General features: G+C 46.7%; 51 protein-coding genes, 7 tRNA genes and 2 riboswitches (1 of these 60 only partly in view). Of the genes, 6 read left to right on the forward strand and 52 right to left on the reverse strand.

The annotated features are described in order from the left end of the window. From KQI39_RS04580 to argC, 36 genes are all read right to left on the reverse strand, one after another. On the reverse strand, window positions 1–1,523 hold the 5' portion of the coding sequence (locus KQI39_RS04580; RefSeq protein ID WP_216416896.1) for a DUF1002 domain-containing protein. It extends 151 nt beyond the left edge of the window; only the first 1,523 of its 1,674 coding nucleotides appear in the window; it begins with the start codon at window positions 1,521–1,523; the stop codon falls past the left edge of the window. Between the two features lie 111 nt (window positions 1,524–1,634). Further along, the gene (locus tag KQI39_RS04585) at window positions 1,635–2,735 is read right to left on the reverse strand and encodes an ATP-binding cassette domain-containing protein (protein WP_216416898.1); all 1,101 of its coding nucleotides are present in this window, start codon (window positions 2,733–2,735) and stop codon (window positions 1,635–1,637) included. Between the two features lie 3 nt (window positions 2,736–2,738). Next, entirely contained in the window at window positions 2,739–3,758 is a 1,020-nt protein-coding gene (locus KQI39_RS04590) for a FecCD family ABC transporter permease (protein WP_216416900.1), read from the reverse strand. A 55-nt stretch (window positions 3,759–3,813) separates the two neighbouring features. Then, entirely contained in the window at window positions 3,814–4,959 is a 1,146-nt protein-coding gene (locus KQI39_RS04595) for an ABC transporter substrate-binding protein (RefSeq protein ID WP_148448441.1), read from the reverse strand. Beyond that, window positions 4,956–5,957, reverse strand: coding sequence for a hypothetical protein (locus tag KQI39_RS04600; protein WP_216416902.1), 1,002 nt, complete (start codon window positions 5,955–5,957; stop codon window positions 4,956–4,958). The genes KQI39_RS04595 and KQI39_RS04600 overlap by 4 nt, the downstream gene beginning before the upstream one ends. Window positions 5,958–6,078: 121 nt before the next feature. Further along, complete coding sequence (locus KQI39_RS04605; protein ID WP_216416904.1) at window positions 6,079–7,383, reverse strand: sirohydrochlorin cobaltochelatase; 1,305 nt, start codon at window positions 7,381–7,383, stop codon at window positions 6,079–6,081. Window positions 7,384–7,539: 156 nt separating this feature from the next. Then, window positions 7,540–7,714: riboswitch (cobalamin riboswitch) on the reverse strand. 273 nt (window positions 7,715–7,987) lie between these two features. Then, a complete protein-coding gene (locus tag KQI39_RS04610) occupies window positions 7,988–9,367 on the reverse strand; it encodes an NAD(P)/FAD-dependent oxidoreductase (protein ID WP_216416905.1) in 1,380 nt (459 codons plus the stop codon). 122 nt (window positions 9,368–9,489) lie between these two features. Next, on the reverse strand, window positions 9,490–11,766 hold the full coding sequence (locus KQI39_RS04615) for a DNA internalization-related competence protein ComEC/Rec2 (RefSeq protein ID WP_216416907.1): 2,277 nt from the start codon (window positions 11,764–11,766) through the stop codon (window positions 9,490–9,492). A gap of 36 nt (window positions 11,767–11,802) precedes the next feature. Next, a complete protein-coding gene (locus tag KQI39_RS04620) occupies window positions 11,803–12,759 on the reverse strand; it encodes a GerMN domain-containing protein (RefSeq protein WP_216416909.1) in 957 nt (318 codons plus the stop codon). A gap of 10 nt (window positions 12,760–12,769) precedes the next feature. Next, entirely contained in the window at window positions 12,770–14,200 is a 1,431-nt protein-coding gene (locus KQI39_RS04625) for a sensor histidine kinase (protein ID WP_174095996.1), read from the reverse strand. Window positions 14,201–14,203: 3 nt separating this feature from the next. Beyond that, the gene (locus tag KQI39_RS04630) at window positions 14,204–14,893 is read right to left on the reverse strand and encodes a response regulator transcription factor (RefSeq protein ID WP_021977508.1); all 690 of its coding nucleotides are present in this window, start codon (window positions 14,891–14,893) and stop codon (window positions 14,204–14,206) included. A gap of 10 nt (window positions 14,894–14,903) precedes the next feature. Continuing rightward, entirely contained in the window at window positions 14,904–15,680 is a 777-nt protein-coding gene (locus tag KQI39_RS04635; RefSeq protein WP_216416911.1) for a ComEA family DNA-binding protein, read from the reverse strand. 110 nt (window positions 15,681–15,790) lie between these two features. Further along, window positions 15,791–16,222, reverse strand: coding sequence for a DMT family transporter (locus KQI39_RS04640; protein ID WP_021977510.1), 432 nt, complete (start codon window positions 16,220–16,222; stop codon window positions 15,791–15,793). A gap of 91 nt (window positions 16,223–16,313) precedes the next feature. Then, window positions 16,314–17,540, reverse strand: coding sequence for a nitrogenase component 1 (locus KQI39_RS04645; RefSeq protein ID WP_216416913.1), 1,227 nt, complete (start codon window positions 17,538–17,540; stop codon window positions 16,314–16,316). Continuing rightward, window positions 17,537–18,892, reverse strand: a complete 1,356-nt coding sequence (locus KQI39_RS04650; protein ID WP_216416915.1) for a nitrogenase component 1 — start codon at window positions 18,890–18,892, stop codon at window positions 17,537–17,539. The genes KQI39_RS04645 and KQI39_RS04650 overlap by 4 nt, the downstream gene beginning before the upstream one ends. Next, a complete protein-coding gene (locus KQI39_RS04655) occupies window positions 18,886–19,653 on the reverse strand; it encodes a nitrogenase iron protein NifH (protein ID WP_216416917.1) in 768 nt (255 codons plus the stop codon). Before KQI39_RS04655 ends, KQI39_RS04650 begins: the two co-directional genes overlap by 7 nt. Further along, window positions 19,650–19,919: a TM1266 family iron-only hydrogenase system putative regulator gene (locus tag KQI39_RS04660; protein ID WP_174096000.1), complete on the reverse strand. Its 270-nt coding sequence runs from the start codon at window positions 19,917–19,919 to the stop codon at window positions 19,650–19,652. Before KQI39_RS04660 ends, KQI39_RS04655 begins: the two co-directional genes overlap by 4 nt. 37 nt (window positions 19,920–19,956) lie before the next feature. Then, window positions 19,957–20,964 carry a hydrogenase expression/formation protein HypE gene (hypE, locus tag KQI39_RS04665; RefSeq protein WP_173772150.1) on the reverse strand — a complete coding sequence of 336 codons (1,008 nt, stop codon included), beginning with the start codon at window positions 20,962–20,964 and terminating at the stop codon, window positions 19,957–19,959. 46 nt (window positions 20,965–21,010) lie between these two features. Then, window positions 21,011–22,054, reverse strand: a complete 1,044-nt coding sequence (gene hypD / locus KQI39_RS04670; protein ID WP_178004366.1) for a hydrogenase formation protein HypD — start codon at window positions 22,052–22,054, stop codon at window positions 21,011–21,013. Continuing rightward, window positions 22,054–22,263: a HypC/HybG/HupF family hydrogenase formation chaperone gene (locus KQI39_RS04675; RefSeq protein WP_022426401.1), complete on the reverse strand. Its 210-nt coding sequence runs from the start codon at window positions 22,261–22,263 to the stop codon at window positions 22,054–22,056. Before KQI39_RS04675 ends, hypD begins: the two co-directional genes overlap by 1 nt. 3 nt (window positions 22,264–22,266) lie before the next feature. After that, on the reverse strand, window positions 22,267–24,666 hold the full coding sequence (gene hypF / locus KQI39_RS04680; RefSeq protein WP_216416919.1) for a carbamoyltransferase HypF: 2,400 nt from the start codon (window positions 24,664–24,666) through the stop codon (window positions 22,267–22,269). A 5-nt stretch (window positions 24,667–24,671) separates the two neighbouring features. Next, entirely contained in the window at window positions 24,672–25,709 is a 1,038-nt protein-coding gene (locus tag KQI39_RS04685; RefSeq protein ID WP_173772148.1) for a nitrogenase component 1, read from the reverse strand. After that, window positions 25,706–27,019: a nitrogenase component 1 gene (locus KQI39_RS04690; RefSeq protein ID WP_216416921.1), complete on the reverse strand. Its 1,314-nt coding sequence runs from the start codon at window positions 27,017–27,019 to the stop codon at window positions 25,706–25,708. The genes KQI39_RS04685 and KQI39_RS04690 overlap by 4 nt, the downstream gene beginning before the upstream one ends. Continuing rightward, window positions 27,016–27,789 (reverse strand): nucleotide-binding protein, encoded by a 774-nt coding sequence (locus KQI39_RS04695; protein ID WP_021977521.1) that lies wholly within the window; start codon window positions 27,787–27,789, stop codon window positions 27,016–27,018. Before KQI39_RS04695 ends, KQI39_RS04690 begins: the two co-directional genes overlap by 4 nt. Window positions 27,790–28,202: 413 nt before the next feature. Then, complete coding sequence (locus tag KQI39_RS04700) at window positions 28,203–28,559, reverse strand: heavy-metal-associated domain-containing protein (protein WP_174096008.1); 357 nt, start codon at window positions 28,557–28,559, stop codon at window positions 28,203–28,205. A 17-nt stretch (window positions 28,560–28,576) separates the two neighbouring features. Further along, window positions 28,577–28,774, reverse strand: coding sequence for a FeoB-associated Cys-rich membrane protein (locus tag KQI39_RS04705; RefSeq protein ID WP_021977522.1), 198 nt, complete (start codon window positions 28,772–28,774; stop codon window positions 28,577–28,579). Window positions 28,775–28,996: 222 nt separating this feature from the next. Beyond that, window positions 28,997–31,180, reverse strand: coding sequence for a ferrous iron transport protein B (gene feoB / locus KQI39_RS04710; RefSeq protein WP_216416923.1), 2,184 nt, complete (start codon window positions 31,178–31,180; stop codon window positions 28,997–28,999). Between the two features lie 54 nt (window positions 31,181–31,234). Next, the gene (locus KQI39_RS04715) at window positions 31,235–31,459 is read right to left on the reverse strand and encodes a FeoA family protein (protein WP_118062707.1); all 225 of its coding nucleotides are present in this window, start codon (window positions 31,457–31,459) and stop codon (window positions 31,235–31,237) included. Further along, the gene (locus tag KQI39_RS04720) at window positions 31,456–31,596 is read right to left on the reverse strand and encodes a hypothetical protein (RefSeq protein WP_216416925.1); all 141 of its coding nucleotides are present in this window, start codon (window positions 31,594–31,596) and stop codon (window positions 31,456–31,458) included. The genes KQI39_RS04715 and KQI39_RS04720 overlap by 4 nt, the downstream gene beginning before the upstream one ends. 115 nt (window positions 31,597–31,711) lie before the next feature. Next, the gene (locus tag KQI39_RS04725; RefSeq protein ID WP_118169814.1) at window positions 31,712–31,924 is read right to left on the reverse strand and encodes a FeoA family protein; all 213 of its coding nucleotides are present in this window, start codon (window positions 31,922–31,924) and stop codon (window positions 31,712–31,714) included. A gap of 237 nt (window positions 31,925–32,161) precedes the next feature. After that, window positions 32,162–33,166 (reverse strand): cytidylate kinase-like family protein, encoded by a 1,005-nt coding sequence (locus KQI39_RS04730; protein WP_216416927.1) that lies wholly within the window; start codon window positions 33,164–33,166, stop codon window positions 32,162–32,164. A gap of 15 nt (window positions 33,167–33,181) precedes the next feature. After that, a complete protein-coding gene (locus KQI39_RS04735) occupies window positions 33,182–34,621 on the reverse strand; it encodes a sodium:proton antiporter (protein WP_216416928.1) in 1,440 nt (479 codons plus the stop codon). A gap of 382 nt (window positions 34,622–35,003) precedes the next feature. After that, window positions 35,004–36,194, reverse strand: a complete 1,191-nt coding sequence (locus KQI39_RS04740) for an aspartate aminotransferase family protein (RefSeq protein WP_118062711.1) — start codon at window positions 36,192–36,194, stop codon at window positions 35,004–35,006. Beyond that, on the reverse strand, window positions 36,181–37,077 hold the full coding sequence (gene argB / locus KQI39_RS04745) for an acetylglutamate kinase (protein WP_216416930.1): 897 nt from the start codon (window positions 37,075–37,077) through the stop codon (window positions 36,181–36,183). The genes KQI39_RS04740 and argB overlap by 14 nt, the downstream gene beginning before the upstream one ends. A 629-nt stretch (window positions 37,078–37,706) precedes the next feature. Then, on the reverse strand, window positions 37,707–38,930 hold the full coding sequence (gene argJ / locus KQI39_RS04750) for a bifunctional glutamate N-acetyltransferase/amino-acid acetyltransferase ArgJ (RefSeq protein WP_216416932.1): 1,224 nt from the start codon (window positions 38,928–38,930) through the stop codon (window positions 37,707–37,709). 36 nt (window positions 38,931–38,966) lie between these two features. Continuing rightward, the gene (gene argC, locus KQI39_RS04755; RefSeq protein WP_148448657.1) at window positions 38,967–40,007 is read right to left on the reverse strand and encodes an N-acetyl-gamma-glutamyl-phosphate reductase; all 1,041 of its coding nucleotides are present in this window, start codon (window positions 40,005–40,007) and stop codon (window positions 38,967–38,969) included. Between the two features lie 429 nt (window positions 40,008–40,436). On the opposite strand from argC, the gene KQI39_RS04760 reads away from it, so the two are divergent. Together KQI39_RS04760 and KQI39_RS04765 are read left to right on the forward strand one after the other, a co-directional pair. Continuing rightward, a complete protein-coding gene (locus KQI39_RS04760) occupies window positions 40,437–41,669 on the forward strand; it encodes an argininosuccinate synthase (protein ID WP_021976393.1) in 1,233 nt (410 codons plus the stop codon). Window positions 41,670–41,788: 119 nt separating this feature from the next. Beyond that, window positions 41,789–42,718 (forward strand): DMT family transporter, encoded by a 930-nt coding sequence (locus tag KQI39_RS04765; RefSeq protein WP_216416934.1) that lies wholly within the window; start codon window positions 41,789–41,791, stop codon window positions 42,716–42,718. Between the two features lie 111 nt (window positions 42,719–42,829). Here KQI39_RS04765 and KQI39_RS04770 read toward each other — a convergent pair whose 3' ends face one another. Further along, entirely contained in the window at window positions 42,830–43,222 is a 393-nt protein-coding gene (locus tag KQI39_RS04770; protein WP_021976391.1) for a metal-dependent transcriptional regulator, read from the reverse strand. Window positions 43,223–43,489: 267 nt separating this feature from the next. On the opposite strand from KQI39_RS04770, the gene KQI39_RS04775 reads away from it, so the two are divergent. The 3 genes from KQI39_RS04775 to KQI39_RS04785 all read left to right on the forward strand — a co-directional run bounded on the left by KQI39_RS04775 (window position 43,490) and on the right by KQI39_RS04785 (window position 48,429). After that, on the forward strand, window positions 43,490–45,241 hold the full coding sequence (locus KQI39_RS04775; RefSeq protein WP_173762648.1) for an ABC transporter ATP-binding protein: 1,752 nt from the start codon (window positions 43,490–43,492) through the stop codon (window positions 45,239–45,241). Window positions 45,242–45,252: 11 nt separating this feature from the next. Next, complete coding sequence (locus tag KQI39_RS04780; RefSeq protein ID WP_118062745.1) at window positions 45,253–47,139, forward strand: ABC transporter ATP-binding protein; 1,887 nt, start codon at window positions 45,253–45,255, stop codon at window positions 47,137–47,139. A gap of 243 nt (window positions 47,140–47,382) precedes the next feature. Continuing rightward, on the forward strand, window positions 47,383–48,429 hold the full coding sequence (locus KQI39_RS04785) for a transglutaminase domain-containing protein (RefSeq protein ID WP_021976388.1): 1,047 nt from the start codon (window positions 47,383–47,385) through the stop codon (window positions 48,427–48,429). Between the two features lie 136 nt (window positions 48,430–48,565). Here KQI39_RS04785 and KQI39_RS04790 read toward each other — a convergent pair. The 7 genes from KQI39_RS04790 to KQI39_RS04820 all read right to left on the reverse strand — a co-directional run bounded on the left by KQI39_RS04790 (window position 48,566) and on the right by KQI39_RS04820 (window position 49,223). Continuing rightward, a tRNA-Leu gene (locus KQI39_RS04790) sits at window positions 48,566–48,645 on the reverse strand. 68 nt (window positions 48,646–48,713) lie between these two features. Beyond that, window positions 48,714–48,786, reverse strand: a tRNA-Lys gene (locus tag KQI39_RS04795). Between the two features lie 11 nt (window positions 48,787–48,797). Further along, window positions 48,798–48,869 (reverse strand) — tRNA-Gln (locus KQI39_RS04800). Between the two features lie 10 nt (window positions 48,870–48,879). Then, window positions 48,880–48,953 (reverse strand) — tRNA-His (locus tag KQI39_RS04805). A gap of 5 nt (window positions 48,954–48,958) precedes the next feature. Beyond that, window positions 48,959–49,032: transfer RNA gene (locus tag KQI39_RS04810), tRNA-Arg, on the reverse strand. Window positions 49,033–49,050: 18 nt separating this feature from the next. Further along, a tRNA-Gly gene (locus tag KQI39_RS04815) sits at window positions 49,051–49,121 on the reverse strand. Between the two features lie 27 nt (window positions 49,122–49,148). Beyond that, a tRNA-Pro gene (locus tag KQI39_RS04820) sits at window positions 49,149–49,223 on the reverse strand. 251 nt (window positions 49,224–49,474) lie between these two features. Between KQI39_RS04820 and KQI39_RS04825 the strand changes: the two genes are divergently transcribed. Next, window positions 49,475–50,248, forward strand: a complete 774-nt coding sequence (locus tag KQI39_RS04825) for a hypothetical protein (protein WP_216416935.1) — start codon at window positions 49,475–49,477, stop codon at window positions 50,246–50,248. A gap of 111 nt (window positions 50,249–50,359) precedes the next feature. On the opposite strand, the gene KQI39_RS04830 is transcribed toward KQI39_RS04825, so the two are convergent. The 8 genes from KQI39_RS04830 to KQI39_RS04865 form a co-directional block, all read right to left on the reverse strand. Continuing rightward, the gene (locus tag KQI39_RS04830) at window positions 50,360–51,949 is read right to left on the reverse strand and encodes an AAA family ATPase (protein WP_216416938.1); all 1,590 of its coding nucleotides are present in this window, start codon (window positions 51,947–51,949) and stop codon (window positions 50,360–50,362) included. Between the two features lie 439 nt (window positions 51,950–52,388). Further along, complete coding sequence (locus KQI39_RS04835) at window positions 52,389–52,868, reverse strand: metallophosphoesterase family protein (protein WP_021976243.1); 480 nt, start codon at window positions 52,866–52,868, stop codon at window positions 52,389–52,391. Beyond that, window positions 52,865–53,449, reverse strand: a complete 585-nt coding sequence (locus tag KQI39_RS04840; protein ID WP_216416940.1) for an XTP/dITP diphosphatase — start codon at window positions 53,447–53,449, stop codon at window positions 52,865–52,867. The genes KQI39_RS04835 and KQI39_RS04840 overlap by 4 nt, the downstream gene beginning before the upstream one ends. Then, entirely contained in the window at window positions 53,446–54,603 is a 1,158-nt protein-coding gene (locus tag KQI39_RS04845; RefSeq protein WP_021976241.1) for a THUMP domain-containing class I SAM-dependent RNA methyltransferase, read from the reverse strand. Before KQI39_RS04845 ends, KQI39_RS04840 begins: the two co-directional genes overlap by 4 nt. Then, window positions 54,600–55,142: a phosphodiesterase gene (gene yfcE, locus KQI39_RS04850; RefSeq protein WP_021976240.1), complete on the reverse strand. Its 543-nt coding sequence runs from the start codon at window positions 55,140–55,142 to the stop codon at window positions 54,600–54,602. Before yfcE ends, KQI39_RS04845 begins: the two co-directional genes overlap by 4 nt. Before the next feature lie 194 nt (window positions 55,143–55,336). Next, window positions 55,337–55,669, reverse strand: coding sequence for a rhodanese-like domain-containing protein (locus tag KQI39_RS04855; protein WP_148448670.1), 333 nt, complete (start codon window positions 55,667–55,669; stop codon window positions 55,337–55,339). A 136-nt stretch (window positions 55,670–55,805) separates the two neighbouring features. Then, window positions 55,806–56,021, reverse strand: a complete 216-nt coding sequence (locus KQI39_RS04860) for a hypothetical protein (protein WP_216416942.1) — start codon at window positions 56,019–56,021, stop codon at window positions 55,806–55,808. A gap of 309 nt (window positions 56,022–56,330) precedes the next feature. Continuing rightward, window positions 56,331–57,260 carry a cation diffusion facilitator family transporter gene (locus tag KQI39_RS04865; protein WP_021976237.1) on the reverse strand — a complete coding sequence of 310 codons (930 nt, stop codon included), beginning with the start codon at window positions 57,258–57,260 and terminating at the stop codon, window positions 56,331–56,333. Window positions 57,261–57,464: 204 nt separating this feature from the next. Then, a riboswitch (NiCo riboswitch) is annotated at window positions 57,465–57,589 on the reverse strand. Between the last annotated feature and the right edge of the window lie 82 nt (window positions 57,590–57,671).

A 57,671-nucleotide genomic window follows, 5' to 3' on the forward strand; every position in this document is an offset into this window, starting at 1 on the left:
TCCGTAGCATCAATGCCGAACAGTTTTTTCAGCTTCTGATCCATCATATTCAGCTCTGCACTGACATATGTTTCTGTTCCATCTGCCACATAAGATGCCGCACCGTCCTTCAGAACGTCGTAATAATCCTTCTCAACGGTATCTGCAAGACTCTTTCCGGTCTGCTCATCCAGCACAACTGTGGCTGTGAATTCTGTATTCTCAGTTGCCGCAAGAAGAGAGTCTGCATCCCCTTCGTATTCTCCCTTCGCAAAGAGGGCAAATCTGTCATAGTTGTTCTTTGCCTCATCGCCAAGAACCGAAGTGTCAACTTCTGTGCTGTCTGTTTCTGCTGATGTGGTTTCTCCGGCTGCTTCTGTTTCCTCAGAACTGTCTGTATCCCCTGTTGCTTCCGGAATTCCTGTTTCATCCTGGTCAGTTTCTTCTGAAGTGCTTTCATCTGCACTGGACTCATCAGCTGTACTCTCATCCACAGTAACTGTATCATCGGTGCTCTCATCAGTACTGTCTTCACCGACATAAGTTCCATCGTCCGTAGCTTCCGGAATTCCGGTCTCACTGCTGCTGTCTGTGGAATCTCCGGTTTCCTTTTCAAGATCCGGATCTTCTGTAGAACTCTGGATTACATCTCCGCCAAGAGCACTTTCATCTACATTATTCATGATATCGTCATCATCATCTGTCGCTTCATTGGGGTCTACTGTTTCGTCTGTATTCTCGCCGTCCACAGAATCGTCAGTGGTAGTCTTGCCTGTGGTGTTGGCATCTACCTGCTCCAGTGTATCCTTCACATCGTCGTAATCATACCCCTGCTCTGCAATTTTTTCCAGAAGAGATACAATCTTGTCAATCTCCTCCTGGCTTACAGAGACATTGTTCTCCTGTGCCACATTGACAACAATGTTCTGAATTTCCTGTGTATTCTGTACATTGTTCTGGATGACATCAATCTTGGACTGATTTACAACAGTTGTTGCCTCATTTTTTCCGACCTTGTCTGCCAGCTCACCGGTTGTGACAATTTCTTCATTGGCAAGCTTGGTCTTGGTCTCATCTAGCTTCTGTCCGCTGGCTTTTTCATAGGCCATCTGAATACCTGTGAGGGCACCTGTTCCGGATACTTCCATCGGGCATGCCGCTACGACTTCACAGTTCTTTACTCCGGATGTGGAAAGTGAACTGGCAATCATATTTCCGGTTACCCAGTTCAGATTGGCTGTACGAACCTTGATTCCACCGGACTGTGTAGGTTTTACGTAAGCGCAGCTTAAGGTTCTGGAACCGATCTGTGACTGTGGTGCGATATTATCCAGATGATTATGTTCATCCTGATTGGTGATGGTCATAATCTGTACCTGATCCGCACTTACATTAAAATATTTCATCATGGTCTGCTTCTGGGCATCTGTGAGGTCTGCACCCAGTGTTACTACTTTTGATGCATCCGCAAATACAGGGTTTACACTTCCTGCCACAAGGCATGCACTGCAGAGAATTGCTGCAATCAGATTTCTTTTCTTCATGAAATTTCCCTCCATATATAAATTCCGGACTGCCGTTTTTTCTGTTTCATATTATAGCACAGATATATGGGAATTTGTAATTTATGTTCTCTTATTTTCTTACAGATATTTTCACAGTTTCTGTAATTTTCCCATCTGTTCTGCTTTTTTTATTAATTCCCGGTTTTTCTCATTTACAGGGCCAAAGTCCTTCAGAGGGCAGTAAACTTCCCTGCATTTTTCCATAACCTCCAGCGCTTTTCTGTAATTTTCTTCAGAAATACACTGAAACGGATTCTCTGTAATGGTCTCTGCAGCCAGCTCTTTTGCTACCTGATAATCTGCGTCATTGGTATGAAGAATTCCCGTTGCAAAGGGGATTCCCTGGCGCTGTAGTTTCCGGTACACCGGGATTCCGCTTCCGTTTCCGCCAATTACAAACACCTGGGGTTCCCCTGCAGGCGGTTCCATTTCCACACAGCCGAACTCTGCGTTGTAGCTTCCACGGGTAATTCCATAAAGTCTGCGGATATAATCTGAGGTAAAAATCTCTTCCGGCGCTCCGTATTTTTCAATGTGGTCTCCATGCACACAGATCACCTGGTCGGAAATCTTCTGGGCAAGATCCAGCTCATGGAGGGACATGATCACAGTCATCTGTTTTTCCAGTACCATCTTTTTCAGGATAGCAAGAAGTTCCAGTTTGTGGCGGATATCCAGGAATGACGTCGGCTCATCCAGAATGATGATCTCCGGTTCCTGACAGATGGCACGTGCCAGAAGGATACGCTGACGCTGTCCGTCACTGATGGCTGTGAAATCCCGGTCTTTCAGATCCCAGGCATGAACCATCTCCATGGCATTTTTCACTTTTTCCTTATCCTCCGGGGAAAGAATTCCCAGAGTTCCTGTGTACGGATAACGTCCGGTGGATACCACATCCTCACAGGTCATAAGCTCCGGGCGCATGCGCTCGGTAAGCACTACGGCCAGCTTCCTGGAAACTTCTTTGTTTGTCATGCGGCTCATCTGTTCCTGTTCCAGATATACGGTTCCACTGATCAGGGAAAGCTGTCTTGTGATACTCTTCAGGATCGTGGATTTTCCGGCGCCGTTGGGACCGATCAGTGTGAGGATTTCTCCTTTATTCAGCTGAATATTGATCTCTTTGATCAGCGGTTTTCCGTCATACCCTACGGTCAGCTGATCGGTATAAAAAAAATATGATTTCATGGTTTATATCCTCTGCTGTCTGCGAATCATGATATAGATAACTACCGGTGCTCCGAAAACTGCCGTCACAGAACTGATGCTCAGCTCCGTCGGTGCAAATACGGTTCTTGCGATCAGGTCACAGAACAGGCAGAACACCGCACCGCCCAGGAAACAGGCCGGGATCACAAGCAGCGGTTTTGCAGTCTTTAAGAGACTTTTTGCAATGTGAGGTACGGCAATTCCCACGAAGGAAATCGGTCCGGCAAATGCAGTGACACAGGCAGAAAGAATACTGGAAAGCAGGATCAAAAGTATGCGGAATACTTTGATATTGACGCCCATATTCTGTGCGTAAGTCTCACCCAGCTGATAGGCACTGATGGGTTTTGACATAAAAAATACGATCACCATGGTAAGTAATACCACCACAGCCATAGTCCGCACATTCCCCCAGGTCATACCGGAGAAACTTCCCAGTGACCAGTTGTGAAGATTCACAATATTGGAATCATCTGCAAAAGTTACCACAAAGTCTGTGATGGCCGAACAGATATAGCCGATCATAACTCCACTGATGACCAGCATGGACATGTTGTGGACTTTTTTTGCCACAAGAAGCACAAATCCCATGGAGATCATAGAACCTGCAAAAGCAGCCAGGATCATGGCTCCGGAACCGATGGATACCGATCTGCTCAAAAGAAAGATCATCAGAAGAGCCACAATCAGCTTGGCTCCGGAAGAAATTCCCAGCACAAAGGGGCCGGCGATAGGGTTGTTAAAAAAGGTCTGCAGCAGAAATCCAGAAACAGAAAGTGCTCCGCCGAGGATGATAACCGAAAGAATCCTCGGAAGACGGATCTCCCAGACAATATTATAAGAAATTTCATCTCCCTGATGCCGGAATATGATTTTCAGGATCTCCTGCACAGAGAGGTGGATACTTCCGGAATTTACATTCCATATAAATAAAAAGATCAAAAGTACCGCAAGGATCACAAAAGAGATCCCATATCGGACCGCGCGTTTTCTGTCATTCATTTTTTCTGGTACACTCCTCTTCTGTGGTGTAATTCGTGTAAAGCCGTATTTTCGTTTATTTCAGTTTATGCATATAAGTCAGGTTATCCAGGGAATCATCGTCCGTAGTCAGCATGGTATGGATATCCTCAATCATAGTTCCAAGTCCTGTGGTCTCCTGGAAAAGATTTTTGCCTGTGCACCAGACATTTCCGTTCTTCACTGCCTTGAAATCCGCAAGAAGTTCGCTTTTGGAAAGAAGTTCATCGATGGTCTGAAGTTCTCCGTCAATGGTGCTGTTGTAGATGATATAATCCGCATCTTTTGCCTTGGCATAGAATTCTTCCATCTGCATATTCATGGTGGAAAGGGCATTGTCGCTCTCTCCCGTATCCTCCGGAACGTAATTTCCACCTGCAAGGGAGATCATCTCTGAAACATAGTCGCCGCTTTTTCTTACATTTACCGCGCCTACGGAGTTGATATAAAAGAACGCTACGGTCTTATCTGTTTTATCTGCTGTAAGCACGTTATCCAGTTTGTCTGTCTGCTCTTTGAATACTTTTTCTGCCACATCTTCTTTTCCAAGAAGGACTGCGTAAAGTTTCATCCACTCAGTTCTTCCAAGGGGATGGCTTTCATAGCTGGAACGTTCCACCATTACAGGGATCCCGAACTGTTCCAGTTTCTCCTGGACTTCCGGATTGTGATGGATCATGGTGGATTCAATGGCAAGGTCACAGCCTTCGTTCAAAATCAGCTCATAATCCGGGGCACTGTACTTGCCGGCGTAGATCATCTTTTTCTGCTCCATGGCGTCTTTGGCTTCCTGGATATACCATCCGTCTTCCTTGGTTCCGGAAAGTTTGATGCTGTCGATCCCGTCAATGGCCCGGAAAAGATCCATGGCCGAAGTTGCAACCAGATAAATATTGTTTAACGGCTGTTTTAAAACCGCAATATCAGAGTCCAGTCCCTCCGGCGCTTCTTTTCCCTCGGGAACTACAAGAAACTGCCCTTCCTGATCGATGGTAATCAGCGCATAGCCGTCGTTGTAGTAATCCACATTGAATTCCTTGGCATAGGAAAGTTCCATGCTGTGGTCGAAAGTGAGGCCTGGAATATCCGCAGGCTTATGTTCTGTCTCTGCAGCCTGCACGGCAAACGCGCAGCCCAGAACAAGCGTCAGCGTCAGAAATATGTATGAAATTATTTTTTTCATTTTTCTTCCTTTTTCATGCTTGAAGAATCAAAGTTCAAGGTGTAGTCGATCTCGTGAGGAGTACTCATGGCTACGGTATCTGCAGTCACTTCCATCTCTGTGTCAAAAACAGTCACCGGGATCTCAAATGTGGAGTTTCCGTCTTTGTTCACCGGCTCATATTTTTCGCCGTCCACGATCATGTAATCATAATTCGGGCTGCTCCAGATGATGGTTGCTGTAGCTTCTTTGTCCTTGATCTCTACTTTTGCCGGGGATTCTACCGTTGCTCTTCCTGTACCGCCGGTAAGGGTTACATCGAACTCATAGGTTCCGTCTTCCAGTTTCAGATCTTCCAGTTTTTTGCCCTCGGATTTCTTGTCGTCTTTGGAAGCATCTGATTTTTCTGTGGTCTCTTTGTCGGAAGCCTCGTCTTTTTTGTCCGAATCCTCAGCTGCTTCTTCAGCAGTGTCATCAGTTTTTACAGGATCTTTGACACTTACTTTATGGTCGTACCATTTGCCTTTTTCTCCCAGGAGAGCCACATCGAATTCCTCACCAATGGCCGGTACCGGAATATCAAATCCATAAACTTCCTCTGTATAACCATCGCTGTATTTTACTGTATCTGTGGTAGGCTCAATGATCTCGGCGCCGTCCTTCTGTGCATCTTCGGCAGTTCCTGCAAACAGATTTACGATCTTCTTGGAAACCAGGCTTACATGGATGGTCATCTTGCCATCTTTGACCGTAAGCTTGCCTTTTTTGTCATTGGCCTCATTTACATGGAACATACTGCTGTCTGTGTCAAACTCTGCTGTATAAACACCATCTTCCAGGGTATCTGTCTTGGCTGCGTCTGCCTCTTTCTCATTGGAAGCTTCTGCATCCTCTTTGGAATCGTTTTTGGCAGATTCGGTTTTTGCGGAATCTGTTGTAGCCATTGCAGGCACAGAGCCAAGCACCATAGCTGATGCACTTACCATTGCAAGGATTAAGTTTACATAACGTTTTTTCATAATAATCTTCTCCCTTCCATAGATACAGCAATCTGCCCGGAAGACAGTCTTCCTGATCTTTCCGGGCAGTTACATGGATTTCTTATAGGTATCTGAGATCACTCAGATCGTTTCATATTTATTATTCTGCGGAATCCTCAGCGGAATCAGCCTCTGTATCTGCTGCTGCGTCAGAATCTGCGGACTCATCAGCGCTTCCCAGAGAATCAATAGCTGCTTTTGTATGATCTACATAAAGCTGCTCAACAGCCTCGATACGTCCAAGACCTGCGATCTGTGTATCAACATTCTCGAAGTCTCCGGATGCTACAAACTGGCTCTTCCAGGAATCCTCATCATCACCGGCCATATCGTTGTTTGCATGGTCTCCGGCAACAACCATCAGCGGACGAAGAACAACGTTCTTGTATCCTGCTTCTTTTACCTTCTCGATAACCTTGTCGCAGGCTGTATCTTCCGGCTTACCCTCTACAGTACCGATGAATGCGTTCTTGAATCCAAGGTTTTCCATCTGTGTCTGCATCTGATCGTATGTAATGTTAGCTGTATGGGATGTTCCATGTCCCATGAATACGAATGCTGTACCAGCCTCAGCTGCTGCATCCATGCTGTCAAATCCTGCTTCTTTGCAAGCCTCATCTGTGATTGCCTGAGCAACGGCTTTCTTGTCGTCGTTGATCACTGTTGCATCGTCTCCAACCTCACCAAGCATTGGCTCTGCGATAGCTACAGACTCAAATTTATCTTTATACTCGTTGATGGCTTCTGTCATCTCATCGTACTCAGCGCCATGCATCAGATGTGTAGGCTGTACAACCAGGTTCTTAACACCGTTTGCTACTGCACGGTCAAGTGCCTGCTGCATGTTATCGATCACTTCATCATCTCTTGCCTCTACATGGTTGATGATGATCTGTGCTGTAAATGCTCTTCTTACAGACCAGTCCGGATAAGCTTCTGCAAGAGCATCCTCGATTCCTTTGACATCCTCTGCACGGCTGTCATTGAAGGAAGTACCAAAGCTTACAACAAGAAGTTCATTCTCACCGATCTCATCCTGGTTACGCGGATCGTCCTTGGAAGCATCTCCTGTGTCACGTCCGAAATAATCCGGATCTGCATTCTCACCCTCTACCAGTTCTTTCTGAGCGTCTGTCAGAGCATCCCATGCTTCTTTGGCTGCCTTGCAGTCCTCATCTGTTGTGTCGTTTCTTTCCTGTACATAGATCTTGTCGATCAGAGCTGCTACATTGTCAGCTGCTTTCTGGTCTTCATCAGAAGCCTCTGTGGTATCAGCTGCCTCAGTACTCTCATCTGCGCTCTCTTCTGTAGCGGAATCATCTGCTGCCATTGCTGTTGTAGCTGCACCCATAGAGCATGTCATGGAAACTGCGAGCATCAGAGCTAACATTGTTTTTCTTTTCATTTCTTATCGTCCTCTTTTCATGTATTTCCAGAATACTGATATGTACAAAAAAACGGCTGCTTTCTGCGGCCGCCTGCTCACACACGATTCTCTCGCAATACACATAAAAAGAAGTTCTGTATTGTTATTGAGAATACAGATTCGTAGACCGCGAATCCTGGATCTCACAATAAGGCAGTTCTCCTGACTTGGTTCCACGCTGCTTTCCCTTCCCGGTTTCCCAGTGGTTTCGAAAACAGCTCCCCGTTCACAGTGACGGTATCGTTCCGGATTCTCACCGGATTCTCTTTTGCACATCCGACTGGATGTAACCTTATTGCTATAACATTTGTACATATTCGATTTTACCTGGTTATCTATTTTTTACCACAAAATCACAAAATTGTCAAGATTGCTGTCGGACGATACAGGGTTTTCTCCCTGTATCTGTCAGTTATTTTCAGCATACTTATTTTAATATTCATGCATATTTTTCATGATTTTATATGATTTATGTTTTTTATTTATAGCATAATGATTTCCTACAATAGCATAGAGATTTCCTGCTACATAAAAAGCAGCCCTTCTCCGCCATCACTGTGACAGCAGAAAAGGGCCGATCATATTATTTATTGAAGTACTCCTGCTCCAGGTATCTGGCTACATAGATTCCGCTGGCAGATGCATGGGAAAGAGAATGTGTCACACCGCTGCAGTCTCCGATAACAAAGAGTCCTTTGTGGCAGGTTTCCAGATTCTCATCGATCTCAACTTCCATGTTGTAGAATTTAACCTCCACACCATAAAGCAGAGTATCGTCATCTGCTGTTCCCGGTGCGATCTTATCCAGGGCATAGATCATCTCGATGATACCGTCCAGGATACGCTTCGGCATAACAAGGCTTAAGTCTCCCGGTGTTGCGGAAAGAGTCGGTGTTACGAAGCTCTCCTCAATACGTGCTTTTGTGCTTCGTCTTCCGCGGATCAGATCTCCGAAACGCTGTACCATAACACCACCGCCAAGCATATTGGAAAGTCTTGCGATGCTCTCACCGTATCCGTTGCTGTCATGGAACGGCTCTGAGAAATGTTTGGATACCAGAAGGGCGAAGTTTGTATTGTTGGTGTGTTTTGCAGGATCTTCATAGCTGTGGCCGTTTACTGTGATGATTCCGTTGGTGTTCTCATTAACAACAACACCTCTCGGGTTCATACAGAAAGTACGGACCATATCCTCAAACTTCTCGGTTCTGTAAACGATCTTGCTCTCGTAAAGCTCATCTGTCAGACGGCTGAACACCTCTGCCGGAAGCTCCACACGGACACCGATATCCACACGGTTGGAAAGTGTGGGGATCTTAAGATCTGTACATACAGTCTCCATCCATTTACTTCCGCTTCGTCCCGCGGAGATGATGCAGTAAGTTCCCTCGTAACGCTCATCACCTACAACAACTGCATAGCCGTCTTCTGTTTTCTCCACTTTGTCAACGGACGCGTCAAAATAGAAATCTACATGGGCTTTCATCTTTTCATAGAGATTCTGAAGTACTACATAGTTGATATCCGTTCCCAGGTGGCGGACAGATGCATCCAGAAGATGCAGGCCGTTCTGAAGACAGAGCTTACGGATCTCACTGTTTGTGGTGGAATAAAGCTTGGTTCCCTCTCCACCATGCATCAGATTCAGTTTATCTACATATTCCATCAGTTCTGTGGCTGTATCCTTGCCGATATGCTGATACAGAGTTCCGCCAAACTGATTGGTGATATTATATTTTCCATCGGAGAAAGCGCCTGCACCGCCAAATCCTTTCATGATCGCACATGTTTTGCAGTGGATACAGGATTTTACTTTCTTTCCGTCAATGGGACATTTTCTTTTTTCCAGAGGATGGCCAGCTTCAAAAACCGCGATCTTTTTCTCCGGATCATTATTCATCAGCTCATAGGCCGCAAAAATTCCTCCAGGACCTGCTCCTACGATCAGTACGTCATATTTCATAAATAAAAACTCCTTATCTTGTGTTGCCTGTTTTCAATGTTTCGTTTTCGCACAAACCCTGTCTATTCTACAACAGGTGTTTGCAAAAGTCACCTGTTTTTTCCGGTTTTTGAAAAAATTTTTCAGTCCTTCCGAAACCTGTATATCTTAAGCTTTTTTCCATCGGTTTCCACAGTAATGGCACCGTTTTTCATGGTATATTCCACCTGGCTTCCGGCCGCTTCCAGACGCTCTACGGTTTCCGGCGACGGATGCCCGTAAGTGTTGGTGGAAGAACAGGAAATGATCGCCAGTTCCGGCTTTATTTTTTCAAGAAACGCTTCCGTGGTAGAATAACGGGAACCATGATGTCCCACTTTCAGGCAGTCCACATCGGTAAGATTCCCGGATGCCAGAAGCTTTTTCTCCGTGTCTGCTCCGATATCCCCGGTAAAAAGCATCTGAAATTCTCCAAACGAGAGTTCCATCACCATTGCCTCCTCATTCACATCTTTTCCTGTGGCGTTTTTCTCCGGCCACAAGATGGAAAAAGATACCAGACCACAATGCAGCTCATCTCCCTTTTTTCCTGTCACAACTTTTATTCCGGCTTTTTGTGCCGCATCCGAGAGTTCCTCCCAGGCCTCCGGCTTTTCCGCCCATGAAGGAAGCACCAGATATCCTGCCCGGATGGTTGTGAGGCCATTTCCCATATATTCCAGAAGTTCCTTCGCCCCGCTGATATGATCCTTGTCTGTATGGGAAATAAAAAGCCCGTCCAGATAAGAAATCCCCTGACTTTTCAGAGCCGGCAGAAGGCAGTATCTTCCAAGGTCCGACTGGCTGCTGCTTCCTCCGTCAATAAGAAAATGGTGATTATCCGGAGTCTCCACAAGGATGCCATCTCCCTGCCCCACATCCAGGCAGGTCACCTTCAGTTTTCCCGATGGATGAAATCCCAGTACCAGGATCCCTGCTGTCAGTAAAGCGCCTGCTGCCATACGCAAGGTGCACAGTTTCCAACGAACAGCCTTTTCCTGTTCTCCGGATCTTTCCTTTCTCTGGCTGCTCTCTTTTTCCTTCCGAATCTGTATTTTTACATACTGTCCTATAAACAGGACTGTAATTAAAATTACATAATACACCAGAATCTGCCAGATTTCCGGTTCCCCTCCGATCCAGGTGCTCCACCTTAATTTTCCTGCAAGGCTGCAGAGATATTCATAAAAAAGCAGCAATCCTCTTGCCGGCAAAATTGCCAGTTTTGCAGCAGGAATACAGAAAATCCCAAGCAACAGTGCCGCCATTCCTCCTGTCAACACAAAGCCCACGCTGGGAAGCACCAGAAGATTCAGAAAAAATCCGGCAAGGGATACTTCTCCAAAAAATTTCAACATCACGGGCAGTGTCACCAGCTGAAGGGCCATGGAACTTACCAGTGCCTTCGTCCATTTTTTCTCCGCACCTGCAAGAGCACAGATTTTTTCCGCTGCAACACCGATCCCAAGAACACAGCCAAAGGACAGAAGAAAACCGCTGTCCAGAAGATACGCCGGGGATTCCAGAAGAATCATCATGGCTGTTACCGAAAGCGCAGTCATCATGTCATAAATCCGTCCAGTGATCCTGGCGCCCATGGCAATGAGAAACATGGTCACCGCCCGCATGGTGGAAATACTCCCTCCGGTCATGATCCCGTACTGCAGCATTACCCCCAGCGAAAAAATTCCCGCAGACCAGATTCCAAGACCGATTTTTTTCAGAAGGTTATAAAGCCCCATTCCCAGAATGCTGATGTGAAGCCCGCTGATGGCAAGAATATGTACAATCCCGGCCAGCTGATATCGCATCCGCATTTCCGGATCCAGATCCTGTTTGTCCCCAAGCACCATAGCGCAGAAAAGTGGTGCGTCTTCTCCTGCCGCCGCCGTAAGAATCTGCCTGCATTTTTCTTTCACATGCAAAAGCAGCTGTCTGTATCTGGAATAGGATTCTGTTTTCTTACGGACCACAGCGTTCTTCATAAAATAATAGATATGACGGCATGCATAATAATGCTGACTGTCAAAGCCACCGGGATTTGAGGGTTCCTCCACTCTTTTTAAGGTTCCTTTTACCAGAATTTTCATTCCCGGTTTCAGGTCTTCTTCTTTTTTCAGAAATACTCTTACATTTTCAATGGAAAATTTTTTTGACTGATAAATCAGATATGTTTTTTTCAGATAAACAGACTGGGAGAATTCTGTATTTTCATACTGCTCCACCTCCCCGCAGATCACAGAGCCAGGATGTGCTTCGATCCAGTCCTGTACGGTTACAGGAAGGGGATTCCCCCCAAGAAGAGGAATCCCCGCAAAATTCATAATACCTAAACCAAGCACCATGAGAAAACACAGAAAACATAATGGCCGTTTTGTCATACATGTTCTCCCGTTTATATAGATATTCTGTTAAGATCAGTTCTGTTCTTTTTTTGCTTTTGCGCTGGCCAGCAGGCTGTCATTCCATTCATAGAACTTATAAAGCTGCATATTCTGGCCAAATGTCACTTCTTTGTTTCCCTCAATGGAAATCTCCACTTTATCCACATCCGTTGCCGCAATCAGTGTATTTACAACAGAATAAATCGGAATCTGTTCGGAAACATTTAACGCATAGTCCTGAAATACAGAATTGTAATCTACATAGCAGATTCCGTTGGCTTTTGTGAGAGAAAGTACCTCAGAATTCTCCGGAATGGTGGGATAATGATCTTTTTCCAGAGGTCCCCTTGCCAGCTGTTCCAGTACTACGGTTGCCTTTGGAAGATTCCGCCTGTAACGGACACTTCTCTGTTCTTCTACCAGCTTGTCACCGTTCTTATTTGTAAAATACAGGGTAAAAGTGTCATAGCTGTAGACGTCCCCGTCAGATCCGGAAAACTCCACAAAAGTATCACTGTTCATGGCTCCGACTTCTTCTCCTTTGGAATTCGTGAGAGGCTTTTTTCCCACATAGATTTCCACAGAATCAATTCCCGGAATCTGGATGAAAATCTTCACCACACCGGTACGGACCAGAAGTTCCCTTGTGCGGGACATCTTACTGTAGGCATCGTTAAATTCCAGTCGCAGAATCCCATCCTTAATAGAATAGGAAGAAATTTTTACCCCTTCCGGAAACAGTGAAATTCCGTTTTCCCTTGTTTCACGGTTGTTCAGGCTCTCCGAAAAATCCCTGAGCATTACTTCCGCAGTTTCTTTTTCCGGTGTATATTTTTCTTCTTTCAGTTTTGTTTCTTCACTGTTGATATAGTAAAAGCTGTACTGCTGTTCTGCATTTTTCTCTTTTCTTCCCGCAAAACCGATATAGGCAATCAGCCCAAGAAAGATACAGGCAGCAGTCACGCAGATAATCTTTATCGTTTTTTTCATGCTGTACCTCCTAGGACGGAATATAGGACAGAGGAATCTTCACGGTAAATGTGGTTCCCTCTCCTTCTTTGCTGGATACTTTGATAATTCCGTGATGCATGGCTATGGAACTTCTGGTAATGGCAAGTCCGAGACCGGTTCCTCCAATTTCCCTGGAATGAGATTTGTCCACACGGTAAAAACGCTCAAAAATCCTTTCTATGGATTCTTCAGGAATTCCAAGGCCGGAATCTTCAACAGTTACAAAGAAATCTTTATGATCCGCATCCAGTGTTACACGGACCCATCCTTCATCTACATTATATTTAATTCCATTCTCTACCAGATTGCTGATGGCAAGCGTAAACTTCACTTCGTCCACATCTGCATTGACTGGACGGAAAGAATCCAGGATCAGGGAAATACTTCTCTGATCTGCAATCGGCCGCAGACGTTTCAGGATATTTTCCAGCAATTCATTGATATTCATATTGGTAATATTCATATCTGCTGCCTTTTTGTCCATTTTCACAAGGGAGAGCAGATCTGTGATAATCTTGTTCTCTCTGTCAATCTCTTCTGTAATATCCGAAAGGAATTCCTGATACAGTTCCTCCGGAACCCCCTGCTGTCCTACAAGAGAGTCTGCCAGAACTTTCATGGAAGTCATCGGTGTTTTCAGCTCATGAGACACATTGGATACAAATTCCTGTCTGGATTCATCCAGGGTTTTCATTCTGGAAAGCATCTTATTAAATGCATCCGTAATCAGCGCTGTCTCTGTATAATCCGGAACGGAGATTTCTTCATTCTGATATCCGTCTGTCAGATCTTCGATGGCTTTTGTTACTCTGGCAAAAGGTTTCACCAGAACTGTGGAAAGGATATATCCCAGGAATATGGCCAGAACCACAATAATTCCAATGATCAGAATTCCCTTCTGTTCCAGTTCCCGAATGGTTGACGTTACTTCACTGGAAGAAGCCATGATCATCATGGCGCCCTGTACCTGAGTCACTTCCGGACTTTTTACCGGAACAGCCAGGATCAGTTTCTGACTGTCGGAATCATATCGGTAGGCATCTTCCCCTTTAAAACAGTTTACTACTTTCTGGGATACCAGGGTTTTTCCCTCGTCCACGCCATAGGTATCCTTAATAATCCTGAAATCCCTGTCTACAATGAGAATTCTTCCCCCATAGATATTAGACAACAACTCCAGCTTGCTGTTTACTGCCTGCGAGCTGGAGTCATTCAGATAATTCTCTTTGATAAGCAGGTCGCACATGATGTCACAGATATTTTCCATGCTCTGCACACGGTTGGCAATGGCACGGTCTTCATAGTTGGCAATGACCATTTCCGTTACAATGACACTTGGTACGATTCCCAGTATGATCAGGATGATCAGAATACGAAAGCGGAGACTTTTAAAAAACTTGCCGCTTTTTTTGATCTTCATGGTTTATGCCTGGAAATAGTAGCCCACACCCCATTTGGTGTGTACGTATTTCGGCTCACTGGGATTGGCCTCAATCTTTTCTCTTAAACGACGGATATGTACATCTACTGTACGGACATCTCCCGGATATTCATATCCCCATACGATGTTCAGAAGATTTTCTCTGCTGTATACCTTGTTCGGATTGAATACCAGAAGTTCCAGTACATCAAACTCCTTGGCTGTAAGATTGATTTCCTTTCCGGAAATAAATACACGGCGTCCTTCGCAGTCCAGCTTCAGTTCTCCGACTTCTACGGTCTTGGCTTTCTCCTGTTTGTTCTGGTTGCTGCCTGCACGGCGGATGATCGCCTTGATACGGGCCTTGACTTCCAGAATATTAAACGGTTTGGTCACGTAATCGTCTGCTCCGTATTCCAGGCCCAGAATCTTATCCATATCCTCACCTTTTGCTGTAAGCATGATAATCGGGACATTGGAAAATTCACGGATCTGCTGGCATACCTCAAGACCATCCATCTTCGGAAGCATCAGGTCCAGAAGAATTATATCATACTCTCCTGCCTTGGCTTTTTCCAGAGCTTCCTCTCCGTCATAGGCACAGTCCACTTCCATTCCATCCTGCTCCAGACTGAAACGAAGTCCCTTGACAATCAGTTTCTCATCATCTACTACCAATACTTTCCTGCTCATTTAACGCTCCTTACTTTATTGCTATTTTATCCTTTATCTTCTCATAGGTTCCTTCCTTGATACCAGGCACGTTCATAATGTCTTCTATGGAAGTAAAAGGGCCGTTCTCTTCCCTGTAAGCGATGATCGCCAGGGCTTTGGACTCCCCTACACCTGTGAGAGTGGTAAGCTGGGATACATCAGCGGTGTTCAGATTGATTTTCTGGTCTGTACCGGTATTTTCTCCGGCAGATCCCTCTTCGTTGTTATTCCCGGGGGCAGTTTCTGATGTGGCTTCCTGTCCATCCTCAGTAACTTGAATCATCTGGCTGTCCACTTCCGCCTGGGTAGGCACATAGATCTGCTGTCCGTCAGAAAGTCCCTTCGCACGGTTGAGATAACTTGCCGCAGCTTCCGGAAGATATCCACCGGCTTTCTCAATAGCCTGAAAAACACGGCTGCCGTATGGAAGTTCATAGACTCCGGGGCTGGTTACTGCTCCGCAGATGTCTACGTAGATCGTTTCTGGAATCTCTGAGATCTCCGGCTGCTGTTTCGCAGCTGCCGTTTCCTGTACTGTATCCACTTGCTTCTCCTCAGACTTCTTCTCAGATACTCCACTTTCCGCGTCCGTAGGATCTTCTTGTTCCAAATCCACTCCGGATGTTTCTGTACTTTCTTCCTGCACCAGTTCTTTTTCCAGAAATTCTGTTCCATCATCCTTACAACCTGTCAGTCCTGCAAAGATCAGAAACATAAATATGGAAAAAATAAGCTGAACACTTCTGATATGTGATTTTATTTTCATGGGTCAGGGGTTCACTCCTTTTTGCCGATGTGATGGCAGGTGCCCCGTTACTCATACAAAACCATACCTTATTTTAACGAAGTATTACAAATATTACAATACTTTTATTTCTATTTCCATTTGAAAATGACCACGCCTGCAATGCAGATCAGCATTCCAAACAGCTTTCTCCACTGAAAATCCGCTCTTTCCACTCCAAAAAGTCCCATCAGTTCTATGAGATAAGCCACTGCAAGCTGGGAGATCACAATGAGCATAACTGACCGCGCTGGCCCCAAACTGCCCATACTCTGGATCACGGTAATGGTAATGAACGCACCGATCACGCCTCCAAGCAGCGTATATTTATTCTCCACCTGCCACAGTGCACCGATACTTTCCCTACCTGTAAAAAGCCATGCAGCCACACAGACCAGAAATGCGGAAAACTGCACCCATCCGGTGGAAACCCACAGACTTGTCTGTTTTGTTACATTTGTGTTAAATACTCCCTGAATGCTCATCAGTGCGCCCGAGATCAGCGCCGACAGAAATCCCCACATAAAAATCCCTCCATATAAGATCCGTTCACCAGTTTTACCGCCATAAAAAGGCGCTGCATATTTCTGCAACGCCTTTCCGGTTTCTTATAGTTTATGTGGTTTTTCTGAAATTATACAAATTTTTGAGATAGATTCTTCCGGAGAATGCAATATGCGGCATCTCATAAAAAGTGGCACTTTCCGGGCAGATTGGGCGGTAGAGGGGATCTGCCACGATGATTCTGGCAGTTTTCAGTTTTTCTTCCATGGCTTCTTCACCGCGGATGACTTCATCTTCCTGGCGGAGGAGTCCCTCTGTGATCTCCAGAGGGCAGAGAAGCTGAACTTTTTTTCTATATTTCTGCTCTATGACAGCTGCCAGAGAGACCATGGTAACCGGTTCACCGATGAGGGTGATGTCCGGAGTGGGGATAAATCCTGACAATGGGCTGTCTTTTTTTCTCAGATAGATCACCTGATCCGGAGTTACTTTCCACAACTCTTCCTGTTCACCGGAAATCTGCGCTCCACTTTTTTCCGCGGAGTTTTCTTTTTTATCCTCAAACGCTTCGCAAGGGCTCTCCGCTGCCTTCTCAAGTGCGTCCGAAATCTCTCCCTCATAGCCTTCCACCGGAGTTCCCACAAGAAATGGTGTCCCGAATTTCTCTCTCAGAACATTGGCAGCCGGGATTCCCACGGAAGATACCACAAGGTTTACCTCCGCCTCACCGGCATGGGACAGATCTTCCAGCGTATCGCCCATAGCCCAGGTGGAAAGGATCTCCCACCCATATTTTTCCAGACGTCTTTTCATGGCATCTACCATCGGCTGGGGGCCAAAATCCAGGGGTGTTACTCCAAGAAGATTTAATTTCCGTTTTCTCTTCTCTGCAGCGCCGGTAAAATGTCTGGCAATCTCAGAGAGTGCCAGCCCTGCTCCATACACATAATCATGCATACCACTGGTTGGAACCGAAAACGCCGGAATCCCTGTCTCGGCCGTAAGTGCACGGGCAAGTCCAGGAAAATCTGTTCCGTTCATAAAGGGAATCGGGGAACTTGCAAGAGCAATAAATTTCGGTTTCAGTTCCTCCGCCACATCTTCGATATCCCGGAGAAATTTCTCATCATTTCCCATGATCGCATCGATATCCGTAAGGCCTGAGATAAAAATCAGGCTGTCCTGGTCATACCAACGGATCTCATCGTGGGTATTATAGGTAGAATTACAGCCAGAAGGATCATGCATCACCGTCATTCCTCCAAGCTCATACAAAGCGGAACAGACACCGGACACGTCTGCCGTATAAATCGGTATAATTCGATATGCCTGTCTCATATGCAGCTTTCGCACCCCCATCCTTTTCGAACGATCAGATCTTCCGGATCTTTTTCTTCATGAAATGCTTCCACCATCAGCTGCGCGGTATGTCTGATTCCGTCGAATCCCCAGAGCCCGCCGCCCTGTACCATATTGACAAAATTCCGGCTTCCGGTAAACCAGGCTGCTTTCTGCCCGATGGCAAGGATTTTTCCAGGCTGCTTCCGCGTACGCACCCGCATCTCCGGACGGACGGTGGAGATTAGTTTCAACTCCGGATAATTCTCCTTCAGCCAGAAAAATACCTCTTTTTCTTCCGGGCTGATACTGTCCAGAAAAACGGACTGTACCTGAAATTCATGAGTAAGGAGAAGCTTTGTAAGTCCCAGTGGCCTTGGATGAAAAAGATAATCCACAGCTATGGGCGTGTCACCGATAATCTGGTGTGCATGGGAAAGAACCTCCTCACATTCCCGGATCTCTTTTTCGATATCCAGGCCCTTGATTTCCCCTGTTTTCCTGTTGTTTTGCTGTTCCAACATTCCCAGCAGCTTCTCTTCCTGTTCCTGTATCTCCTCATAATCAAAACTTCCCGGCAGATACAAAAACGGTCTTCCAAGTCTCCTGGCCTGCTTTTCTGTCCCGAATTTTCCAGCCGGATAACAGTTCAGGATCAGGCTTCCTTCTCCCAGTTTCTGATAATCTTCCCAGGTTTCACAGGCCGGTGTTTCACGGAGGCGGATTCCGTTTTTCTTCAGGAGCCGACAGATATCCGCACCTTCATCCAGCGCAAAGTCACTGCCCAGAACTGTGACACAGCGAGGATCTGCCTCTCTCTCCGGCACGGCATCATACATGGCCAAGCGCAGTTTCTGATCTGGCGTGGGGCCTGTTTTCTGCATGATAGGATCCATGAAACACCGCATAAAAAAGATCTCCGGAAATCTTTTTTCCAATTCTCCGTAGATCCGGTCCAGATCGCTTCCCAGAAAATGGTGAAGACATACCGTAAAAAGCAGCACTGCTTTTGGTTTCTTATCCAGGCGGTTCAGAACGTCCGTTACCCCTTCGATGGTCACATCCTCCAGGTTCCCTCCAAGAAGATCTTTTTCCTCCACGATCACAAAGGAAAAACGGTCTGCCGCATTCATTTCCGCCGCAGTCAGAACAACACCACGCATGCAATTGTCCGCACAGACATAGATCTGCTGTGCTTCCGGGACCAGCATTCCCGTATGTACGATATTCCAGTTTCCGTGGGCCGGGGAATTAAATTCCAGCCCCGGCTGAAAGGGCACCGGAAAAGAAGCTTCTTTTATAAATACTTCTGTTTTTCCCGGAAACTCCCGATCGCCAACTCTTTTTAACATGTGCCATCCTCCCTGCATGCATTCAGGATCTGCTCTGCCAGTGCCCGGTATTCTCCTGCCATCTCACTTTCCGGGTAAGCTTCCAGAAGCGTTTTTCCCTGTTCCTCTGCCTCCAGCACCAGGTTACTTCTGGAAAGAGTTCCTACTACCTGGGTGTGAAAATCCTCTGCCAGCTCCCGGACTTTTTCTTCTTCTCTTGGCACATTCCGCCGGTTCAGGATCAGACCTCCCAGAGATGCGTAGCCTCTGTTTCTGAAGTTTTCCACCGCCATGGCAATGTTCGCTCCTGCATGGATGGCCATGTTTTCCCCGGAAGTGATGATAAATACTTTATCTGCATACCCTTTTCGCATGGGCATGGAAAAACCGCCGCAGACAACATCTCCCAGTACATCGTAGAGAACAATGTCCGGTTTATAGGTCTCATAGGCTCCGGTTTCTTTCAGTTTTTCCAGCGCAGTGATAATACCTCTTCCCGCACATCCAAGTCCAGGTGTAGGGCCGCCGGCTTCTACACAGACTACACCCCCGTATCCGATCTGCACCATATCTGCAAGTTTCAGGTCCTGGCGCTTTTCGTTGTAAAGATCCAGCACTGTGGGGACTTTTTTCCCATGCCGGAGAAGAATGGTGGAATCCGCCTTGGGATCACAGCCAATCTGCATCACTTTCATTCCTTTTTCCGCAAGGGCGGCTGCCACATTGGAAACTGTGGTGGATTTTCCGATGCCGCCCTTTCCGTATACCGCAACTCTTATCATTTTCTGTCCTCCGCTTTTGTGATCACATTGGAATATGCCGTTTTTGCGGAAACTCCCTTGAGACGGCCGATCTTTCCGGATAAGGAGCTGATCACATCCTGTGGCGCATCAATGGCAATGCTGATAATGTTGATTCCTTTTTCCCGGTAGGGGATTCCCATTCTCCCGATAATATATTTTCCCGCTTCGTGAAGAAAACGGTTGATGTCATCGATCACGTCATTGTTTTCCACAATGATCGAGATCAGTGCCACTCTTGTATCCATAACGTCAGACTCTCCTTTCCGGTATGATTCATTGCTGTCAGCAGATTCTCGGCAAAAGTTCCCCGCCTGGCTGCGGAAGTAATGCCTGAGTTCCAATTTCCGTAGTCATGACAACTTTTCCTGGCTGGTCTTCGGTCACTTCGCCGATAATGGCAGCGTCTTTGGAGTACGGACATTTACGCAGTGCTTCCACGATCTTTTCCGCCTCTTCCTTCGGTGCCATGATGACCATACGGCCCTCACATGCCAGATAAAGCGGCTCCAGTCCAAGCATGCCGCAGACGCCTTTTACTTCCGGCGCTACCGGAACCGATGGTGCATCCAGACGGATCCCCACATTGCTCTGTCCTGCAATCTCATAAAGAACCGTTCCCACACCGCCTCTTGTGGCATCACGGATCACATGAATGTTATGAGTTGCATCCATCACTTCTTTTACAGTTCCCCACAGTGGCGCACAGTCGCTTGTCACATCTGCGTCAATGCCAAAATCCTCTCTTGCCAGAAGAATGGTGCATCCATGTCTTCCCACATCACCGGTCACAATGATGGCATCTCCCGGTTTTGCCAGCTCGCCGCCTACCTTCACGCCATCCTGGATCTCGCCCATTCCGGTTGTTGTGATGAACACGCCGTCAACCTGGCCTTTTCCTGCTACCTTGGTATCGCCGGAAACAATACGCACACCGACTTCTTTCGCTGTTTTTTCCATGGCTGCGGCGATTTCTTCCAGCTTCTCCATGGGAAAACCTTCTTCGATCACAAAAGCGCAGGTGAGATACATCGGTTTCGCTCCCATACAGGCAAGGTCATTGACCGTTCCACAGATAGAAAGCTTACCGATATTTCCTCCCGGGAAAAACGCCGGAGAAACGATAAATCCATCGGTGGATACCGCCATTTTTCCTGTCGGCGGAACCAGCACTGCCGCATCATCAGCTGTGAGATCCGGGTTTGCAAAATGTGCTTTAAATACTTCATCAATCAGTTCTGAGGTCTGGCGGCCTCCGGCACCGTGTGCCATGGTTACTGTTTTATTATCCATAATATTCATCTTCTTTCTGTTAATTACAGTCCATTAAACCGGACAGTTAATTTCCATACATAAAATATGCGGAACAGGCTCCTTCATTAGATACCATGCAGGCTCCTACCGGATGCTGCGGGGTACAGACTTTTCCGAACACCTTGCAGTCCGACGGTTTACATTTTCCCTGAAGCACATCGCCACAGCGACAGGCAGGATTTGGTTTGCCTTTGATCGGCGGCACCGCATATTTTTTTCTGGCATCAAAAGCTTCCCATTCTTTCCGGAGCACCAGGCCGGATCCCGGGATCACACCCAGTCCACGCCATTCGGAATCGCAGGGTTCCATCAGTTCCTCGATCAGTGTCTGTGCCTCCGGGCTTCCTTCGCTTTTTACCACGCGCGGATAACAGTTTACAAAGAACGGCTTTCCCTCCTGGAAACGTACCAGTGCAACTGCCAGTGCGGTAAGCAGCTCCTTCGCTGTAAATCCTGCCACCACACCACTGACACCTTCCTCTGCCAGATGTTCACAGAGCGCCGTTCCTGTGATGGCATTGACATGGCCAGGGTAAAGGAACACATCCGCGCTGCCTTTTAATGCCTGATAAGCCTGCGGCATGGTCTTGTTCGCCACGAGAAGGGAATAGTTTAAAAGGCCGTCCTCTCTGGCTTTTTTTACAGAAAGGCATCCTGCAGGTGTGGTGGTCTCAAAACCAACGGAAAGGAATACCACCTGTTCCTCCGGATGTTCTTTCGCATATTTTTCCGCATCTGCCGGTGAATAGACGATGCGTATCCTGGCACCTTCTGCCCTGGCATCTGCAAGGCTTTTCTTTGTCCCTGGTACACGGACAAGATCACCGAAGGTACAGATAGTCGCCTGTTTTTCCAGAGCAAGATAAACGGCCTCGTCAATAAAGCCTACCGGTGTTACACAGACCGGGCAGCCCGGGCCTGAAATCAGCTCCACCTGCGGTGGCAGAAGCTTGCGGATCCCCAGACGGAAAATCTCGTGAGTATGGGTTCCGCAGACTTCCATGATCCGCACCGGCGGCCCCTGATATCCTTCTATGATCTCTCTTGCTGTTTTTTTCTTCTCTTCCATCACAGCAGTTCCTCCATCAGCTGGTCTGTCTCTTCCTCGTCATCGTCAGTGATCTTTGCAATGGCAACACCAGCATGTACCATCACATAATCTCCCGGCTCCAGATCTCCCAGAAGCTGGGCGGAAACTTCTCTCTTTGCGCCGCCTGCGTCTACCACTGCGGTTCCGTCACTGATCTTTACTACTTTTGCTGATAATCCTACACACATACTCTATTTCCTCCTGTTCACATAAGCCATTCCATACGCCGCCTGTCCAAGTGCGATTCCTCCGTCATTTGGCGGGATCAGGCTGTGTTTCAGAACTTCAAAACCTCTTTCTGCAAGTCCGTCATCTACCAGTTCCAGAAGCAGCCGGTTCTGGAATACGCCACCGCTTAATGCCACTTTTTTAATTCCGGTCTCCTGCTCTGCTGCCTCACAGGCTGCAAGGATCTGTTCTGCCAGTGCCCGGTGGAATTCGTAAGCCAGCTTCCCGGAATCTTCCCCTGCCAGTTTTTCCTGAACCAGATGTGCAACGATGTCACCTGTATTTAAAACAAATTTCCGTTCCTCTGTGGATGATGCTGAGGTGCCTGGATTTTCCGGAATATCTTTTTTTTCTGTCATCCACATTTTCAGGCTTTTCACTCTTATATCCACATTTTTCTTCTGTATCTCCTGCGCTCTCCACGCTTCCGCCGCAAACTCCAGCGCTGTGGAAGCTTCCCCCTCAAACGTGGACGCTCTCCGGATCCCCAAGATCGCGCTGACTCCGTCAAAGAGCCTTCCTGCACTGGTGGAAGTCACTGCATTGAGCTTTCTCTGTGCCATCGTCACCAGTACTTTTGCTTCCTGCTCTGTGCAAAGTCCCAGTTTTTGGACAGTATCAAGAGTTTTCTCTATATTTCCTGTATTCTGCCAGATCAGGGAAACTGCGATCCGCCAGCCTTCTTTTGCGGAAACATCTCCTCCCACCTGCACAAAAGGTTCGATACTTCCAATCCTTGTAAATCCCTGATGATCTGCCATCAGGATCTCACCGCCCCAGATCGTCCCGTCTGTTCCATATCCTGTTCCGTCAAAGGAAACACCGATCACTTTTTCCTCGCAGTCGTTTTCTGCCATGCAGGATAAAATGTGGGCGTAATGATGCTGCACTTTCAAAACGGGAAGTCCCAGTTCCTCTGCAACCACTGTGGAATTATATTTGGGATGAAGGTCACAGACCACCACTTCCGGCTGAACTTCCAGAAGTGTTTCCAGCCGCCCTATGGTCTCTTTGAGGGCTTTTACCGTTCGAAGGTCCTCCAGATCACCCACATAAGGAGACGGATAAAAACGGTTATCCACACCAATGCAGAATGTATTCTTAAGCTCTCCACCTGCCGCGATCACCTGTCCCTTCCAGGGTGTGGAAACCATAAACGGAAGAGGTGCATATCCACGGGAACGCCGGATCATATATGGCTCTCCCTTATAAAAATCCATCACCGAATCATCGGCCCGGATCCGGATCTTCCTGTCATGGGAAAGGATGCAGTCACATAAATAAGAAAGTTCTTCCACAGCCTCATGATCGTCTCTGCAGATCGGCGCCCCGGATGTGTTTCCGCTGGTCATCACCAGAAGCTTCGGCATCTCAATTCCATCGTCATAATGAAAAAGAAGAAGCTGCACCGGTGCGTAGGGAAGCATCACACCGACTTTTGGATTCCCGGGAGCGATGCTCTCACAGAGTTTTCCCTCAGTTTCCTGCTTATTTGGCTGATTTATCAGCTTATCCAGCAAAAGGATCGGCTTCTGATGCCCGGTAAGGATCTTCTCCTGCTCCTCACTGACCTGACAGACTTCTTTCACAGTTTCCAGATCCTGTGCCATCACCGCAAAAGGTTTCACCGGACGCCGTTTCAGTTTCCGGAGCCGCTGTACAGCCTCCTCACTGGTGGCATCACAGCAGAGGTGAAAACCACCGATTCCCTTGATGGCCACGATCCCGCCGGAAGCAATGGTCTTCCTCGTATAAGTGATGGCCTCCCGGCCCCGTTCTTCTCTTCCGATGAGATAAACCTCCGGCCCGCAGTCATTGCAGCACACCGGCTGAGCATCATAGCGCCTGGTGTCCGGATTATGGTACTCATCCGCGCAGGACGGACACATGGGAAATTCTTTCATGCTGGTCCGTTCCCGGTCGTAAGGAAGGGAATCCAGGATGGTAAGCCTTGGGCCACAGCAGGTACAGTTGATAAAGGGATGCAGATACCGCCTGTTTTTCGGATCAAACATCTCCTCCTTACATTCGTCGCAGATGGCAATATCCGGAGAAACAAAGATCTCGCCCTTTGTCTTCTCGCTTTCAATGATATCAAACTGCGTAAATTCCTCCGGCTCCTCCACCGGTTCCACCAGAAGCTTCAGGATGGCCGCACGCTTCGGCGGCCTGTTCTCAATATCTCCGATAAAACCGTCCACATCCTGCTGTCTGCCCTGGGCAAAAATCTCCACATAGGGTCCTTTATTGGACACACTGCCACGGATTCCCCTTGCCATGGCATGGCGGCTGACCGTAGGGCGGAACCCCACCCCCTGTACGATTCCGTAAACACGGATCATTTTTGTAATTTCGCACTCCATATGTTCTACCTGCACTTTCCGGATACCGCAAAATGCACCGCATCCACAAACACGCCTGAAAAATCTTTCGTCATCCGCCTCATACAGGGATCTGCAAAGATCACATCATATCTGCCTTTTTCCACCAGCTCCATGTAATCTTCCTCATCTTTTAATGACACATCCCCCTCTTCCAGGAGATCTTTTTCCATGGAAAACCAGCTTGCCACTGTGATCTTTCCGTCACCGCCACGTTTCCGAAGTTCCGCTCTTATGGAACCTGCCATCACCTGCTGCTGCACAATGAGGATTTTTTTCCCCGCATACTCCATATCCGGCACCAGTTCCTCCACCAGCGGATATCCCACCTCATAAGGCGTTCCGAAAGTTTTCTCAAGATATCTGGCACATTCCAGTGCCGCCGGAGAAACCACGATATTTTTTTCCACAGAGGAGGCTTTTTTTACTTCATCAAGCCCATCTCCCATTCCGTAGCAGACTGCCTGGTGCCCCTGAGACTTAAATTTTTCCCGGAGCTTATCTGCCGCCTTCAGGTCACTGACATCCTGTGGCGTCATTCCAAGGATGCCCACCCTGCCCGTCTCCACCGGCAGTTTTTCCCGGGCAAAAACTTTAAAAAGTTCCAGATAAGCCTTCCGTTCTCCCCCGTCATAAAGCTCCATTCCATCGGTATTTACCGCAAGTACCGGAAGGTCTGTTTTTTTCTCGCACATCCGCTTCAGTGCCTGATAATCCGTTCCGATCACGGCGGGCACCGGCGTTCCGATCACTGCCGCAAAGCCTGCCTCCACCTTTTCTGCCGCATCCACAAGTTTGGCAACCAGGCGGTCATCCCGTCCCAGGATGGCATCCATGTCCCGAAGTCCCGCACTGAACACGGCACTTTTTCGCTCAAACCATCTTGGCTCATCAAAACCGCAGACATTTCCCGTGCATCCGCCGGCATCACAGATCACGATGATCCCGCCAAGCTCATACAAAACCGATACAGCGCCTGACTGATCCGGGGCAAAGGGTGTCAGATATTTCCGAAGTCCTCTCATGCTCTTTCCCCCTTTCGCTCATCCTGCTCCACAGTCTCAAGGAGCGCCTCAAACAATCTCCGGACCCCGGCATATCCATAAGGCTGACGGTCCTGATTCCAGACTACGTTGGGCTGATCCGGATGATAATATCCAGCATCCTTACCGATGGTAAAATTCACACCACTCTCTGCCGAATCATAATACAGCATGGTAGGTTCCATATTGGAAAAAATCTTTGTCTCCGGGCTCAGCGCGGCCAGATGCCGTATGTATACAAAATTCTCAGAAGAGATGGTTCCATAGATCTCCGGCACCTGAAATCCATACCGCACCAGTGCAAGTGCCAGCTCAAATGGATCTCCGTTCATGCACTCCCCTACTGCAAAAGAGGCATCCGGACAGACTTCCCGGAAATGTTCCACAGCTGCCTCCGCCTCTTTCTTACAGGATTCCTGGTCAAAAGAAACGCCAAGAACCTGTCCAAGGGCACGGTACTGATTTTCGATCTTATCCATCTGATAAAGCCTTCGAAGCTCAATAAACGGGATCTTCAGCCGATTATGAAAATCCTCTGCCGCAAACCTTGCTTCCGGATGGAGCACCAGATTAAAATTGGCCTGTGACATGGTCTGATATTCCTCATAATTCTTACATCTGGAAATTTCATGAATAATTTTTACGCCTGCCTGATGCAGCAGCTCATAGATCTCACAGTCATCCACCAAGGGTGAAAAAAATCCCAGGAGATTGACTACATTTCCTTTTTTCTTCTGAGGCTTAAGAAGAGAATATAAGGACTGGCGCACATGGACCATGGGCGGCTTCCTGCCCTCACGTGTCAGCGCATACATGTAACAGGGACGCACCGGAATGTCCACTTTTTCCTCTGCTTTCCGACAGACACGTTCCATATCTGTTCCCAGAAGTGCATCCACACAGGTGATACAGATCATCACCACCGACGGTTTCTTCTCACAGCAGTCACAGATCTCTTTTACCGCTTTTGGGATCTTTTTCAGATGACGGCCTGTGACAATATCTGTCTCATCCATCATCAGGTAAAAAAAACGGTCATTATATTCCGGCATGGAACTGATAAGAGAAGTATTTCTTCCACAGCATCCAGGCGCCACGATCAGCATAATGGAATCCGGCACTGCAAGCCCCGCACGTTTTACCCCGAATCCTTCCGCTCCCGGAGAATTGAAGGCCAGTGTTGCCGGAGAACTGTAGATCAGATGCTTCCCGGAGATCATCTGAGGCGGAATTGCTTCCGGTCCAAGCTGTTCCAGTTCTTTAGCTGTTGCAAAATATGCTTTCTTTTTCATACGCCCTCCATCTCCGTTCCTTCACTCTCCAGCAGCTTCCGCGCCAGCGCAAAAAATTTCTCACTGATCTCAGAATTCTCATCACCCTCGATCACCGTTTTCCCCTGATCTTCCCAGCGGATAATCTCGTCGCTTCTCGGGATCTCACCAACAATAGGGATATTGCTTTTTTCCGCAAAAGCCTGCACCTTCTCGGTCTCATTCTCCACATTTCTGTGGTTCAGCACAATTCCAAAGATCCTCGCATAGCTGCGGTCCTCAAAATTCCGAACAGCACTGGAAATATTGTTGGCTGCATAGAGTGCCATCTTCTCCCCGGATGTGACAATGAGAACTTTTTCCGCATAGCCCTCCCGGATCGGCGCCGCAAAACCACCGCACACCACATCACCAAGCACATCGTAAAGTACCACATCCGGCTTCCAGGTTTCAAAAAGTTTCAGATCCTCCAGAAGCTGAAATGTGGCGATAATCCCTCGTCCCGCACATCCAAGTCCCGGCGTCGGGCCTCCTGTCTCAATACAGAGAACACCGCCAAAACCCTCCTTCGATATATCTTCCAGTTTCTCCGGTTCCTCATCTTCTTCCCTCATATAATTCATCACCGGCCGGAGGGGTTCTCCACCAAGAAGATTGATGGTGGAATCCGCTTTTGGATCGCACCCGATCTGGATCACTCTTTTTCCCATAGCCGCAAAAGCCGCCGCCAGGTTGGAAGTCACTGTGGACTTTCCGATACCGCCCTTTCCGTATACTGCTACCTTCAGCATAAAATCCTCCCTTACTGAATGCACCTGCTCCTGCAGGCATTTTACATAAAAAAAGCTCCTTCACCACACAAGGTGAAAGAGTCCCGTATTCCGCTCATAAAGCAGTTAAAGCCACGCTAAATGAACAACAATTCCCGCTCGGATCATACCTTGCCGTCAAAGTCTGTTACCTCTCTATTTGGCTTTCATAACACATCATTCGGATAGAAAAAAATTTGTAATAACATTCATTCCGTCTGAATTTTTCTGTTTTTATTATACAATGGCAGTCATTAGTGAGTCAATTGTAACTCTGGCTTTTTGTACAAAAAAAGACCTCTTGTCGAAATATTTTTAAGCATTTCGACGAGAAGCCTTTTCTCTGATCTGACGGAGCGGGATACACTCCGACATTCCTATTCTCTTCTGGATCCTTACTGAATCGAAACGACGTGATATCCTCGATCCTCAACAACTTTTTTCAGCTCATCATTGGAAATCTCTCTGTCGTAGGAAACCACTGCCTCACCTTTTTTCAGGTTTACCTTGGCTGCCGCTCCGTCAATACGGTTGATGGCTCTAGTGACGCTGGCTACACAGTTCTCACAGTGCATTCCTGTGATCTTCATAGTTTTCTCACCAAGCTTCGTTCCGTCCAGTTTCTTCTTCGGGATTTCCGGTTTGCTGCCGCCTCCACAGCAGGCACCCTCACCTTTCAGATGTTTATATGCGCCTTTTCCGGCAAACAACATAATGATGATAACAACGATGACAACGATTGCATTTGCCATAATGATCTACCTCCTGGTTACTTCTGCATTCCGCTGCAGCCTGAGCATCCGGAGCAATGACCGGAGCATCCGCCGCCACAGCCGTTGGTACGTGTATTACCGGCACAGCCAACACAGCTGAGCCCCTGTTTCTTTCTTGAATAAAGATAACTGATCACAAATATACCATATGCGATCACAAGCGCCAGTACAATAATATCCGCTACTATACTCATATCTGTCACCCTTTCTTTCGCTGCACAGCAGTTAAGACGCTGTCAGCTTCTGATGAATAATTTTGTAAAAAATTCCTATGTTTCTTCAGGCTTATTATAACACAGAAGACCAGGTATTTACATACCCGGCCTCCTTATGTTTCTTATCATTTCCGCTGTTTTCACAGCATCATTTCAAAGTTATCATATGTACCGGATCTTAACTGTATGACCGGTTTACGATTACTCTGCTGCCTGAACAGATCTCTTTGTAACATCGTTCTGATTCTTGTACGGATCTGGTCTGAACAGAAGGAAGAGAATGATTGCCACAAGGATCAGAGCAACGATTGTTCCAATTCCGAAGGATCCGGCACCTGTAACAACAAGACCAATCTGGTATACACAAAGTGTTACAACATAAGCAAAGATGTTCTGGAAGAGAATTGCAAACCAGAACCATTTTCTGGACTGCATCTCATGTGCCATTGTAGAAATAGCTGCAAGACACGGAGAGTCAAGCAGGTTGAACAGCAGGAAGGAGAATGCTGCTACTGCTGACGGGAACCATGCTTTGATCGCTGCACCAACGATCATGGTATCTTCTGCATCATCACCAGCTACGTTTGCAAGAACACCCATTGTACTAACGATGGACTCTTTTGCGGAGAATCCGGAGATGGATGCCGCAACCGGCTGCCATTTACCGAATCCAAGAGGAGCAAAGATCGGAGCAAGGATACCACCAAGGATAGCCATGATACTGTCGTTGCTGTCCTCAACAAATCCGATTCCGCTTCCTGTGCTGCCAATGCTGGAAAGAACCCACATGATAACAGTTGCAAGGAAAAGAATTGTACCGGCTTTGATGATGAAGCCTTTCAGTCTCTCCCAAACGTGAAGCAGAACTGTCTTTGCAGACGGAATATGGTACTGTGGAAGCTCCATTACGAACGGAGCAGGTTTACCGGAGAACGGTTTTGTTTTCTTCAGGATGATGGCAGATACAAGAACTGCTACAACACCGATGAAGTACATCAGTGGTGTGATGAAACCAGCTGCTACATAGTCACCGGTTACATATGCTGTCATGATACCACCCATAAGAGCGATAACAGGAAGCTTAGCACCACAAGGAATAAATGTTGCTGTCATGATTGTTAATCGACGGTCGTTATCAGCCTCGATTGTTTTGGAAGCCATGATTCCAGGGATTCCACAACCAGAGGAGATAAGGAGCGGGATAAAGCTCTTTCCGGAAAGTCCGAAATGACGGAATACACGGTCCATGACGAATGCGATACGAACCATGTAACCGCAGTCCTCAAGGATGGACAGGAACAGGAACAGGATCGCCATCTGCGGAACGAATCCAAGTACTGCACCAAGACCACCGATGATACCATCAGACACAAGGCTTACCAGCCAGTCTGCAACACCGACACCGCTGAGGCCATCAGCTACAACACCCTGGATAGTTCCGACGAAGCTGTCGTTTGTCCAGTCTGTTACCATGGTACCAACTGTTGTTACAGATACATAATAAACGATGAACATGGTAAGGATAAAGATCGGAAGACCGAGGATACGGTTTGTTACGATACGGTCGATCTTATCGGAAACAGTCATCTTATTTCCGCTTCTCTTAACGTTTGCGGAAACAACTTTCTGGATGTACTGATATCTTCCATCTGTTACGATACTCTCTGTATCATCATCTTCTGCCTTCTCAAGGTTGGAAGCGATCTCCTCGATCTTGGACTGAGCAGAAGCCGGAAGGTTAAGACCTTCTTTTACTTTGCTGTCTCTCTCGAGAAGTTTTACTGCATACCATCTCTTGTTCTCCTCAGAGATGTTTGCAGGAACAAGGCTCTCGATCTCGTTTACAGCTTTCTCAACTGCCTTCGGGAACTCCATTTTTTTGGATGGTACTCTGTGCTGGTTTGCACATTTGATTGCCTCATCAACAACCTCTTTAAGACCTGTTCCCTTAAGGGCGGATGTCTCAACGATCGGGCATCCAAGTGCGAAACTTAAGCCTTTTACATTGATGTGGATGTTGTTCTTCTTCAGAAGATCCACCATGTTAAGAGCGATAACAACCGGGATACCGATCTCAAGAAGCTGTGTTGCAAGATACAGGTTTCTCTCGATGTTTGTTGCATCCACAAGGTCGATAATTACATCCGGTTTCTCTTTCAGAAGGTAATCACGGCTGACAACCTCCTCAAGTGTATACGGGGAAAGTGAATAGATACCCGGAAGGTCTGTTACAGTTACATCCTTCTGGTTTTTCAGTTTACCCTCTTTTTTCTCTACAGTAACACCTGGCCAGTTACCAACGTACTGGTTAGCGCCTGTAAGAGCGTTGAACATTGTAGTCTTACCACAGTTCGGGTTTCCGGCAAGAGCTATTGTTACAGACATTTTTCATCCTCCTTTTTTCAGATCAGAGCATGATGCTCTGTCATTTTTCGAAGTTTATTTCTGTTTTACTTCTACACATGCTGCGTCATGCTTACGCAGGGAAAGCTCATAACCTCTGATGGTGATCTCAACCGGATCTCCAAGAGGAGCTACCTTGCGGATATAAACCTCGCTGCCTTTTGTGATTCCCATGTCCATGATACGGCGCTTGTAAGCCGGGTCGCCGGTGATCTTGGAAACAACTACTGTAGAACCTACTGCTGCATCACGTAAAGTCATTTCTCTTTTCCTCCCTGTTCATATTCCAAATCCATATGATGATCTCCGTCTGCTTTCGCTTCCAGAGACCATAAAAACTGCTCATCTCCCGGAGCAGTTACAGTAAAACAGGCCCCTCTGGTCTGTCTGCTGTTCATTTTACGGAACGTGCCGCATTCTTCTTACGGCACTTCACATCCATAATCTATCCTCAACTGTACTTCATACAGTCTTGGGCAAATCTATTACCGGGCGCTGCCGCACACAGTCCGGTTACACCATTATGTGTCTGGCCATTTCCTTATTAACCGCAACTCTGGAATCCTTGATATTTACGATCAGATTGCCGTCAAACTGGGAAATAACGGTTACTTCCGCATTCTCAACAAAGCCAAGACCTGCAAGAAATCTTCTTGTGTCTTCCGCTCCGGAAATACGCTTAATTGTACCGGTATCGCCTGACTGCAAAAATAAAATCGGCTGCATGGAATCCCCTCCGTTTCCTTCTATTAATTAACTCAGTCTAATTAGTTAACCCTAACTCATAGGTTAGTGTATACTAAGTTTTTTCGAATGTCAATCCCCAAAATGAAAAAAGTTAATCAAGATTAAATTTTTATAAAAAAGCATAAAAAGAATTCCTGTATTTTGAGATATTTCTACCTGCCGGACAGGCACTTCTCTTTTTACAGGAATTCTTTTATAATTTTCTGATATTATCTTTTAATGGATCTGATCATCCAGCAATTTCAAAATCAGATTTTCTGTCTCATTGATACCATAACTTGCACTGTTGATGCACAGGTCATAGTTATCCGGCTTGCCCCAGTGGGCTCCACCATAGAAGTTATAATACTTTCTGTGCTGGCTGTCCATCTTCTTTAGGAAGCGGACCGCCTGCTTCATATTCATCTTCCTTACATCCATGACATGCTGGACGCGAAGGGCAAAAGGCGCTGTGATAAACAGACTGATATGTGGAATATGATTATTCTTAAGGATCGCATCCGCACATCTTCCCATAATGATGCAGTCCTCTTTGGAAGCCAGGTCACAGATCAGGTCACTCATGTTAAAAAATACTGCGTCCTGTTTCGGAAGTCCGTGATATCTGTTAAATTCCCGGAACCATTCCCGTGGATCAAACTTATGCTTCTTCTCATATTTATTGAAATCCGCAAAATATTCCGCATCATTGACCGCACCTTTTTCCGCCTCAAGACGTCTTAATACCTGGTCAAAGATCTCCACGTCATAATAGTTGATCCGAAGTTTATCTGCCAGACCGAAACCGATATCATTGCCGGCACTTCCCTGTGTACGGCTGATGCAGATGACCAGATGATCGTCCTCGGAAATTTTTTCCCTGCGCTTGATCATATGATTCAGTGCCACACGTTCCTTATCCATGATATCCGTAGCAACAAAGGTCTCCGGCAGCGTAAGGATCTCCTGAAAGATCTCATCATATTTCTTCATCAGACGGCTTTTTTCGTCTTTATCCTTGATGGTTCTGGCCATGTTACTGATCAGGGCCATCTCGCTTCGAAGAAGATGCCCGTCCGGTTTGGTATACATCAGGGCACTTAAGTTACGGATGGTACCTTCTCTGTCACCGGTAAAGGTACGTCCAAGGGAAGATCCTACGCTTTTATAAACCTCGCCATCCATTTCATAAAGTCTGGTAGCAAGTTCTCTGCATTTCTCTCGAATGTTATTATCCTGCATATTGATCCTCCTCCCTTATAAAAAGAATACCAGCATATCGATGATGAACACCGGTACCAGGAAACAAATGGACCATCCCATGTATCCAAAGAAGGACGGCATGTTGATACCATTTTCGTCAGAAAGTGTCTTGACCATAAAGTTCGGAGCATTGCCGATATATGTATTGGCACCCATAAATACGGCACCACAGGAAATCGCGGAAAGAAGTTTTACAGGAACCGTTCCAAGAGTTGTTGCGATTCCACTTGTAAATCCAAGGGTTCCTGCTGTAGTCAGAAATACCAGATAAGTCGGTGTATTGTCCAGGAAACTGGACAGTGCTCCTGTGGCCCAGAACATCTGGTACGGCTCGGTAATTCCAAGGTTCGGTCCCACTGCTTTCAGAAGCATCAGGGCAGGCTGCATGGTGATAAAGATTCCGATAAAAAGTACCGCAACTTCTTTGATCGCACCCCAGGTAAAATGGTTTCGCACACGGATCTTTTTGTCCGTTGTCTTAAAGGACAGAAATGCGGCTGCCAGGATCAGGACGATCTCAATGATCGACGGGAAGCTTAATGTAACCTCGCCGAAAATATGGATTCCTCTTACATTGCCTGCCGCATCCTGAAATGCCGGCATACCCGGAAGCATACCACTTAAGATAACGCCTACAACGATCATCACAAGGAAAATGATGTTGTGAAGTCCATCGATCTTGAACTCTGTTCCCGGTTTGCTGATGTCCGGTTTACGTCCCTCTGCGATATCTCTCTTGTAAGAGCGCATATCCAGATGATAGAACACAAACAGAAGGATCACCATATTAAAGAGCAGAACCGGAAGAAGGTGCAGGCTCCAGAAGAACGGAACCCCTCGCATGAATCCCATCAGAAGCGGCGGATCACCGATCGGTGTCAGGCAGCCACCCATGTTGGACACCATAAAGATGAAAAAGATCATAATGTGACCCTTTCTCTTTCTCCAGGAATTCATTTTGATCACCGGACGGACCATCAGCATGCTGGCTCCGGTGGTTCCAATACAGCTGGAAAGCAGCGTTCCCAGTGCAAGAAGTCCTACATTTACCCGCGGCGAACCCGCAAAATCGCCCTCAACCGTAATGTTACCGGATACACAGAACAATCCGAATAACAGGATGATAAATGTAAGATAGTCATTAATCACGCACTCAAGTACTGTTTCTGCAGTTTTTCCGGCACCGTAAACAACAGCAAACGGAATAATCATGAGAACGATCCAGAATGCAACCACGATCGGCTGATGTGACTCCCACCACTCACCTTTTACCAGCGGCATCACTGCAACACACAGAAGAAGGCCTGCAAAAGGAATACAAAGCCACACCGGCACGCTTGATACTGTCTCACCGTTTCCAGCCGCCCATACACCCACAGGGCATGACAGGATTACTGTCAGAAAAGTACACATGACGGTTAATAATTTTTTCAAAATATTCACCCCTCACATAAATTTTTTAACCAGTGAAATTATAACATATGGCGTTTTAAAATCAACTGTGTGGATGTGCAATTTATACTCAGATCTGCTCATTTTTTTGTGCATTTTGTTGGTGTGTCGTGACGACTTTTGTTTATTTTTTAACACACAACCAGATTTTTGAATACTGTTTGATATGTCTGTTATATATTTTATATATATATTGATGCTGTGACGTATTTACGTGCTGGCGGGCCCGGGCTTCTCCTATCCGAAACCCTTTTTTTACTGCAGAATACTATTTTCTGTGACGCACAAAAAAACAGCAGTATTTTCATCGACCAGTTATCTGTCGGTCAAAAAATACTGCTGTTCTGTATCTGCTATTTTTTATTTATTCCATGCACTCGTCAAGGATTTCTGCCATCTTATCGATGTCTTCTTTTGTGATCACAAGCGGAGGCACAAGACGGAGAACGTCGCTTCCTGCGGAGATCACAAGGAGACCTTTTGCAAGAGCTTTTTTCACCACATCTCCTACCGGGCGTCCCTTGATCACGATACCCTGCATGAAGCCTTTGCCTCTTCTTACTTCCGCACATTCATGTTTTGCAACCAGTTCGTCCAGTTTTTCCTCCAGATACGGGGTCAAGCCCTGTACATGGGAAAGGATCTGGTCTTTTTCAAAAATATCAAATACCTTGCTGACTGCCGCGCATACAAACGGATTTCCACCGTAAGTGGTTCCATGATCGCCTGGCTTCAGGGATGCTGCCGCTGCTTTCTTATTTAGTACAAAAGCACCTACCGGAACACCGCAGCCAAGAGCTTTGGCGCAGGTCATGATATCCGGCTGTACGCCGTATGCCTGCCATGCAAAATAATGTCCGGTACGTCCCATACCGCACTGGATCTCATCCAGGATCAGGATGATATCTTTTTCATCGCAGAGTTTGCGTAAGCCTTCCAGGAACTCTTTGGTGGCCGGATAAATACCGCCTTCTCCCTGTACGGTCTCAGCGATAATGGCACAGGTCTTATCTGTAACCTGGGCCTTTACACTCTCAAGGTCATTGAAATCCGCAAATTTCACACCGCCCATCAGAGGCTCAAAAGGCTCTCTGTAGTGTGCAGTACCTGTCACGGAAAGAGCTCCGATGCTGCGGCCATGGAAAGAATGGTTCATGGCAATGATCTCATGATCTGCATGGCCATCTCTCTCATAGGCATATTTCTTGGCAGCTTTCAGAGCACCCTCGATGGCCTCTGTACCACTGTTTGTGAAGAAAGCTTTTTCCATATGGCTTGCCTGTACAAGCTTGGCACCTGCATCAATGATCGGCTCATTGTAATACAGGTTGGAAATGTGCATCAGTTTGTCGATCTGGGCTTTCAGCGCTTCGTCATAGCCCGGATAATGATAACCCAGGGCATTTACAGCGATACCTGCCGCAAAATCCAGATATTCCTTTCCTTCGGAATCATAGAGGTGACAGCCCTGGCCTTTTTCAAAAACTACCGGAAAACGGTTATATGTATGAAGAATACTGGCCTCAGATTCTTCCATCAGTTCATTCATGCTCATTGTAATATTTCTCCCCATCATCTTTTAAAATTGCGGTACCAATACCTTTGTTTGTAAAGATCTCCAGCAGTAAGCTGTGCGGGATCCTTCCATCCAGGATATGGACTCTGTTTACACCATGCTCGATGGCATCGATGCAGTTTTTCAGTTTCGGGATCATTCCGCCGCCGACAGTACCATCGGAGATCAGGTTCTCAGCCTCATCTACACGAAGCTCGGAGATCAGAGTGGACGGATCGGAAGCGTCTCTGTATACACCTTCAATATCGGAAAGGAAGGCAAGTTTCTCTGCATTGACCGCCTCTGCAATAGCGCAGGCTGCATCATCTGCGTTAATGTTGTAGGAAGCAAAATTCTCGTCAAAACCGATTGGGAATACGATCGGAAGGAAGTCTCTTTCCAGAAGGTCCTGGAGGATCTTTGGATTGACTTTTGTGACTTCACCTACGTAGCCGATGTCTTTACCTTTGGAAAGTTTCTTTTTGCACTGGAGAAGACCGCCGTCTTTACCGCTGACACCTACAGCCTGAACGCCGAGAGATTCTACTAAAGTAACAAGTTCTTTGTTGACTTTTGCGAGAACCATCTCTGCGATCTCCATGGTGTCTTTGTCTGTTACACGGAGACCGTTTACAAAACGAGGCTCCATGCCGACTTTACCGACCCAGCGGCTGATCTCCTTGCCACCGCCGTGAACGATGATCGGTTTGAATCCGACCAGCTTCAGGAGGACTGCGTCCTTGATGACGTTACGTTTTAATTCTTCATCAAGCATGGCACTTCCGCCGTATTTGATAACTACGATTTTGCGGTTGAACCGCTGGATGTATGGCAGGGCTTCTATGAGAACCTCTGCTTTGTCAAGATATTTCTGATTCACCATATGGGTATCTCCTTTTTTTGAAAAATGATATGGGTTGAAAAAGGTTTTTTTGTTGTATGTTGGACGGATTTCTTTATAAATTATAGTTTTGTCTCAGCTGATAGCTGTGGGATTTGCGAGGAGGGGAAGCACTCGGAGTTCCGAAGGCCGTTTCCCCTCCTCGCGCTCCTCCCCTCCGGCCACGGAGAACGGGCTGTTGCCCGCATCGCGGGCAAAGCGCCTGCTGCGGATATGCTGCCGCAGGCAGCCACCTCCGACGCGCTTTCGCCGAAGGCGAACAGCCCGTCAGTCTGCCTTTGGCGACTGACGGGCAAACTGTCGCGATTTTCCACCAAGGCTTCCGCCTGGAAAATCTCTTCCGTTTGCCAATTGGTTTTCATCAACTAAACTTCCACACACCTCAACTTCCAGGCTCCCGCCCTGAAGTTCCTCACCTTCGTCACTCAGTCTTCGTCAACTAACGTTCAACACGGCACAACCAAGCGTGCCCAACGGAGGGGGTTCTTAGGGGGAGCGTGCGGGCTTCGCAACTCCGAGCTCGCTCCCCCTAAGGGTTTTCTCAGCCTCCAGCATGAGACAAAATTACAACTAAAATCCACCATAAAAAACCGTTCTACAAAGCTCTTACATCAAGAACGATAATCCGCATTGATTTTTACATAATCATAAGTAAGGTCGCATCCCCATGCGGTTGCACTGGCCTCGCCCATCTTCATATCAGCAATGGCTGTCACAGCGTCTTCAGAGAGGATCTTTGTAGCTTCCTCTTCACTGTATCCTGTAGAAACTCCATTTTCAATGATCTTTATTTTTCCTGCTTTGCTCTCAAAGTAGAGATCCACTTTCTCCGGGTCGAACTGGACTCCGGAGTAGCCGAGGGCGCAGAGGATTCTGCCCCAGTTTGCGTCGTGGCCGTAGATGGCTGCTTTTGTTAAGGAAGAGGTTACTACGGATTTACTTAAGGTTACGGCTTCTGCCTTGGTGGCTGCGCCGATGACTTTGACCTCGAAGAGCGCGGTTGCGCCTTCTCCGTCCCCTGCGATCTTTTTGGCGAGGGTTGTGTTTACGTAGTTGAGGGCTTTTTTGAACTCTTCATAATCTGCATTTTTCTCTGTGATCTTTGGATTGCCGGCCTGACCGTTTGCCAGGAGGAGGACGGTGTCGTTTGTGGAGGTGTCTCCGTCAACGGATACCATGTTGTAGGTGTCCTTGATGTCCTCGCTGAGTGCTTCCTGAAGAAGTTCCTTGGAGATGTCCACATCGCTGGTGATAAATCCAAGCATTGTGCACATATTCGGGTGGATCATTCCGGAACCTTTGCACATACCGCCTACAGTTACGGTTTTTCCGCCGATCTCGATCTCTACAGCTGCCTCTTTCTTCTCGGTGTCGGTTGTCATGATGGCTTTTGCTGCCTCAAGGCCTGCCTCGCGGCTTCCCTCAAGCTTCGGCGCCATGGCTTTTACTCCGTTTGCGATACGGTCGATCGGAAGCTGCATTCCGATGACACCTGTGGATGCTACCAGCACGCTGTCTTCCGGGATTCCAAGGCTTTCGGATGCTGCCTTGGCTGTTTCTCTGCAGTAACCGAATCCTTCCTCACCGGTACATGCGTTGGCGATTCCGCTGTTGCAGATCACGGCTCTTGCGCCCTGATGATTGTATACAATGTCCTGATCCCATCTTACAGGAGCTGCTTTTACCACATTGGTTGTGAATGTTCCTGCAGCCACACAGGGAACTTCACTGAATACCATGGCCATATCGGTACGGCCTTTATATTTGATCTCTGCTGCTGTTGACGCTGCCTTAAAACCTTTTGCGGCTGTTACGCCGCCGTCGATGATCTTCATATTCTATGTCTCCTCTCGTCTGAAATCCTCTGTGTTTTACGGGCACATCGGGATCTGTTTCAGTCCTTCGTTCTCGTCAAATCCAAACATCAGGTTCATGTTCTGAACAGCCTGTCCTGCGGCACCTTTTACCAAATTGTCGATGGCGCCCATCATGATGACTCTCTTTGTTCTCGGATCGATCTTGAAGTTTACATCTACAAAGTTGCTGCCTTCCACGTTTCTTGTCTGCGGGCATACATCTTTGTTCAGCACACGTACAAAAAACTCATCTTTATAATATTTGTCATAGGCTGCTTTTACTTCCTCATAGGTAACATCCCTTGTGAGGGAAGCATATGCAGTTACCAGGATTCCTCTGTTCATCGGAACAAGATGTGGGGTAAAGTTGATCAGCACTTCCTGTCCGCATGCGTATCCAAGCTGATCCTCGATCTCCGGTGTATGTCTGTGTGTGGCAACACCATAAGCTTTGATGCTCTCATTTACCTCGCAGTAAAGGTTCGGAACTTTGGCTCCTCTTCCTGCTCCGGATGTTCCGGATTTGGCATCAATGATAATGGTGTTCGGATCAATGAGACCTTCCTTTAATAATGGATAGATGGACAGTGTGGAGCATGTCGGATAGCATCCCGGGTTGGCGATCAGTCGTGCCTTTTTGATGTCCTCACGGTTGATCTCGCAGAGACCGTAAACAGCCTCGTCGATAAACTGCGGTGCTTTGTGCTCGATTCCGTACCATTTCTCATATTTCTTTACATCTTTAATACGGAAGTCTGCGCTTAAGTCGATCACCTTACATTTGGAAAGAATTTCTTCATTAATAAGGGATGCACAAAGGCCCTGCGGGGTTGCGGTAAAGATCACGTCCACCTCATCTGCAAGTGCCGCCATGTTGTCATCCATACATTTGGCATCCACCAGTTTGAAAAAGTTCTGATAAATATCTGCATACTGCTGATCTATGTAGCTTCGGGAACCGAACCATTTGATCTCAACGTCCTTGTGTCCAAGAAGAAGTCTTACGATCTCATTTCCTGCGTATCCTGTCGCACCGATAATTCCTGCTTTAATCATCTTTCACATTCCTCCTCTGCCGTATCTCTTACGGCTTAAGTAAAAAGGCGTTCCTCATATGTCCGCCTTGTCAATGGATAGATTATACATCTTCTCTGCATATTATGCAATAGTCATTTTCTTTGATTTTTCACTGTCTTTTCTGTTTTTCATGTATTTTCTTATAATGTTACCCGTTTTTCGATGCATTTTTATGCAAAAAATTTTTCATATTTTTCAAATTATCTCTTGCATATTTATAAAATCTGGTGTATATTAAGCCATGTCGACAGGACAGCCGAAAATTTTGTTTTGTCACGCATGAATATTTATTCACTCTGGTAAAGTTATAAAACAGCATAATTTTTCCAGATAACGTAAAAAAATTCACCGTCCCGGAAATGTCCGGAGCGATACAAAATTTCAAAAAATCCCAGGAGGACATATATTATGAAAGAAAAAGTTGTTTTAGCGTATTCCGGTGGTCTTGATACCACAGCCCTGATCCCGTGGCTGAAAGAAACATTTGATTATGACGTTGTCTGCTGCTGTGTAAACTGCGGACAGGGAAACGAGCTGGACGGTCTTGAAGAGAGAGCAAAAATGTCCGGTGCTTCCAAATTATATATTGAAGATATTGTTGATGAGTTCTGCGATGATTTCATCATGCCATGTGTAGAGGCCGGTGCTGTATATGAGCATTCCTATCTTCTCGGAACTTCCATGGCTCGTCCGGTTATCGCCAAGAAACTGGTTGAGATCGCACGTAAAGAAGGCGCTGTTGCAATCTGCCACGGTGCTACAGGTAAAGGAAATGACCAGATCCGTTTCGAGCTTGGTATCAAAGCTCTTGCTCCGGACATCAAAATCATCGCTCCATGGCGTATGACAGATCTGTGGACCATGCAGTCCCGTGAAGATGAGATCGAGTTCTGTAAAGCTCACGGCATCACTCTTCCGTTCGATGCAAGCCACAGCTACAGCCGTGACAGAAACCTCTGGCACATCAGCCACGAGGGACTGGAACTTGAGGATCCTTCCCAGGCTCCGAACTACGATGACATGCTTGTATTAAGCGTAACACCGGAGAAAGCTCCTGATAAAGAAACAGAAGTTACCATGACATTTGAGCAGGGTGTTCCGAAAACTCTCAACGGAAAGGCAATGAAAGTTTCCGAGATCATCACTGAGCTGAACAAACTTGGCGGCGAGAACGGTATCGGTATCGTTGACATCGTTGAGAACCGTGTTGTTGGTATGAAATCCCGTGGTGTTTATGAGACTCCTGGCGGAACAATCCTGATGGCAGCTCATGACCAGCTTGAGGAGCTGATCCTTGACCGTGAGACAATGGAAGCCAAGAAGAAACTGGGCAGCCAGTTTGCACAGGTTGTTTACGAGGGAAAATGGTACACACCACTCCGTGAGGCTATCCAGGCATTTGTTGAATCCACTCAGAAATATGTTACCGGTGAAGTTAAATTCAAACTTTACAAAGGAAACATCATCAAGAATGGTACAACTTCTCCATACAGCCTTTACAATGAGTCCCTTGCATCCTTCACAACCGGTGATATGTATGACCACCACGACGCTGACGGATTCATCACTCTGTTCGGTCTGCCGCTGAAAGTTCGTGCAATGAAGCTTGCAGAAGTTAAGAACAACCAGAATCAGAACTAATTTTGCCGGACACGGTTCCGACAGATCATAAAAAAGCCCCGGGAAGCTATCCGAAGTTCCCCGGGGTCTTTTCTTATATATCGCTTCAACCACATACTATGCGAAAGGATTCTTTAATCATGAACACACAGAAAATGCCTCTGAAAAATTCTCTCTGCCTGCTCCTGGCCGCTGCCATCTGGGGAATCGCCTTTGTCGCCCAGAGTGTAGGCATGGAATATGTAGGTCCTTTTACTTTTAACGGCGTCCGTTCCCTGATCGGTGCTGCTGTTCTGGTGCCGGTGATCTTTCTCTTAAACCGCTCCAAAGATACAGCTTCTGCCGCGGCAGATCCCTCAACATCAACAACCACATCTTCTCCATACAAAACCCGCGATCTCTGGATCGGCGGTATCGCCTGCGGCATAGCACTTTTTGCAGCCAGCAACTTCCAGCAGTTCGGCATCAAATATACAACGGTAGGAAAAGCCGGCTTCATCACAGCCTGCTATATTGTCATTGTCCCGATTATCGGACTCTTTCTGAAAAAGAAATGCAGTCCCTTTATCTGGACAGCTGTTGTCATGGCACTGATCGGACTTTATCTTCTCTGCATCACGGACGGTTTTTCCATTGGTCTCGGAGACGTCCTGGTGCTGGTGTGTGCGTTCCTATTTTCTCTGCACATTCTGGTCATTGACTATTTTTCCCCGAAAGCAGACGGAGTAAAACTTTCCTGTATCCAGTTCCTGGTCTGCGGGATCCTGTCCATGATCCCGGCTCTTGTCCTGGAACATCCGCAGATTTCTTCTATCCTCACTGCATGGCTCCCCATCCTGTATGCCGGCATTATGTCCTGCGGCGTTGCCTACACTTTGCAGATCGTAGGCCAGAAAAATGTCAATCCAACGGTAGCTTCTCTGATTCTTTCCCTGGAATCCTGTATCTCCGTACTTGCAGGCTGGGTCATCCTTGGACAGAAGCTTTCCGCAAAAGAGCTTCTTGGATGCGTCATCATGTTCGCGGCTATCATCCTGGCACAGCTGCCGGAGAAATCTTCTGCGAAATAGGCAGATAAACAATAAAGTGCATGAAAAGTTATCACGCTTCTCATGCACTTCTTTTTTATCTTTCATTGGCTTTCACTGCCGCCCCGTGTGGATACTGGCCGGTCACTTCATTTACTCCGCTGCTGCTTCGTCTCTCTTAATAAAGTTATTATAATGCGCCTTGATCTTCTCAAAGCTCTCCTGGCTGATATCGTGCTCCATCTTGCAGGCATCCTCCAGTGCGATCTCCGCAGGAACTCCAAGTCCCTCCAGCATCTTGGCAAGTACGGTGTGTCTCTCATAGATCTGGTTGGCGATCTCTGCGCCCTTCTCCAGAAGTGTCACAGTACCGTAACGGTCCATGGCAATATATCCGTCCTCACGGAGAAGCTTCATCGCATGGCTGACACTTGGCTTGGAAACGCCAAGTCTAGTAGCAATATCAATGGAACGAACCCCTCCGCCCTTCTTCGATAAAACCAGAATTGATTCCAGGTAATCCTCTGCTGACTGTCTGATTTCCATATAAAATCCTCCCTACAAAAATTTAACTCTATATAGACCCTCTAAAGGGATCTGAATTGCATTCTCGCCCCTATTTTACAGGTGAATATTAACTTTTAATATACCGCTTAAAGGATGTTATGTCAAGTATTTCACACATATTTGTCTTGACATTAAAAATATTTTCCCTGATAATACTATCTGAACAATACATCTGTTCTGTAGCAGCCCGGAACTTTTTTCCAGGGGTGCTATCTTTTTGAACAGTAAAAAGAAAGGAGTTTTTTTATGCTCAAAACCCTGCTGGCCCAGGTCAGGGAGTTTAAAAAGGCATCGTTTCTTACGCCTTTTTTCATGATCCTGGAAGTTCTCTTTGAGACTCTGATTCCCCTGGCCATGGCTTCCATTATTGATAAGGGTGTGGAAGCCGGAAATATCGGCCATATCTACCGGATGGGTGGAGTTATGGTAGTTCTTGCCCTGTGCGGACTCTGGTCCGGCGTTATGGGCGGAAAATACGGAGCACTGGCATCCACAGGCTTTGCCAGAAACCTCCGAAAAGCCATGTACACCAACATCCAGACCTTTTCTTTTTCCAACATTGACAAGTACAGCACTGCCGGCCTGATCACCCGTCTTACCACCGATGTAACCAACCTGCAGAATGCCTACCAGATGATCCTGCGTATGTGTACCCGTGCACCGGCCAGCTTGATCTGCGCCATGGTCATGGCATTTCTCATCAACGCCAAACTTGCAAGCATTTATCTGATTGCGGTGATCTTCCTCGGTGCCTGTCTGATCTTTATCATGCGGAAAGCAACGAAATATTTCCAGACTGTGTTCCGCAAATACGATGACCTGAACGCAAGTGTCCAGGAAAATATCGGTGCCGTCCGTGTTGTCAAAGCCTATGTCCGTGAAGACTACGAGATCAGCAAATTTCAGAAAGCCTGTAACAAAGTATACGAAATGTTCTTAAGTGCCGAGAAGATCGTTGTTATGAACATGCCTCTGATGCAGTTTACCGTTTACGCCTGCATCCTTGGAATCAGCTGGCTTGGTGCCAAAATGATCGTAGGCAGCACACTCACCACCGGTGAGCTTATGAGTCTTCTCACTTACTGCATGAACATCCTCATGAGCCTGATGATGCTCTCCATGGTTTTTGTCATGGTCACCATGAGTATCGCCAGTGCAGAGCGTGTTACAGAAGTTATCAATGACACTGCTGATATTACAGACCCGGAAAATCCTGTAACAGAAGTTCCGGATGGAAGCATTGTCTTTGATCATGTGAACTTTAGCTATAAAAAAGACAGTCAGGAGCCTGTCTTAAAAGACATCAACGTTTCCATCCGCTCCGGCGAGACCATCGGAATCATCGGCGGTACCGGAAGTGCAAAATCCAGTCTTGTCAACCTGATCAGCCGTCTTTATGACGTAACGGACGGTTCTGTTCTGGTGGGAGGCATCGATGTCCGCAAATACCACCTGGAATCTCTCAGGAACCAGGTTTCCGTTGTACTTCAGAAGAACGTCCTCTTCTCAGGAACCATTCTGGAAAATCTCCGCTGGGGTGACAAAAACGCCACGGAAGAAGAATGCCGCCGTGCATGCCAGCTTGCCTGCGCCGATGATTTCATCGAAAAAATGCCGGATAAATACAATACTTTCATTGAACAGGGCGGTTCCAACGTTTCCGGAGGTCAGAAACAGCGTCTCTGTATCGCCCGTGCTCTTCTGAAGAAACCGAAGATACTGATCCTGGACGATTCCACCAGTGCGGTAGATACTGCCACAGACGCAAAAATCCGCCGTGCTTTTGCAGAAGAGATCCCGGATACCACCAAGCTGATCATCGCCCAGCGTGTTTCCAGTATCCAGAATGCAGACCGCATCATCGTTATGGACAACGGCGAGATCAACGGATTTGGTACCCATGAGGAACTTCTTAAGACCAACGCCATTTATCAGGATGTATTCAATTCACAGACCGGCGGTGCCGGTGATTTTGACGAGGGAGGTGATCCGGCTTGAAAAAACAGAACATGAAAGGTCCGGGTGGTCCTGGACCGAAAGGCATGGGAGCGCCGGAACAGCCAGGAAAACTTCTGGGACGCCTTTCCCGTTATATTTTTAAGAACTACAGTATCCATATCGTGATCGTGGTGATCTGCATTTTTGTCAGCGTTCTTGCCAATGTACAGGGAACCATGTTCATGAAAACCCTGATTGACCAGTATATCACGCCTCTTCTTAAGGCAGATACACCGGACTTCGGGCCTTTAACTGCTGCAATCGCACGTGTGGCATGTTTTTACGCCATCGGTGTTATTGCCACCTATACTTATAACCGTATCATGATCAATGTTTCCCAGGGAACTTTACGTAACCTCCGAAACGACATGTTTGCAAAAATGGAAACACTTCCCATCAAATATTTTGATACCCACGCACACGGTGATATCATGTCCATCTACACCAACGACATTGATACCCTGCGCCAGATGATCAGCCAGAGTTTCCCACAGCTGCTTTCCAGTGTGATCACCATTGTCAGTGTTCTTGTAAGTATGCTGATCCTCAACGTTCCGCTTACTTTCGTGACTCTGCTTATGGTTGCCATTATGCTGACTGCCAGCCGGAAACTTGCGGGCCTGAGCGGAAAATATTTCCTGGAACAGCAGACAAACCTTGGTATTGTCAACGGCTATATCGAAGAGATGATGGAAGGACAGAAAGTTGTCAAAGTCTTCTGCCATGAGGACGAAAGCATCCAAAAATTCGATGAGCTGAACGACCAGCTTTTTGCCAGCGCAGACAACGCCAACCGTTTTGCCAACATCCTGATGCCTGTAGTTGCCCAGCTTGGAAACGTCAGCTACGTGATCTGTGCCATGGTTGGCGGTATCCTTGCCATCAATGGCATCGGAAACTTCACTCTTGGCGGACTTGCCAGCTTCCTGACTTTCAACAAGAGTTTTAACATGCCCATCAACCAGGTCAGCCAGCAGTTCAACAGTATTGTTATGGCCCTTGCAGGTGCCAAACGTATCTTTGATCTTCTGGATGAGAAATCCGAAGTGGACGAAGGCTACGTTACTCTTGTCAACGCAAAAGAGGAAAACGGCGTTCTCACCGAATCCGAGAAACGTACCGGCCGCTGGGCATGGAAACATTTCCATAAAGCTGAGGGTACCACGGATTATATCGAGCTGAAAGGTGACATGGTTCTGGAGGATGTGGATTTTGGTTATAACTCCAACAAGATCGTTCTTCATGACATCAACATGTATGCACAGCCGGGCCAGAAGATCGCTTTTGTAGGATCTACCGGCGCCGGAAAAACCACCATCACCAACCTTCTGAACCGTTTTTACGACATTCAGAAAGGTAAGATCCGTTACGACGGCATCAATATCACCAAGATCAAAAAAGACGATCTTCGCCGTTCCATGGGCATCGTTCTTCAGGATACCAACCTGTTCACGGCAACCGTTATGGAAAACATCCGCTACGGAAAACTGGATGCCACAGATGAAGAGGTCATCGCCGCAGCAAAACTTGCCAACGCTGACGGTTTTATCCGCAGGCTTCCACAGGGTTATAACACCCTTCTCCGTGGAAACGGTGCAAACTTGAGCCAAGGCCAGAGACAGCTTCTCTCCATCGCCCGTGCAGCTGTTGCAGATCCGCCTGTCCTGATCCTGGACGAAGCCACCAGTTCCATTGATACCCGTACCGAAAAACTGGTACAGGATGGTATGGATAAGCTGATGGAAGGCAGGACAACCTTCGTGATCGCCCACAGACTTTCCACAGTACGCAACAGTGACTGTATCATGGTCCTGGAGCAGGGACGTATCATCGAGCGTGGTTCCCATGAGGAGCTGCTTGCTCAGAAGGGCCGGTATTATCAGCTGTATAATGGCTGATCCTGGCCTCCCGGTTATTTCCGGGCAAAAATATTTCAAGGCAGAAAAAACATGCAGGGTACATCTTTGTGGGATGGCTCTGCATGTTTTATTTTTCCGTAATCTTTCTTCCATTTTATCTCTGCACTTCTTCTGATGATTCTTTTATGATATAATTTTTTCGTTGATTTTTTAGAAAGGGGTTTCTGCTGAATTCTGAATTACAACAAAATTTCAGAACTACGGCGGATTAAATTCAAATATATGAAACAGGCTGAAGAATATTATTACGGCAGAATGCCGAAAGATAAACAGAACGTGTACCGCGCAATGCTTCACGGACTTATGGAACTTTCCGACGAATTTCTGATCCCACAGGTGCCTACTACCGACGGAAACTGGCTCTATGATGTGTTTTTCCAGCTGAGACTGGATCATCCGGAGATTTTCTGGGCCGTGGGGTTCAAATACCGCTATTACAAAGATTCCCCAAATCTGATCCTGATCCCTGAATATATCTTTGACAAGAATAAAATCCGGGAACACCAGAAAGCTCTGGGTGCCCGCGTAGACAAGCTTGTACGCCCTGCCATGAAGCTTTCCGAGTGGGATAAGGAAAAATATGTCCATGACTTTATCTGCGAAAACATCCGCTATGACAAGCTGAAAAAGCCATACTCACACGAGATCATCGGGCCTCTTGGACACGGCGTAGGCGTCTGCGAGGGAATCGCCAAATCTGTAAAAGTGCTCTGCGATGCCCTCGGTGTCTGGTGTATCATCGCCATCTGCGGAAACAATCCGGAAAAAGGGATCAAATACCGCCACACCTGGAATATTGTCCGGATTAACGGACAGTACTATCACCTGGATGCCACCTTCGACAATACTCTTGGCAAAAACGAGGACGGCTCTGTCAGCATCCGCTACGATTATTTTAATCTGGATGACAAAAACATCTTTCGTGACCATGAACCACTGATCGCTCCTGCCCCCACCTGCCCGGACGGAAGCCACTTCTACTACCGCGAGAAAAAGCTGTCCTTTACCAAGCTGGAAGACGTCTACAAACGCGCCCTCCAGGCCGCCAAAAAAGGCCGAGAATTCACGTTCCACTGGAGAGGCGGTTATCTCACCCGTGAGATCCTCTCCGACCTCGTAGACCAGATCCAGGCCGCCGGAAAGACCCGGGAGAAAAAAGCCATCATCACCCTCAACTGGCCCCAGGCTGTGCTCCGTTTTCACTTTGTGGAGCAGCAGGCGGAAGGGAAAGTATTTATTGAGGAAGTGAATGAGGGAGAGAAATTGTAATTTGATTTAAAAAATTTTATAGAGCCCAAATGCCACAGATCATTACCGATACATCTGTGGCATTTTATTATGAGTATTATTCTGAAAATACAAAAGACCTTCTATAAATCAAATTTACAGAAGATCTCTTAATAAGTGCGGATAACAGGACTTGAACCTGCACGGTCGCCCACTGGTACCTAAAACCAGCGCGTCTGCCAATTCCGCCATATCCGCATATGCAATTGTCACCATCATTCTGTCTGATGGTAAAAAAATAACGGAAAGCAAATGCTTTCCGCTAATGAGGCATCGGGGATTCGAACCCCGGACAACTTGATTAAAAGTCAAGTGCTCTACCAACTGAGCTAATACCCCATAAAAAAGGACTGGGCTAGCTGGATTCGAACCAGCGAATGCAGCAGTCAAAGTGCTGTGCCTTACCGCTTGGCGATAGCCCAATGGGCGAAGGGTGGATACAGGGATTCGAACCCTGGGCCTCCAGAGCCACAATCTGGCGCGCTAACCAACTGCGCTATACCCACCACAACGTGCCTGAAGGGATTCGAACCCCCGACCCACGGCTTAGAAGGCCGTTGCTCTATCCAGCTGAGCTACAGACACATGCTCTCTTTTCAGAGAAGCGGGTGATGGGAATCGAACCCACGTATCCAGCTTGGAAGGCTGGTGTTCTACCATTGAACTACACCCGCATGCTTGCGGTAATAAGTTTACAGCAGTCGGGGTGACAGGATTCGAACCTGCGGCCTCCTGGTCCCAAACCAGGCGCTCTAGCCAAACTGAGCCACACCCCGATGTACCATTTACTTATGGTCTTTATTAAGTTTTTGTCGCTGTTGCTTTTCTCTCTTGCCTGACGACAAGTGATATTATATTATAGCTTTTTACAAATGTCAACACCTTTTTTGAATTTTTTTAAAAAAACTTTTTTTCACGTTTTTTCCGTCTATTCAAAGGTTTTCCTGTCATTTGCGACTTGCTTATGGTATCATAATCCTGATAATAAAGTCAAGAAGAAATTCTGGAAAATTAAGGAGATGTTTTTATGGATATAAAGTTATTTCAGCAGAAGCTCAATGAAATCTGCACCATCGCAGAGGAGAACGGCAAGCAGCTCTCCCAGCAGCAGATCCGTGAGCATTTCGATGAATCTGACCTGAACACTTCACAGCTTGTAAAGATCCTGCAGTATCTTAAATTAAAAGGAATCACTATCGAAGGTGCCGATGAAGCGGCCAGCGCTGCGGCGGCAGCAAATACCTCCTCTGAATCCGGAAGCGAAGAAGAACTTCCAGGTACCCGCGCTGCCCTTACCGCTGAGGAACAGGCTTACCTCAACGATTATATGGAAAGTTTTTCCCCGGAAGGGCTTGATTCCGACGATCTTGCTTCCCTCTTCCAGGCCTTTGCAAAGGGTGACACCGCTGCCGAAGGTGCTCTGACCCAGTTCTACATGGCCCAGGCAGCCCAGATGGCCGCTGAACTGAACTGTGAGGAGATTTACCTGGCTGACCTCATTCAGGAGGCGAATCTGGCCCTTCTGGCGGCTCTTAAGGAAACAGAACCCCAGCAGAAGAACGACACCTGGATGCGCGGCCGTATCCGCAGTGGAATCCTCCATGCCATCGAGGAACAGACCCAGCAGAAATTCCGTGATGACTATCTGGTATCCAAGGTAGAAAATCTTGAATCCGCGGTAAAAGAGCTCACAGACGATGACGACACCACCAAATTCACCATCGATGAACTCGCCGTAATCCTGGATATGAATGTGGACGAGATCCGGGATGTGCTTCGGCTTACCGGGGATGATAAATAAGATCTTATATTATAACGAAAAAGCCTCAGTACATGCATAGCACCAACAACTTACCTGCTGCCTGTGTTATACCTGTCCTGAGGCATTATCATTCTATAGCAATTCTGAAAATTATTTTTTCTCATACTGCTCGATCATACATTGATGTTCTTTTTTATCCTTATCATAATTAATCGCTACAAGTAAAATATCTCCTGTGTACTCCAAAACAGAATCTGGATACTTCCTGTCTTTAATCTGCTGCATTGCAGTCTGAGCGTTCTGATTCCACTTCAATTCAACTACAAGCGCCGGATAATCACTTTTATATTCCGGCTTCGGAATAAATACAAAATCTGCAAATCCACGTCCTGATGGCAGTTCCCGAACCGGCTTGAAATAATACTGCATAGCGCTTAAATATGCAATCGCCAGCACACTGCTTAATGAATTTTCGTTATGACACTGAATAACGGAAACATATTCATTATGGATTTTTTCTATCTGTGCAGCTACCACCGGACAATCCATTTCCAATGTTGCATCCAACAGCTTCTCCGATTCCTGCTGAAAAAGGATCATTTCATTCCAGGCTTTACTTTCTACCGCAGTTGTCAGCTCCTGCCTGATCTCTTCATTGGGCACAAATGCCGTTTTTCTGGTCTGGTCATAACCAAGATATCCCAAATGGATCATATAGGTCAGTACATCATCTCTGCTCTTTATATTCTCTGTATCATTTTTGAATGTCGCTGTATTGACTTTCACAGATGCACCGGACAACATTTCTATGATCGATGTTTTCAATCCATCATAATTCATATTAATAAGAGGCACGATCGCTTCATAGGACGCTGTTTCCGACCAGTAACTCTTAAATTCACCTTTAAGCATCACGCTGACTACTGTTCTCGGATTATAAACCTGACAGTCCTTCAAAAGATATCCATCATACCATCGCTTCACTTCATGAAAATCCTGTTGATATTCTTCCGAAAGATTCCGCACCTCATCTTCTGTAAATCCGATATACGGTGCAAGATTGCCCGCACTTAACATTGTAAATTCATCAAAATTATTAAGCGCTGACTGTGTTGTTTCTTTTTTTATCGGGAGAATACCTGTAAGATATGCAAGTTGGATATATCTGGTTGGTTCCGTTCCTTTGAACATTCCCCTGAGAAAATTAATATACTCTTTCTGCACTTTGAAATTCGCCGCTGCATCTCGGATCAGAACATCCCACTCATCAATGATCACAACGAATTTCTGCCCTGTTTTCTCCCGGATTCTTGAAAGCGCATCTGGCAAAGATATCTCTTCTGATGGTAACACACATGGATAAATCGTTCTCAGCTCATCCAGTATACTCTCTGTGATAAATGCAACAATGTCATCTGCCTTTGCACAATTTGCCAGAAACCATTGAACATCTATATGGATTAAATCATATTTATTAAGATGTTTTCGGAAATCTGCTGCCTTACTGATCTCCAATCCTGAAAACATTTTTTCGGAATCCGCTCCCTTGCTGTAATACGCAGTAAGCATATTCGCCGTATAGGATTTCCCGAATCTGCGCGGACGACTGTTACAGATATAGGCATCCATAGTATCCAGAACAGTATTTGTGTACTCCAACAATCCTGTTTTATCCACATATATCCTGGAATTCAGTGCTACCTGAAATGCGCTGTTATCCGGATTTACAAATCTTCCCATTTATGTCCGCCCCTTTCTGAAACTATATACTATATCCCCGTACTTCTTGCTTTACAGTATATCGTAATCTATTCTGCATCGTCAATGGCTGTTGTCACAGAGTGTGACATCCTCTCCTTCTGCCTTATAAAAAAGAGGCTTCGATCCAATGTAAACATTCAAAGTATACATTGAACCTGGCCTCTTTTGTATGATATAAATTATCTGATTGTACTTACTGGACAATGAAATAATACGGAACTTCCATAACTGTTCGCTGATCTTTTGTTACGGTGATAACAAGCCGGTAGCTGCCGGAGCCTGTAATTCCTCCGAGGGAAAATTTATTCCAATAATTTTAGTTCATATGACGCCTGTAAATATTGTACAGGCGTCTTTTTGTTTGTCGCAGAGTATACAACTCTGCGGCATTTCTTTTTTTCTATATAATACTTCTTATTTATAAGTACCGGATCTCCACATCCATCCCGCCGTTTCCGTCCGTTTCCAGAACTGCATAGCTGGGTCTTCTGCCCCGTTGCCTTGGGAAGGCCAGGCTTCCGGGGTTTACAAGAAGAATTCCGTCTTCTTTTTCCAGGACCGGCACGTGAATGTGTCCGAAAAATGCCGCATTGCAGCCACGCTGTTTTGCAGCATCTGCCAGCTGGTCAAAAGCCATGGACACACCATAATAGTGACCATGTGTCACCAGTACCTTATTTCCTTCAATGTCGATCACATCTTCTCTTGGAAGATCGGAGAAAAAATCATTATTTCCGGATACAATGCTGCAGGGACAGTCTGCGAGGGCTTCGATATAAAATTCTCTGCCTTCCACGTCTCCACAATGCACCAGCATGTCAAAAGGAGCTTCCCGGTTTACTGCGATCTCCAGGTTTTCATCTCTTCCGTGGGTATCGCTCACGATCAGCACCTTCATACAAGTTCTTCCTTTATAAGGCGAAGGGCTTTTCCGCGATGGCTGATCTTGTTTTTTTCTTCCATGGAAAGTTCTGCGGAAGTGCAGCCATATTCCGGAAGATAAAAGATCGGGTCATAGCCAAAACCGTTCTCGCCTTTTTCCTCGTATCCAATGCGGCCCTCCATGGTGGCACGGACCGTCTTTCTTCTGCCATCCGGGAAAGCCGCCGCAATGGCACAGACAAAACGTGCGGTGCGTTTCTCATCCGGTACACCTTCCAGACGTTCGATCAGGTTCGCGTTTTTGATATGATAGGAAGTGTCCTCTCCCATGTAACGTGCGGAATAGATTCCCGGCTCTTTATTCAGATAGTCGATCTCAAGGCCGGAATCATCTGCCAGAACGATCTCACCGGTCATTTTGCAGATGGCCTCAGCTTTGATCATGGCATTTTCTTCGAAGCTTTTTCCATTTTCGTCGATATCCGCATGGATTCCGGCATCTTTCAGGGAAAGGATCTCAAGCTGGGGATCCGCAAGTATCCTTCGGATCTCCTTCATTTTCCCCTCGTTTCCAGTGGCAAAAATGATCTTTTTCATTCTTTTATACTTCCTTTCTTCGGCGGACGTGGTCCAAGGAACTGGTAATAGTAGGTTTTCATCATTCCGTTATAGATCTTACGGTTCTTGTCTGCTTTTCGGCCGATATCATTCTCTGCCTTGTCATAGGCGGTGATAAGATACATGGACCAGCGATCCAGGCGCTTATAGCTCTCGCCGATCTCACGGTACAGTGCCGGAAGATTCTCTTTTTCCTCGATTCGCTCACCATAGGGCGGATTGGTCACAATAAAACCAAACGGTTTGGAGTGGCGGAGTTCGCTGACCGGTCTCTGCTGAAAATGGATCAGTTTGTCCACTCCTGCCATCTTTGCATTGGCCCGTGCTGCCTTGATAGCTGCCGCATCGATGTCAAAGCCCTGGATATCCGTCTCAATATCAAGATTTACCCGCTCTCTGGCTTCTTCTCTTGCATCTTCCCAGCATTCCTTCGGGATGAGATGTTCCCAGCTCTCAGCCAGGAAGTGGCGGTTCATTCCAGGTGCCATATCCGCTGCCATCATTGCCGCCTCAATGGGAAAGGTACCACTTCCGCAGAAAGGATCCACGAGAATACGGTCTTTTTTCCACGGGGTCAGCATCAGAAGTGCGCTGGCAAGTGTCTCTGTGATGGGTGCTTTCACGGTCATCTGGCGGTATCCTCTCTTATGAAGAGATACGCCGGAAGTATCGATCCCGATCAGGGCCACATCTTTCATAAATGCCACACGGATTGGGAATTCCGGACCGTCTTCCGGGAACCAGGAAATTCCGTAGATGCCTTTGAGACGTTCTACGATGGCTTTTTTCATGATGGACTGGATATCGGATGGGCTGAAAAGTTTACTCTTGATGGAGTTTGCCTTGGCTACCCAGAATTTACCGTTCTTCGGTATGTAATTCTCCCATGGGAGAGCCTTGGTCTTCTCAAAAAGTTCGTCGAATGTCTCGGCTTTTACTTCGCCTACTTTCAGAAGGACGCGTTCTGTGGTGCGGAGGAACAGATTGGCGTCTGCCACACCCTGGGCGTCTGCCTCAAAAGTTACTCTTCCGTCTTCCACTTTGGTCACTTCATAACCAAGGTCCAGTATTTCACGTTTCAATACCGCCTCTGTTCCGAAATGGCAGGGCGCTGTTAATTCCCACAGATTCATAAAGTGATCTCCCGTACTGTATTTCCTTCAAAGTCTTTGATTGTAAAAATTCCGTTCTCAAGGATTGCGTAGGTTGGCGGGTTGCCTTCCTTTGGAATGGATACGGAACCTGGGTTCAGAAGGATATAATTTCCCATGTTTTCTGCTTTCAGCACATGTGTATGGCCGTGGATCAGGATGTCGCCGTCCATCATTGGCGGAAGGTTATCTTTGTTGTAGATGTGACCGTGTGTGGCGTACAGAGTTTTTCCGTCGATGGCGAGAATGCAGTAGTCTGCCATCACCGGGAAGTCAAGGACCATCTGGTCTACCTCTGCCTCACAGTTTCCGCGTACTGCGTAGATCTGATTTTTTCTTTCATTTAAAAGGCGGATGACTTCCTTCGGTGCGTATTCCTTCGGAAGGTCATTTCTCGGACCGTGATAAAGCAGATCTCCCAGAAGTACCAGTCTCTCCGCCTTCTCTTCGTCATATGCTTCCAGCATTTTCCGGCAGTAGTATGCCGAACCATGTACATCGGACGCGAACATATATTTCATAATCTTTTCTCCTTGTGGTTTGTGTCATTTTTATTCCTGTTCTTTACATTATCATGATTTCCTTTAAAATACAAGCACAAGCCATTGCCAGTCATGCATTCGTAATCCCCTTCGATGCTGGTCACGGAACGAACAGTGATTCCGTTTCGATGCCGCCCTGCGATTTCCCGTTTCCTCTGATCTATTACTCTGTTTTATCCGCTTACAAGATTCCGGCCTCTGTAGGCTGCAAATCCGCCGATCACAGACCGGGTGCGGCAGCCCGCTCTTGCCAGGCTCCGGGCGGCCTGCATGCTGGCACCACCGCGGTCACAGTAAAGGATCAGGATCTTATCTCCTGGAAACTGGTACTTCTGCTCCTGTTTTTTCTCAAGATATTCTTCCAGCTCATGGTATGGAATGTTTACTGCGTTCCGGACATGTCCCTTTTTGTAGGAGACCGGGTCCCGGAGATCTATGATAACCGCGTCACTGCGCTCCACATAATAATCTAGCATTTTTGCAGAGATGGTTTCGATCTGAAACATGGAAAAAAATCTCCTCTTTTTGCTATATTATATGGAAGCTTCTGTGGGAATGTTCCCTTATATGTATGGAAGCGGGAGAAAGCCATCGCTGACTTTTTCCCGCTTTTTTCAGTCCTGCTTAAGACTTCCTGAATATTTAGTATCTGTCAGATTCTCTGTTCTTTTCAGAATCATATTCATCGGATGTTTTGTTTCCGTAACTGTTGCCGTAGCTGTTTTTGGAACTGTTTTTAGAAGAATTTCTGGAGCTGTTTCTGGAACTGTTTTTTCCGCAGTTTCTGGAATCACTTTCCCCGTAATTTTTTCCCGCATAATTGGACTCATTTCTGTCTGTTTCATAATTTTTCGCCATTTGAATTACCTCCTGATGAAGTTGATTTTTGCGGCTTTCTGAAGCTTTCTGCCGCTTTTTATTACAGGAAATAGTATCCCAAAAAGTTTGGAGATTATTCGCCAAAATGATATTGCTTTTTTTTCCAGTTTATATTATAATCATTCTTGTAAAAAGAATTTACCCTTCAAAAATTTTTTTTACATAACCCCTTATTTAATTATTTATACTCCCCTCGAAACACCCGGTAGCTCCCCTACCGGGTGTTTCTCTATGCAAAGAACAGGCCGCCGGAACGACCTTATCATTGTCGTTCCGGCGGCCTGTTTTTTATCCATTGATGGGGTTCACATGCACCATGCAGTGCTTTACGTCTTTGAATTTATCTTCGATGGTATGATGCACATTTTCCGCAATATCATGTGCATCGTTGAGGGATATTTCTCCTGCCGCCGCGATCTCGATATCCACGTACATTTTGGATCCGAAAAGGCGGGTTCGAAGAAGATCCACTCTTCTGACGCCCGGCACCTTGAGGATCTCACGGCGCATCGATTCTTCGGTTTTTGCATCACAGGAGTGATCTACCATCTTGTCAATAGCATCCCTGAAAATATCGATCGCAGCTTTGGCGATCATAAAGCAGATCACGATACTGGCAACAGGATCCAAGATGGGGTATCCCAGTCTTGCTCCGAAGATACCCACAAAGGCTCCGATAGAGGAAAGCGCATCAGAGCGGTGATGCCATGCATCTGCCATCAGTGCTCCGGAATTGATCTTCTTCGCAGCACCTCTTGTGTACCAGAACATCCACTCTTTTGTCACGATGGATACCACTGCCGCGATCAGCGCAAGGGTTCCAGGGATGGCGATCGTTCCTCCGGATGTACTTTTTACAATATCACGGACACCGGTAATGCCGATGCCAAGACCTGTTACAAGCAGCATCCCCGCAAGAACAATGGAAGAAACGCACTCCATTCTCTCATGTCCGTACTGATGCTCCTTGTCCGATTTTTTTGCAGAAAGACGGACACCGATGATAACAATAAAGGTACTTCCCACATCGGATGCAGAATGGATCGCATCGGAGATCATCGCTCCGGAATGTGCCGCAATACCGGCGATAAGTTTAAATATGGATAACAGCAGATTTACTAGGATACTGATCCCGGACACCTTCATCGCCGTCTGCTGTTCCCATGAGCTTTCTTTATCTGTGTCGTGTATAATCGTTTCGTTTTTTGTGTGTTCCATAAACAGGACCTCCTTTTGATTAGCATATGATTCTGGTCTTTCTTATGGCACAACATTTTCCGTGAAAAAACCGGCGGTTCTTTCACTACTCGCTGAAGTGCGATTTCCGCCGGTGTTCTTTCTTATCTACATAGGGATCTCCCAGTTTCTACCTTCTGTTCCATCCATATTTTTGCAGTAAAAAAGACATACCTGCGAAACATACACTGTCCCGCAGATATGTCTGAAATTCTTATCTCGTAAACATATCCGCTGCCGCTTCCTGCGGCCCGGCCCCACGCCCTCAGAATAAAAAACTCCAAAGGCATCGCCTGCTCAGTTTGTACTGTTGATCTCGCATCCTGTTCGAATGTAATGCAGTGCAAAGAGAATTTTTGCAGTCTTGCGGGTCTTCCGCTTGACTTCCAGCAA

The organism is Blautia sp. MSJ-36 (assembly GCF_018917985.1).
Taxonomy (GTDB): domain Bacteria; phylum Bacillota; class Clostridia; order Lachnospirales; family Lachnospiraceae; genus Blautia_A.

Excerpts from the sequence above, each read along its gene's own strand:
- KQI39_RS04585 (WP_216416898.1), bottom strand. The coding sequence starts at position 2,735 with ATGAAATCATATTTTTTTTATACCGATCAGCTGACCGTAGGGTATGAC.
- KQI39_RS04590 (WP_216416900.1), bottom strand. The coding sequence starts at position 3,758 with ATGAATGACAGAAAACGCGCGGTCCGATATGGGATCTCTTTTGTGATC.
- KQI39_RS04595 (WP_148448441.1), bottom strand. The coding sequence starts at position 4,959 with ATGAAAAAAATAATTTCATACATATTTCTGACGCTGACGCTTGTTCTG.
- KQI39_RS04600 (WP_216416902.1), bottom strand. The coding sequence starts at position 5,957 with ATGAAAAAACGTTATGTAAACTTAATCCTTGCAATGGTAAGTGCATCA.
- KQI39_RS04605 (WP_216416904.1), bottom strand. The coding sequence starts at position 7,383 with ATGAAAAGAAAAACAATGTTAGCTCTGATGCTCGCAGTTTCCATGACA.
- KQI39_RS04610 (WP_216416905.1), bottom strand. The coding sequence starts at position 9,367 with ATGAAATATGACGTACTGATCGTAGGAGCAGGTCCTGGAGGAATTTTT.
- KQI39_RS04615 (WP_216416907.1), bottom strand. The coding sequence starts at position 11,766 with ATGACAAAACGGCCATTATGTTTTCTGTGTTTTCTCATGGTGCTTGGT.
- KQI39_RS04620 (WP_216416909.1), bottom strand. The coding sequence starts at position 12,759 with ATGAAAAAAACGATAAAGATTATCTGCGTGACTGCTGCCTGTATCTTT.
- KQI39_RS04625 (WP_174095996.1), bottom strand. The coding sequence starts at position 14,200 with ATGAAGATCAAAAAAAGCGGCAAGTTTTTTAAAAGTCTCCGCTTTCGT.
- KQI39_RS04630 (WP_021977508.1), bottom strand. The coding sequence starts at position 14,893 with ATGAGCAGGAAAGTATTGGTAGTAGATGATGAGAAACTGATTGTCAAG.
- KQI39_RS04635 (WP_216416911.1), bottom strand. The coding sequence starts at position 15,680 with ATGAAAATAAAATCACATATCAGAAGTGTTCAGCTTATTTTTTCCATA.
- KQI39_RS04640 (WP_021977510.1), bottom strand. The coding sequence starts at position 16,222 with ATGTGGGGATTTCTGTCGGCGCTGATCTCGGGCGCACTGATGAGCATT.
- KQI39_RS04645 (WP_216416913.1), bottom strand. The coding sequence starts at position 17,540 with ATGAGACAGGCATATCGAATTATACCGATTTATACGGCAGACGTGTCC.
- KQI39_RS04650 (WP_216416915.1), bottom strand. The coding sequence starts at position 18,892 with ATGTTAAAAAGAGTTGGCGATCGGGAGTTTCCGGGAAAAACAGAAGTA.
- KQI39_RS04655 (WP_216416917.1), bottom strand. The coding sequence starts at position 19,653 with ATGATAAGAGTTGCGGTATACGGAAAGGGCGGCATCGGAAAATCCACC.
- KQI39_RS04660 (WP_174096000.1), bottom strand. The coding sequence starts at position 19,919 with ATGGATACAAGAGTGGCACTGATCTCGATCATTGTGGAAAACAATGAC.
- hypE (WP_173772150.1), bottom strand. The coding sequence starts at position 20,964 with ATGGATAATAAAACAGTAACCATGGCACACGGTGCCGGAGGCCGCCAG.
- hypD (WP_178004366.1), bottom strand. The coding sequence starts at position 22,054 with ATGGAAGAGAAGAAAAAAACAGCAAGAGAGATCATAGAAGGATATCAG.
- KQI39_RS04675 (WP_022426401.1), bottom strand. The coding sequence starts at position 22,263 with ATGTGTGTAGGATTATCAGCAAAAGTAGTAAAGATCAGTGACGGAACC.
- hypF (WP_216416919.1), bottom strand. The coding sequence starts at position 24,666 with ATGGAGTGCGAAATTACAAAAATGATCCGTGTTTACGGAATCGTACAG.
- KQI39_RS04685 (WP_173772148.1), bottom strand. The coding sequence starts at position 25,709 with ATGAGAGGACTTCGGAAATATCTGACACCCTTTGCCCCGGATCAGTCA.
- KQI39_RS04690 (WP_216416921.1), bottom strand. The coding sequence starts at position 27,019 with ATGAAAAAGAAAGCATATTTTGCAACAGCTAAAGAACTGGAACAGCTT.
- KQI39_RS04695 (WP_021977521.1), bottom strand. The coding sequence starts at position 27,789 with ATGCTGAAGGTAGCAGTATACGGAAAGGGCGGTATCGGAAAGTCCACA.
- KQI39_RS04700 (WP_174096008.1), bottom strand. The coding sequence starts at position 28,559 with ATGGCAAATGCAATCGTTGTCATCGTTGTTATCATCATTATGTTGTTT.
- KQI39_RS04705 (WP_021977522.1), bottom strand. The coding sequence starts at position 28,774 with ATGAGTATAGTAGCGGATATTATTGTACTGGCGCTTGTGATCGCATAT.
- feoB (WP_216416923.1), bottom strand. The coding sequence starts at position 31,180 with ATGTCTGTAACAATAGCTCTTGCCGGAAACCCGAACTGTGGTAAGACT.
- KQI39_RS04715 (WP_118062707.1), bottom strand. The coding sequence starts at position 31,459 with ATGACTTTACGTGATGCAGCAGTAGGTTCTACAGTAGTTGTTTCCAAG.
- KQI39_RS04720 (WP_216416925.1), bottom strand. The coding sequence starts at position 31,596 with ATGAACAGCAGACAGACCAGAGGGGCCTGTTTTACTGTAACTGCTCCG.
- KQI39_RS04725 (WP_118169814.1), bottom strand. The coding sequence starts at position 31,924 with ATGCAGCCGATTTTATTTTTGCAGTCAGGCGATACCGGTACAATTAAG.
- KQI39_RS04730 (WP_216416927.1), bottom strand. The coding sequence starts at position 33,166 with ATGCAGGATAATAACATTCGAGAGAAATGCAGAGAACTTGCTACCAGA.
- KQI39_RS04740 (WP_118062711.1), bottom strand. The coding sequence starts at position 36,194 with ATGAGCATGAATGAACTGATGGAAGAATCTGAGGCCAGTATTCTTCAT.
- argB (WP_216416930.1), bottom strand. The coding sequence starts at position 37,077 with ATGGTGAATCAGAAATATCTTGACAAAGCAGAGGTTCTCATAGAAGCC.
- argJ (WP_216416932.1), bottom strand. The coding sequence starts at position 38,930 with ATGAAGATCATCGACGGCGGCGTAACAGCCGCAAAAGGTTTTAAGGCA.
- argC (WP_148448657.1), bottom strand. The coding sequence starts at position 40,007 with ATGATTAAAGCAGGAATTATCGGTGCGACAGGATACGCAGGAAATGAG.
- KQI39_RS04760 (WP_021976393.1), top strand. The coding sequence starts at position 40,437 with ATGAAAGAAAAAGTTGTTTTAGCGTATTCCGGTGGTCTTGATACCACA.
- KQI39_RS04765 (WP_216416934.1), top strand. The coding sequence starts at position 41,789 with ATGAACACACAGAAAATGCCTCTGAAAAATTCTCTCTGCCTGCTCCTG.
- KQI39_RS04770 (WP_021976391.1), bottom strand. The coding sequence starts at position 43,222 with ATGGAAATCAGACAGTCAGCAGAGGATTACCTGGAATCAATTCTGGTT.
- KQI39_RS04775 (WP_173762648.1), top strand. The coding sequence starts at position 43,490 with ATGCTCAAAACCCTGCTGGCCCAGGTCAGGGAGTTTAAAAAGGCATCG.
- KQI39_RS04780 (WP_118062745.1), top strand. The coding sequence starts at position 45,253 with ATGAAAGGTCCGGGTGGTCCTGGACCGAAAGGCATGGGAGCGCCGGAA.
- KQI39_RS04785 (WP_021976388.1), top strand. The coding sequence starts at position 47,383 with ATGAAACAGGCTGAAGAATATTATTACGGCAGAATGCCGAAAGATAAA.
- KQI39_RS04825 (WP_216416935.1), top strand. The coding sequence starts at position 49,475 with ATGGATATAAAGTTATTTCAGCAGAAGCTCAATGAAATCTGCACCATC.
- KQI39_RS04830 (WP_216416938.1), bottom strand. The coding sequence starts at position 51,949 with ATGGGAAGATTTGTAAATCCGGATAACAGCGCATTTCAGGTAGCACTG.
- KQI39_RS04835 (WP_021976243.1), bottom strand. The coding sequence starts at position 52,868 with ATGAAGGTGCTGATCGTGAGCGATACCCACGGAAGAGATGAAAACCTG.
- KQI39_RS04840 (WP_216416940.1), bottom strand. The coding sequence starts at position 53,449 with ATGAAAAAGATCATTTTTGCCACTGGAAACGAGGGGAAAATGAAGGAG.
- KQI39_RS04845 (WP_021976241.1), bottom strand. The coding sequence starts at position 54,603 with ATGAATCTGTGGGAATTAACAGCGCCCTGCCATTTCGGAACAGAGGCG.
- yfcE (WP_021976240.1), bottom strand. The coding sequence starts at position 55,142 with ATGAAATATATGTTCGCGTCCGATGTACATGGTTCGGCATACTACTGC.
- KQI39_RS04855 (WP_148448670.1), bottom strand. The coding sequence starts at position 55,669 with ATGTTTCAGATCGAAACCATCTCTGCAAAAATGCTAGATTATTATGTG.
- KQI39_RS04860 (WP_216416942.1), bottom strand. The coding sequence starts at position 56,021 with ATGGCGAAAAATTATGAAACAGACAGAAATGAGTCCAATTATGCGGGA.
- KQI39_RS04865 (WP_021976237.1), bottom strand. The coding sequence starts at position 57,260 with ATGGAACACACAAAAAACGAAACGATTATACACGACACAGATAAAGAA.